Annotated in this window: 54 protein-coding genes and 1 pseudogene (2 of these 55 running past the window's edge); 43 read left to right on the top strand and 12 right to left on the bottom strand. The window is 43.5% G+C overall.

Features of this window, described 5'->3' with window-relative positions:
- The 7 genes from murQ to ACJA3J_RS17555 form a co-directional block, all read left to right on the top strand.
- Positions 1-514: the 3' portion of an N-acetylmuramic acid 6-phosphate etherase gene (gene murQ / locus ACJA3J_RS17585; RefSeq protein WP_406944760.1), read on the top strand. It extends 389 nt beyond the left edge of the window; only the last 514 of its 903 coding nucleotides appear in the window; its start codon lies off the left edge, out of view; it ends in the stop codon at positions 512-514.
- 60 nt (positions 515-574) lie between these two features.
- Complete coding sequence (locus tag ACJA3J_RS17580) at positions 575-1,957, top strand: ABC transporter substrate-binding protein (protein ID WP_406944759.1); 1,383 nt, start codon at positions 575-577, stop codon at positions 1,955-1,957.
- Positions 1,958-2,102: 145 nt separating this feature from the next.
- Entirely contained in the window at positions 2,103-2,996 is an 894-nt protein-coding gene (locus tag ACJA3J_RS17575; RefSeq protein ID WP_406944758.1) for a carbohydrate ABC transporter permease, read from the top strand.
- A 19-nt stretch (positions 2,997-3,015) separates the two neighbouring features.
- Positions 3,016-3,852, top strand: coding sequence for a carbohydrate ABC transporter permease (locus ACJA3J_RS17570; RefSeq protein ID WP_115822830.1), 837 nt, complete (start codon positions 3,016-3,018; stop codon positions 3,850-3,852).
- Between the two features lie 14 nt (positions 3,853-3,866).
- A complete protein-coding gene (locus tag ACJA3J_RS17565) occupies positions 3,867-4,745 on the top strand; it encodes a MurR/RpiR family transcriptional regulator (RefSeq protein WP_115822941.1) in 879 nt (292 codons plus the stop codon).
- A 14-nt stretch (positions 4,746-4,759) separates the two neighbouring features.
- On the top strand, positions 4,760-6,163 hold the full coding sequence (locus ACJA3J_RS17560) for an FAD-binding oxidoreductase (RefSeq protein ID WP_406944757.1): 1,404 nt from the start codon (positions 4,760-4,762) through the stop codon (positions 6,161-6,163).
- A complete protein-coding gene (locus tag ACJA3J_RS17555; RefSeq protein WP_406944756.1) occupies positions 6,156-7,433 on the top strand; it encodes a (Fe-S)-binding protein in 1,278 nt (425 codons plus the stop codon). The genes ACJA3J_RS17560 and ACJA3J_RS17555 overlap by 8 nt, the downstream gene beginning before the upstream one ends.
- 148 nt (positions 7,434-7,581) lie before the next feature.
- Here the strand turns inward: ACJA3J_RS17555 and ACJA3J_RS17550 are convergent, their stop codons facing one another.
- Positions 7,582-8,532 carry a nuclease-related domain-containing protein gene (locus tag ACJA3J_RS17550; RefSeq protein ID WP_406944755.1) on the bottom strand — a complete coding sequence of 317 codons (951 nt, stop codon included), beginning with the start codon at positions 8,530-8,532 and terminating at the stop codon, positions 7,582-7,584.
- Between the two features lie 121 nt (positions 8,533-8,653).
- Here ACJA3J_RS17550 and ACJA3J_RS17545 point away from each other — a divergent pair, with 121 nt between their 5' ends.
- The 4 genes from ACJA3J_RS17545 to ACJA3J_RS17530 all read left to right on the top strand — a co-directional run bounded on the left by ACJA3J_RS17545 (position 8,654) and on the right by ACJA3J_RS17530 (position 11,848).
- Positions 8,654-9,331, top strand: coding sequence for a response regulator transcription factor (locus tag ACJA3J_RS17545; protein WP_406944754.1), 678 nt, complete (start codon positions 8,654-8,656; stop codon positions 9,329-9,331).
- Entirely contained in the window at positions 9,328-10,692 is a 1,365-nt protein-coding gene (locus ACJA3J_RS17540) for an ATP-binding protein (RefSeq protein ID WP_406944753.1), read from the top strand. Before ACJA3J_RS17545 ends, ACJA3J_RS17540 begins: the two co-directional genes overlap by 4 nt.
- Before the next feature lie 21 nt (positions 10,693-10,713).
- A complete protein-coding gene (locus ACJA3J_RS17535; RefSeq protein ID WP_406944752.1) occupies positions 10,714-11,238 on the top strand; it encodes a PepSY domain-containing protein in 525 nt (174 codons plus the stop codon).
- An 88-nt stretch (positions 11,239-11,326) separates the two neighbouring features.
- On the top strand, positions 11,327-11,848 hold the full coding sequence (locus ACJA3J_RS17530; protein WP_406944751.1) for a PepSY domain-containing protein: 522 nt from the start codon (positions 11,327-11,329) through the stop codon (positions 11,846-11,848).
- A 95-nt stretch (positions 11,849-11,943) separates the two neighbouring features.
- On the opposite strand, the gene ACJA3J_RS17525 is transcribed toward ACJA3J_RS17530, so the two are convergent.
- Entirely contained in the window at positions 11,944-12,801 is an 858-nt protein-coding gene (locus ACJA3J_RS17525; protein ID WP_406944750.1) for a GAF domain-containing protein, read from the bottom strand.
- Between the two features lie 270 nt (positions 12,802-13,071).
- On the opposite strand from ACJA3J_RS17525, the gene ACJA3J_RS17520 reads away from it, so the two are divergent.
- From ACJA3J_RS17520 to ACJA3J_RS17510, 3 genes are all read left to right on the top strand, one after another.
- Entirely contained in the window at positions 13,072-13,878 is an 807-nt protein-coding gene (locus ACJA3J_RS17520; protein WP_406944749.1) for a glutamine ABC transporter substrate-binding protein, read from the top strand.
- 116 nt (positions 13,879-13,994) lie between these two features.
- Positions 13,995-14,651 (top strand): amino acid ABC transporter permease, encoded by a 657-nt coding sequence (locus tag ACJA3J_RS17515; RefSeq protein WP_160913469.1) that lies wholly within the window; start codon positions 13,995-13,997, stop codon positions 14,649-14,651.
- Entirely contained in the window at positions 14,651-15,373 is a 723-nt protein-coding gene (locus ACJA3J_RS17510; RefSeq protein WP_406944748.1) for an amino acid ABC transporter ATP-binding protein, read from the top strand. Before ACJA3J_RS17515 ends, ACJA3J_RS17510 begins: the two co-directional genes overlap by 1 nt.
- Positions 15,374-15,411: 38 nt before the next feature.
- Here the strand turns inward: ACJA3J_RS17510 and ACJA3J_RS17505 are convergent, their stop codons facing one another.
- Positions 15,412-16,377, bottom strand: coding sequence for a sodium:calcium antiporter (locus ACJA3J_RS17505; RefSeq protein ID WP_406944747.1), 966 nt, complete (start codon positions 16,375-16,377; stop codon positions 15,412-15,414).
- A gap of 916 nt (positions 16,378-17,293) precedes the next feature.
- Positions 17,294-18,487 (bottom strand): S8 family peptidase, encoded by a 1,194-nt coding sequence (locus ACJA3J_RS17500; protein ID WP_406944746.1) that lies wholly within the window; start codon positions 18,485-18,487, stop codon positions 17,294-17,296.
- A gap of 441 nt (positions 18,488-18,928) precedes the next feature.
- On the opposite strand from ACJA3J_RS17500, the gene gvpQ reads away from it, so the two are divergent.
- The 18 genes and pseudogenes from gvpQ (at position 18,929) to ACJA3J_RS17410 (ending at position 31,996) form a co-directional block, all read left to right on the top strand.
- Positions 18,929-19,462, top strand: coding sequence for a gas vesicle protein GvpQ (gene gvpQ / locus ACJA3J_RS17495; protein ID WP_406944745.1), 534 nt, complete (start codon positions 18,929-18,931; stop codon positions 19,460-19,462).
- A gap of 20 nt (positions 19,463-19,482) precedes the next feature.
- Positions 19,483-19,776 carry a gas vesicle structural protein GvpA gene (gvpA, locus tag ACJA3J_RS17490; RefSeq protein WP_406944744.1) on the top strand — a complete coding sequence of 98 codons (294 nt, stop codon included), beginning with the start codon at positions 19,483-19,485 and terminating at the stop codon, positions 19,774-19,776.
- Between the two features lie 103 nt (positions 19,777-19,879).
- A pseudogene (gene gvpO / locus ACJA3J_RS17485) lies at positions 19,880-20,146 on the top strand (gas vesicle protein GvpO); the annotation flags it as partial.
- 11 nt (positions 20,147-20,157) lie between these two features.
- On the top strand, positions 20,158-21,063 hold the full coding sequence (gvpN, locus tag ACJA3J_RS17480) for a gas vesicle protein GvpN (protein ID WP_406944743.1): 906 nt from the start codon (positions 20,158-20,160) through the stop codon (positions 21,061-21,063).
- A 14-nt stretch (positions 21,064-21,077) separates the two neighbouring features.
- Complete coding sequence (locus ACJA3J_RS17475; RefSeq protein WP_115822816.1) at positions 21,078-21,839, top strand: GvpL/GvpF family gas vesicle protein; 762 nt, start codon at positions 21,078-21,080, stop codon at positions 21,837-21,839.
- Positions 21,836-22,090 carry a gas vesicle protein GvpG gene (locus tag ACJA3J_RS17470; RefSeq protein WP_089651265.1) on the top strand — a complete coding sequence of 85 codons (255 nt, stop codon included), beginning with the start codon at positions 21,836-21,838 and terminating at the stop codon, positions 22,088-22,090. The genes ACJA3J_RS17475 and ACJA3J_RS17470 overlap by 4 nt, the downstream gene beginning before the upstream one ends.
- A 12-nt stretch (positions 22,091-22,102) precedes the next feature.
- Entirely contained in the window at positions 22,103-22,921 is an 819-nt protein-coding gene (locus tag ACJA3J_RS17465; protein ID WP_406944742.1) for a GvpL/GvpF family gas vesicle protein, read from the top strand.
- Positions 22,922-23,170 carry a gas vesicle protein gene (locus ACJA3J_RS17460; protein ID WP_089651267.1) on the top strand — a complete coding sequence of 83 codons (249 nt, stop codon included), beginning with the start codon at positions 22,922-22,924 and terminating at the stop codon, positions 23,168-23,170. It begins immediately after the preceding gene.
- The gene (locus ACJA3J_RS17455) at positions 23,157-23,456 is read left to right on the top strand and encodes a gas vesicle protein K (RefSeq protein ID WP_244157073.1); all 300 of its coding nucleotides are present in this window, start codon (positions 23,157-23,159) and stop codon (positions 23,454-23,456) included. Before ACJA3J_RS17460 ends, ACJA3J_RS17455 begins: the two co-directional genes overlap by 14 nt.
- A gap of 16 nt (positions 23,457-23,472) precedes the next feature.
- Entirely contained in the window at positions 23,473-23,787 is a 315-nt protein-coding gene (locus ACJA3J_RS17450; protein WP_115893648.1) for a gas vesicle protein, read from the top strand.
- 15 nt (positions 23,788-23,802) lie between these two features.
- Positions 23,803-24,522: a YtxH domain-containing protein gene (locus ACJA3J_RS17445; RefSeq protein WP_406944741.1), complete on the top strand. Its 720-nt coding sequence runs from the start codon at positions 23,803-23,805 to the stop codon at positions 24,520-24,522.
- A gap of 27 nt (positions 24,523-24,549) precedes the next feature.
- Positions 24,550-24,909, top strand: a complete 360-nt coding sequence (gene gvpU, locus ACJA3J_RS17440) for a gas vesicle accessory protein GvpU (protein WP_406944740.1) — start codon at positions 24,550-24,552, stop codon at positions 24,907-24,909.
- 149 nt (positions 24,910-25,058) lie between these two features.
- Positions 25,059-26,192 carry an acyltransferase gene (locus tag ACJA3J_RS17435; protein ID WP_406944739.1) on the top strand — a complete coding sequence of 378 codons (1,134 nt, stop codon included), beginning with the start codon at positions 25,059-25,061 and terminating at the stop codon, positions 26,190-26,192.
- Positions 26,193-26,335: 143 nt separating this feature from the next.
- On the top strand, positions 26,336-28,072 hold the full coding sequence (locus ACJA3J_RS17430; protein ID WP_406944738.1) for a carbon starvation protein A: 1,737 nt from the start codon (positions 26,336-26,338) through the stop codon (positions 28,070-28,072).
- Positions 28,073-28,131: 59 nt separating this feature from the next.
- Positions 28,132-28,497: a hypothetical protein gene (locus tag ACJA3J_RS17425; RefSeq protein ID WP_406944737.1), complete on the top strand. Its 366-nt coding sequence runs from the start codon at positions 28,132-28,134 to the stop codon at positions 28,495-28,497.
- Positions 28,476-28,739: a cory-CC-star protein gene (locus tag ACJA3J_RS17420; RefSeq protein ID WP_089651275.1), complete on the top strand. Its 264-nt coding sequence runs from the start codon at positions 28,476-28,478 to the stop codon at positions 28,737-28,739. Before ACJA3J_RS17425 ends, ACJA3J_RS17420 begins: the two co-directional genes overlap by 22 nt.
- 13 nt (positions 28,740-28,752) lie before the next feature.
- Positions 28,753-29,700 (top strand): ArsA family ATPase, encoded by a 948-nt coding sequence (locus ACJA3J_RS17415; protein WP_406944736.1) that lies wholly within the window; start codon positions 28,753-28,755, stop codon positions 29,698-29,700.
- A 220-nt stretch (positions 29,701-29,920) separates the two neighbouring features.
- On the top strand, positions 29,921-31,996 hold the full coding sequence (locus ACJA3J_RS17410) for an LTA synthase family protein (protein WP_406944735.1): 2,076 nt from the start codon (positions 29,921-29,923) through the stop codon (positions 31,994-31,996).
- A 14-nt stretch (positions 31,997-32,010) separates the two neighbouring features.
- Here ACJA3J_RS17410 and ACJA3J_RS17405 read toward each other — a convergent pair whose 3' ends face one another.
- Complete coding sequence (locus tag ACJA3J_RS17405; RefSeq protein WP_406944734.1) at positions 32,011-33,381, bottom strand: MATE family efflux transporter; 1,371 nt, start codon at positions 33,379-33,381, stop codon at positions 32,011-32,013.
- A 16-nt stretch (positions 33,382-33,397) separates the two neighbouring features.
- Positions 33,398-35,134, bottom strand: coding sequence for a glycoside hydrolase family 13 protein (locus ACJA3J_RS17400; RefSeq protein WP_406944733.1), 1,737 nt, complete (start codon positions 35,132-35,134; stop codon positions 33,398-33,400).
- A 262-nt stretch (positions 35,135-35,396) separates the two neighbouring features.
- Here ACJA3J_RS17400 and ACJA3J_RS17395 point away from each other — a divergent pair, with 262 nt between their 5' ends.
- The 4 genes from ACJA3J_RS17395 to ACJA3J_RS17380 all read left to right on the top strand — a co-directional run bounded on the left by ACJA3J_RS17395 (position 35,397) and on the right by ACJA3J_RS17380 (position 40,141).
- Positions 35,397-36,698: an extracellular solute-binding protein gene (locus ACJA3J_RS17395; protein ID WP_406944732.1), complete on the top strand. Its 1,302-nt coding sequence runs from the start codon at positions 35,397-35,399 to the stop codon at positions 36,696-36,698.
- A gap of 90 nt (positions 36,699-36,788) precedes the next feature.
- A complete protein-coding gene (locus tag ACJA3J_RS17390) occupies positions 36,789-38,138 on the top strand; it encodes a carbohydrate ABC transporter permease (protein WP_406944731.1) in 1,350 nt (449 codons plus the stop codon).
- A 1-nt stretch (position 38,139) separates the two neighbouring features.
- Positions 38,140-38,979, top strand: coding sequence for a sugar ABC transporter permease (locus tag ACJA3J_RS17385; protein WP_406944730.1), 840 nt, complete (start codon positions 38,140-38,142; stop codon positions 38,977-38,979).
- A 124-nt stretch (positions 38,980-39,103) separates the two neighbouring features.
- Positions 39,104-40,141 carry a LacI family DNA-binding transcriptional regulator gene (locus ACJA3J_RS17380; RefSeq protein ID WP_406944729.1) on the top strand — a complete coding sequence of 346 codons (1,038 nt, stop codon included), beginning with the start codon at positions 39,104-39,106 and terminating at the stop codon, positions 40,139-40,141.
- Positions 40,142-40,354: 213 nt separating this feature from the next.
- Here ACJA3J_RS17380 and ACJA3J_RS17375 read toward each other — a convergent pair whose 3' ends face one another.
- Together ACJA3J_RS17375 and ACJA3J_RS17370 are read right to left on the bottom strand one after the other, a co-directional pair.
- Complete coding sequence (locus ACJA3J_RS17375) at positions 40,355-41,725, bottom strand: ABC transporter permease (RefSeq protein WP_406944728.1); 1,371 nt, start codon at positions 41,723-41,725, stop codon at positions 40,355-40,357.
- Entirely contained in the window at positions 41,722-42,420 is a 699-nt protein-coding gene (locus ACJA3J_RS17370) for an ABC transporter ATP-binding protein (protein ID WP_406944727.1), read from the bottom strand. The genes ACJA3J_RS17375 and ACJA3J_RS17370 overlap by 4 nt, the downstream gene beginning before the upstream one ends.
- Before the next feature lie 742 nt (positions 42,421-43,162).
- On the opposite strand from ACJA3J_RS17370, the gene ACJA3J_RS17365 reads away from it, so the two are divergent.
- The 3 genes from ACJA3J_RS17365 (at position 43,163) to ACJA3J_RS17355 (ending at position 46,741) form a co-directional block, all read left to right on the top strand.
- Entirely contained in the window at positions 43,163-44,185 is a 1,023-nt protein-coding gene (locus tag ACJA3J_RS17365; protein WP_406944726.1) for an SEC-C metal-binding domain-containing protein, read from the top strand.
- A gap of 341 nt (positions 44,186-44,526) precedes the next feature.
- On the top strand, positions 44,527-46,197 hold the full coding sequence (locus ACJA3J_RS17360) for a catalase (protein ID WP_406944725.1): 1,671 nt from the start codon (positions 44,527-44,529) through the stop codon (positions 46,195-46,197).
- A gap of 82 nt (positions 46,198-46,279) precedes the next feature.
- A complete protein-coding gene (locus ACJA3J_RS17355; protein ID WP_406944724.1) occupies positions 46,280-46,741 on the top strand; it encodes a hypothetical protein in 462 nt (153 codons plus the stop codon).
- A 38-nt stretch (positions 46,742-46,779) separates the two neighbouring features.
- Here the strand turns inward: ACJA3J_RS17355 and ACJA3J_RS17350 are convergent, their stop codons facing one another.
- Together ACJA3J_RS17350 and ACJA3J_RS17345 are read right to left on the bottom strand one after the other, a co-directional pair.
- Positions 46,780-49,539: an alpha-amylase family glycosyl hydrolase gene (locus tag ACJA3J_RS17350; protein WP_406944723.1), complete on the bottom strand. Its 2,760-nt coding sequence runs from the start codon at positions 49,537-49,539 to the stop codon at positions 46,780-46,782.
- Between the two features lie 115 nt (positions 49,540-49,654).
- Positions 49,655-50,248 (bottom strand): YdcF family protein, encoded by a 594-nt coding sequence (locus tag ACJA3J_RS17345; RefSeq protein WP_406944722.1) that lies wholly within the window; start codon positions 50,246-50,248, stop codon positions 49,655-49,657.
- Positions 50,249-50,441: 193 nt separating this feature from the next.
- On the opposite strand from ACJA3J_RS17345, the gene ACJA3J_RS17340 reads away from it, so the two are divergent.
- Positions 50,442-50,651 carry a YkvS family protein gene (locus ACJA3J_RS17340; protein WP_089651290.1) on the top strand — a complete coding sequence of 70 codons (210 nt, stop codon included), beginning with the start codon at positions 50,442-50,444 and terminating at the stop codon, positions 50,649-50,651.
- 164 nt (positions 50,652-50,815) lie between these two features.
- Complete coding sequence (locus tag ACJA3J_RS17335; RefSeq protein WP_406944721.1) at positions 50,816-51,076, top strand: hypothetical protein; 261 nt, start codon at positions 50,816-50,818, stop codon at positions 51,074-51,076.
- Positions 51,077-51,128: 52 nt separating this feature from the next.
- Here the strand turns inward: ACJA3J_RS17335 and ACJA3J_RS17330 are convergent, their stop codons facing one another.
- Positions 51,129-52,151, bottom strand: a complete 1,023-nt coding sequence (locus ACJA3J_RS17330) for an LCP family protein (RefSeq protein WP_406944720.1) — start codon at positions 52,149-52,151, stop codon at positions 51,129-51,131.
- A gap of 229 nt (positions 52,152-52,380) precedes the next feature.
- On the opposite strand from ACJA3J_RS17330, the gene ACJA3J_RS17325 reads away from it, so the two are divergent.
- A complete protein-coding gene (locus tag ACJA3J_RS17325; RefSeq protein WP_406944719.1) occupies positions 52,381-55,548 on the top strand; it encodes a chitobiase/beta-hexosaminidase C-terminal domain-containing protein in 3,168 nt (1,055 codons plus the stop codon).
- A gap of 35 nt (positions 55,549-55,583) precedes the next feature.
- Here ACJA3J_RS17325 and ACJA3J_RS17320 read toward each other — a convergent pair whose 3' ends face one another.
- The gene (locus ACJA3J_RS17320; RefSeq protein WP_406944718.1) at positions 55,584-57,032 is read right to left on the bottom strand and encodes an APC family permease; all 1,449 of its coding nucleotides are present in this window, start codon (positions 57,030-57,032) and stop codon (positions 55,584-55,586) included.
- A 377-nt stretch (positions 57,033-57,409) separates the two neighbouring features.
- On the opposite strand from ACJA3J_RS17320, the gene ACJA3J_RS17315 reads away from it, so the two are divergent.
- Positions 57,410-57,671: the start of a glycosyltransferase family 4 protein gene (locus tag ACJA3J_RS17315; protein ID WP_406944717.1), read on the top strand. It continues 782 nt past the right edge of the window; the window shows 262 of its 1,044 coding nt (coding positions 1-262); it begins with the start codon at positions 57,410-57,412; its stop codon lies off the right edge, out of view.

The raw sequence follows: 57,671 nt of genomic DNA, 5'->3' as shown, positions 1-57,671 counted from the left end.
ATTAACTTCACACGATGTCGTTGTTGGGATTACTGCTAGCGGTCGCACGCCTTATCCAATTGGAGCTCTCAAACACGCGCATTCGGTCGGAGCCTACACCATCTCTTTATCTTGCAACCATCATTCCGAAATCAGTGATTATGCCGAATGCCCAATCGAGGTGGTCGTCGGGCCGGAAGTTTTGACAGGTTCGACGCGGTTGAAAGCAGCGACAGCCCACAAAATGGTGTTGAACATGATGAGTACGACAGCGATGGTCAAACTCGGGAAAGTTTATGAGAATTTGATGGTGGATGTTCATGCAAGCAACCACAAATTGAGAGAACGTGCGAAAAGCATTTTGATGGAGTGTACCTCAGCGACTTATGAGGAAGCTGAGGAAACGTTGAAAAAAGCAAGGCTGCAAGTGAAGCCGGCGATTGTCATGCTGAAGCGAAGCGTTTCTTATGAACAAGCGAAAAAAATGCTTCAGGAGAACGAGGGCAATTTGCGAAAGGCCATGAATGAATTTTAATGATTTGAAGACCATTTTGCATGGTTTCAAATAAATTTTTCAATCAAAAAGGGGGAGCTTATGTTGAGCATGTGGCGGAAAACATCTGCTTGGTTGATGATGGCGGTTTTGTTCGCTTTCTTGTTGTTGGTCGGTTGTGCACCAGGGGCAGGAACGGAAGAAACAGACAGTGAAGGCACAGAAGAGGAATCCACTTCTGAAGGGTCTTCAGAGTCTGGGGAATCTGGTGAGATTTCCGGAGAACTTGAAATTCAGTACTTTGTCGGTGGTTATGGCGATTCCTGGTGGAAAGAAGTCATTGCTGATTTCCAGGAAGAATATCCGGATGTCTCGATAACGGAACATGCAGGACCTAACATTAATGAAGAAATGCGTTCACGCTGGGTATCCGATGATCCACCTGATGTCGTTTATATCGATGGTGCCGGTTCCAGTGAAACGCAGATGGTTGAAGATGGCCAGCTGATGAACTTGACGGATTGGTTGAGCGGCGTCGAGCTTGAGGATGGCTCAGCTCTAGGTGAAAGTTTCATTGTTGATCCAGCTACGTACGATGGAGATATTTACAGCTTGCCACTTGTCTTCGATACGTGGGGCACATGGTATGACAATGCCTGGTTTGAAGAAAACAATTGGGATGTACCGAAAGACTTCCCTAGTTTCATGGATACGATGAGTCAAATTAAGGAAGATGAAGGCATTGAGCCTTTCGTAACGACAGGACAATATCCATACTATTTCCTACGCGGTATGCTTTACCCTGCCTTTGGGGCAGCAGGTGGAGACGAGTTACTTAATGATGTCATAACAGGTGCAGAAGGCGCTTGGACGAGTGAACCTGTCCTTAATGTCATGAAAAAAGTGGAGCAGATGCAGCAAGAAGGCATGATTGATTCCGGGTTTGGTGCGTTGAACCATACGCAGTCCCAGATGAACTTCCTACTTCATGACAATGCATTTATTCCGGTCGGTTTCTGGCTGCCGAATGAAATGGCGAATGATACGCCGGAAAACTTCGAATATGGATTCATTCCTTCTCCGATGCAGGATGAAGGCGAACCAGCTGCAATTGTTCCGGATCTACGTCCACTTGCCATTGCAGAAAAAGCAGAAAACCCAGAAGCAGCGAAAGCTTTCGTCGAGTTTGTATTCACAAAAGAATATGCGAAGAGTTTCTCTGAACATACGGGAGCAATCATGAACTTGCAAGGGGTCGATCTTGCTTCCAGTGAGGAAGTTCCTTCATTCTTGATTGATGCCAACGAGATGATTAACGATCCTGAACAAGTCCAGATTTATCAAAAGCCACACCCGATGAGTTCAGAGCTTGAGACGCCGATCAGCAACTCGCTCGTATCTTTGATGCTCGGTAATATCACGGCTGAAGAGTTCGTCGAGGAAGCTGAACAAGCGGCAGCGGAATACCGCAGCAGTTTGGAGTAAAGGACAGTGGAATGTGGAGGCGGACGTCTTCACATTCCATTTTTCTTAAAGGCATAAGCCAATCAACGGCGGGAAAGCAGTCCTGCTGTTGATTGACTTATGCTAGCCAATAACTTATTCACACTAGAAAAAGAGGTGGTTGTAAATGGTCCAGTCCAGTCGACAGCGGAACTTGTTCCTTGCCTTCTGTCTTGTTCCGACATTTATTTTGTTTGCCGTGTTCACGTTGTATCCCCTATTCAATGGTCTTTATTATTCCTTTTTCAAATGGTCGGGAGCCTCTTCACTCGCGGAATTTGTAGGTTTTGAAAATTATCGCAGATTGTTCAGTGATGAGATCATCCCAAGTACGATTTGGCACGACTATTTTCTCGTTATTACAAAGGTTATCGGCATCATGATTCTATCGACCTTTTTTGCCGTTGCTTTAACACAAATGAAAATTAAAGAAGCTCCGTTTTACCGGATTGTCTTTTTCTTTCCGAATATCATGTCCGTCGTCGTCATCGGGATCCTGTGGATGTTTATCTATAACCCAAGTCTCGGGCTTGTGAACTCAGGCCTTGAATTGATAGGACTTGAAAGTTGGACGCGACCATGGCTTGGGAGTGAAGACTGGGCTTTGCCAAGTTTAGTACTTCCTTCTGTATGGGCAGGGATCGGGTTATTCATGCTCATGCTGATGGGCGGGATTTCCAACATCTCGAAAAGTTATTATGAAGCAGCAGAAATCGACGGGGCTACCGAGTGGCAGCAGTTTTGGAAAGTGACCTTGCCGCTGATCTGGCCGCAAATCAAGATCTCCATTTTATACATCATCATTACGACCTTGAACGGATCCTTCATTATCGTCCAGGTCATGACCAAAGGTGGACCGAACAACTCGACACACGTGATGGGTTCCTACTTATATGAACAGGCTTTCGTTAAATATAACTTCGGATACGGCGCGACGATCGGGGTTATGATTTTGATTTTGTCTCTCTTGACTGTTTTGATTATGCAGTTCCTGATGAGAAGAGAGAAAGTGGAGTATTAACAGACAGGAGGGGAATAGGGTGAAAAAAGGAAGTATTTTTTCAAGAACGATTGTACGTATTCCATTGATCATCTGGTCTCTGGCCGTCTTATATCCGATTTTCTGGATGGTGCTGGGTGCATTCAAATCCAATGCAGAAATCTACGCCAATCCATGGGGGCTGCCGGAATCGTTCAGTTTTAGTAATTTTGTCAATGCATGGAGCAATTACAATATCGATACGAGTGTGTTTAATAGTTTCATCGTCACAGGTCTTGGAGCGACACTGACTCTTGCGATGGCGATTCCGACTTCTTATGCTTTAGAGCGCATGCGTTTCCGCGGAAACCGGTTGTTGTTCACGCTTTATATTTCAGCGATGATGATTCCGATGGTCCTCGGATGGATTCCTTTGTTCTTCCTATTAATGCAGCTGAATCTACTGGATAACATTTTCGGACTCAGTATCGTTTATGCGGTCAGCCAATTGCCGTTCAGCATTTTCGTTTTAACGAGTTTCATGGCAACGATTCCAAAATCACTGGAGGAAGCAGCTGCGATCGATGGGATGTCACCGTATGGCATCCTGTGGAAAATCATTACGCCGCTTTCGACAACAGGGATTATTACCGTTACGATAATGAATATGATCCAGTTTTGGAATGAATATTTTATGGCGCTCATTTTTCTTCAGACAGAGGAAAACTATACGCTTGCTCTTGCGATTGATTATATTAGTAATGAAACGCAATACACGAATGCATGGGGGACGCTGTTTGCGAGCCTTGTCATTGCCATTGTACCTGTCATCGTTTTGTATGCGATTTTTCAACGACGGATTGTTAAAGGAATGACTGAAGGAGCCATTAAAGGATAAGTGTGGTGAAACAAATGAAGAATTCTCTAACCGGCGGGCTTGTGATTCTCAATGAGATGAAAGATAAGCTGCCGCCTTCTGAAAAAAAGATCGCCGAATTTATTTTGGATCAACCTCATGAAGCGATCCATTGTACGGCGACACAGCTTGGGGAACTGAGCTCGACGAGCAGCGCGGCCGTCATTCGGTTATGCAAATCACTCGGTCTGAAAGGATTGCAGGAGTTGAAATTGAGGATATCTGGGGACTTGCAAAAGAAGCCGGAAGCACGGTACCGGGACATTCAGCCGGGCGAGCCTTCCGATTCAATTGTAGAAAAAATAACGAGCAACAGTTTGCAGGCGATCCGTGAAACGACGGAAATGGTGGACTACCGGACGTTATCGGAAGCGGTGAGGCTGTTGAATGAAGCGGGATCCATCCACTTTTTCGGCGTAGGAGCGTCGGGAATTATCGCTCAGGATGCCCAGCAGAAATTTTTACGGATGAACAAGCCGACTTCTGCGTTTACAGATATGCACAATGCGGCGATGAATATTGCTAATGTGACAGAGAACGATGTCGTCTTCGGCATTTCTTTTTCGGGTGAAACCTATGAAACAGCTAAAATCATGGAAATTGCGAAGAAAAAGGGAGCTCGGACGATCAGTTTGACGCGTTATGGACAGTCTCCTGTAACAGAGCATGCGGATGTTTCGCTGTACATTTCTGCCTCAAGGGAGATCCCTGCACCATTTCGAAGTGGAGCGACATCTTCCCGTCTTGCCCAGTTACATATGATCGACATTCTTTTTGTCAATGTCGTCACCGAACAGTGGGACAAGGCCTCCGAGTACTTTCATGAAATTACCGACGTCATGGATTTGTTGAAAGGGAAGAAAACGAAAGGATAAGGAGGAATCATCGTATGGAAAAGTGGTTGGAAGAGCTGCAATCTTTGCTTCCGGAAGGGCATGTGTTAACATCCTTGGCCGATCGTCACAGTTACAGTTTTGATGCTTCTTTTGGGGAACACCTGCCGGATGCTGTGGTGCAGGTGAAAGAAAAACAGGAAGTTGCTGATGTCCTGAAGCTTGCCAATCGTTACAAAGTTCCGGTCCATCCGCGCGGTTCCGGCACCTGCCTGAGTGGCGGTCCTCTTCCTGTGCACGGCGGGATTGTTCTGGATATGTCTCAATTCCCGGCGATCATCGACCTCAGTCCACGCGATTTGACGGTGAAAGTGACACCGAGTGTATTGACCGGAAACATCAATAAAGCCGCAGAAAAACACGGACTGATGTATGCCCCCGATCCAAGCAGTGCCCATGTAGCAACGATTGGCGGCAATTTGGCGGAAAACTCCGGAGGACCCCGCGGACTGAAATATGGAGTGACGAAAGACCATGTGCTTGGTTTGGAGGTTGTCACACCAGAAGGCGAGATTATCAAGACCGGTGGCCAGACGATCAAGAATGTTACAGGCATTGATTTGACGAAGCTGATCGTCGGCTCGGAAGGAACGCTTGGCGTCATCGTCGGGGCAACATTGAAACTGATGCCGAAGCCGCCTGCAGTGCAGACAATCATGGTTGCTTTTGACGAAGTGCGAAAAGCGGGGGAAGCGATCTCCCAGACGCTGACATCAGGAATTTTACCGGCGAAGATGGAATTTATGGATCAAGCCTGTATCATAGCCGTCGAAAACTTCCAGCCGGTTGGTCTGCCTGTTGATGCGGCTGCTGTTATTATTATTGAACTCGATGGACATCCGGAAACGCTTCGGGTCGAGCGGGGTCTGATCGAGGAAATTATGGAGGAGATGGGCGCGAAAGAAATCATCATCCCGAAAAGTGATGAAGAAGCAGCAAAGCTCTGGCATGCGCGCAAGCAGGTGTCACCTGCGATTGCGAAGATTAAGCCGACGAAAGTCTCCGAAGATGCGACCGTTCCGAGAAGCAAAATCCCGGACTTTATGGACCGATTAGAGCTTATTAAAGAAAAATACGGCCTCGATGTAGTCGCTTTTGGTCATGCTGGAGACGGCAATCTGCACCCGAATATTTTGTGTGACAAGCGGAATGTGGAAGAGATGAAGCTTGTTGAAAAAGCGGTGGAGGACATGTTCCAGGCTGCCCTTGATCTCGGTGGCACGCTATCCGGTGAGCACGGGATCGGTACGATGAAGGCCCCGTTCATGGAGCTTGAACTCGGAGAAGTCGGACTGGATATGATGAAGCGCATCAAAGACAGCTGGGACCCGAACGGCATTTTAAACCCGGGCAAAGTTTTTCCTGAAAAAGGACAGAAGTTGGTGCTGCACCATGACTAGTTCACTGAAGGAGCGCTTGAACTATGACAAGACGTTCGACTGTGTCCAGTGCGGCTACTGTCTTCCTGCCTGTCCGACGTATGAAACGATGGAAAAAGAAACCCACTCTCCGAGAGGCCGTATTAATCTGGTGAAAATGGTGGCGGAAGGCAAGGCATCTGTTGAGGATTTGAAGGAACCGATTGAAAAGTGTCTTGGCTGCATGGCGTGTACGACCGTCTGTCCGACGAACGTCCAGTATGGAGAGATCTTTGAGGGAGCGAAGCGCGTGATCGATGAAGAGAGGCCGCGCCGGCTTGTGGAGGACTTCTTGTTTCAGTCGTTCTTTCCTTCTTCAAAATGGATGAACACGCTAGGGAATGCGACTTGGCTTTATCAGAAGAGTGGATTGCAGAAGGTTTCCCAGCGGTTTGGGTTGACGAGAAGAGCCCCGCTTCAGATTCATAAATTTGAAGCGGCTTTACCGGCGATGCCTGGACCGAAGACGCGACGTAATCGTGCGGACCGGTATGTGCGGAAGCGTCCGGCTTCAGCAAAGGTTGGATTTTTTAAAGGATGCGTGATGGACAGCGTCTTTTTTGAAACGAATCAGAATACGGTGGAGCTTTTGCTTCGGAGTGGCGCGGAAGTTGTTTTTCCTGAAGCGCAGACGTGTTGTGGTGCTCTTCATGCTCATACGGGGAAAGTTGATCACTCGGTGGAACTTGCAAAGCAGAATATTGAAGCCTTCGAGGAGGAGGGCTTTGATTATATCGTGAACAATGCTGGAGGCTGTGGCGCGCGGTTGGTCGAGTATGCCCATTTGTTTGATGAAGGCACAGAGTGGCATGAGCGTGCAGTACGATTTGTGTCACGGGTGAAGGATATTTCGGAAGTCCTTGCTGAGTTGGACGGACTTGTTTTTGAAAAAGAGTTGTTGAAGACGGTTACCTACCAGCCTTCCTGTCACTTGCGCAATGTACAGAAGGTGACGAGTGAACCGCTGGACTTGATTCGGATGATTCCCGGGGTCGAACTGCGCGAGTTGGAGCGGCCGGAGTTTTGCTGCGGGTCTGCAGGCGTTTATAATATCGTGAATTATGAAGATGCGATGGATATTCTGGACGTGAAAATGCAGGACGTGTGTGGCACAGGAGCAGGTGGTGTTGTGACTTCTAATCCAGGGTGTCAGCTGCAGATGAAACTTGGTGTGGCGCGGGAAGGCTTGGAGATGGAAGCTGTGCATTTGGTAGATTTATTGATGGAGGCTGATCCTAGGCCGAAGTGGTGAGGCGATCTCTTGATGAGGTCGTCTTTTTTGTGGTTTGGGAATGTGGTGGTCCGCGGATATCGGCTGAATTTTGATTATATCAATTGAAAATGGAATATATCAATTAAAATCAAGATATATCGGCTGAGATAGCAATATATCAATTAAATTATAATAAAAAGTACACTCTTCCTTTATTTTCTCCTTTTGATCTTAAATTCATATCTCTTAGTATATTTTGCATAGCGGAAGGGGAGTTGATGAGCAAAAAACTTCTTGCTTGAAGGTTATTAATTCTGTGTCCAACAAGTAATGAGTAATCCCCCAGTGCAGGGATGTGCGCTCTTGGGTCTTTATGGAGACAAATACCGCACTGCCAAGTTCCTCGTTTTCTTTTCATAGGGAGAGCGTTACAATTCGTGCAAAATACCCCTCGTTTAAAGTCTTTTATAGAAAGAGAGAAATATTTTATATAATCAAATTCATTTTCTGTATGGTCAGATAGTAATTCGCTAGATAGTAAATGAAGAGAAGAGGTGCTTAATTTCTGTAACTCGTCGTGCTCAGAGCTAATCTCCACTATTTTTTCAGGCAGAGCTTCCGTGCGGATAACGATATCGAGAGAAGGATCATCTGTATTTATAGAAGTTCCGGGGTGACTGTTGGCAACGAGGCAGTAGATAGGGATGTCGGGGAAACTTTTTATATGAAGCCATTGCTGCAATTGTCTTCGATGACGGCGGACTTGAAGAACAGGATCAGAAAACGTTTGTGGCCCTTCATCCCATGTTCTGGACAGGAAGTTAAACCTTTGATTGTAAAACAACTCTCCGCCAATATTTTTGGCTTCAATAATCAATAGCCATTGATCGGTCAAAATCAGGCAATCGATTTGGAAATAGTGGGTGCCGTCATAGAGACGTAGGTGATGGAAAATACGGTAGTGTTCTGGGAGATAGGAGAGTAGGAAGTTGAGGGCGAGTTCGCCTTTGTGGCCGGAGAGGCGGGTTTTGAGGTGTTCTTTCACCTTTGGTAATTGGGGGTGGTTATCATGAAGCCGTCGTTCAATCGCTTGCAGTTGTTCAATGTCCCTTGGGAATGTTCGCTTTTTAATAATCATGACATCCGTCCTTTCTATTTTTATAATACGACAAATCATGGTAGCATGCCTATCAAATATTTCAACCCACCCCCTCCCCATATGCTAGAATGAATGCAACAAAACAAATGAGGGATGAGCAGTGAGCAAACCTAACATTTTAGTCGTTGAAGATGAAACCAAAATAGCTCGCGTATTGGAGCTGGAACTTGAATATGAAGGTTATCAAGTGACGAAGGCTCATGATGGCATGGAAGGATTACGACTTTATCGCGAAAAAGAATGGGACTTGCTTCTTCTTGATGTCATGCTCCCAGGCTTAAGTGGCACGGACCTTCTCAAGAGGATACGTTCTGGGGATGAGGAGACGCCGGTCATTATGCTGACGGCGAAGGATGAAGTGAGTGACAAGGTAACAGGGCTCGATCTTGGAGCGAACGATTATGTAACGAAGCCCTTTGAGATCGAGGAGCTGCTTGCAAGGATACGAGCAGCTTTACGGACAAAGTCTGACCAACAAGTCATGAGGATTGAAGACCTGACCGTCAACGTAAATACCCATGAAGTGTACCGGGGTGAAAACTCTATAGAACTGACGGCGAAGGAGTTCTCCCTTCTCGTTTATTTAATGAAAAACAAGCGTCAAGTACTGAACCGTGCCCAGCTTCTGGAAGGAGTATGGGGCTTTGATTATTACGGAGATACGAATATCGTCGATGTGTATATCCGTTATTTGCGTAACAAAATGGATAAAGGATACGATCCAAAGCTGATTCATACTGTCAGAGGCGTCGGCTACGTCTTGAAGGATCCACGATGAAGCTAGGGAATCGAATCCAAGTTTACACAACAGGACTGTTCGTCATCCTTCTTGTGCTGATCAGCGCGGCGGTTTATTTTTCTTTCAGTAAAATTGTCTATGACAGTGATGTGGATCAAACAAGAGTGGAAGCAGAGCGCATTGTGACGGGTATCAATGAGCGTTCTGGTGATTCACTTTCCGCAGACGTCCTGAGGGCTTATGTTCCTGCCAATGGGATGATAAGGCTGGTCCTTCCAGATGGCACTTCGGAAGTCAGCTTGACGGGCGGGAACCAGGAGAATCTTATTGAACAAGCCTACCCATATGAAGCAGGGGAAAAAGCAGAAGTCCGAAGCTACGAAGGTGTTCCTTATGCTTTTGTTTCCATCCCGATTGTGTGGACAAATGGTGAGGTCGTTTCTTTTCAGCTGACGAGAAGTCTGGAGGCGACTGCACAGAATTTAAGTATTCTTAGAATAGTGTTGGTGACTGTTGCCGTTCTAGCGATGATTCCATTTTTCCTTTCTTCAAGACTATTAAGCCGGTTAATTGTCACTCCGATCCACTCCTTGATCCATACGATGCAGCAAATCAGGGGCAGCGGCCAGTTTAAAAAGATTTCTTATGAAGGGAAGTCCAAAGATGAGTTAGCTCAGATGGCGGATACCTTCAACACAATGATCGATCAGCTTGAAGATATCTATCAAAAGCAGGAGCAGTTTGTTTCAAATGCTTCCCATGAATTGAAAACCCCTTTAACCGTAATCGAGTCCTATGCAAGTCTTTTGAAGAGAAGAGGAAAACAGGAGGAAGAACTTTTTCAAGAATCTGTGGAAGCCATTCATTCGGAAGCGAAACGAATGCGCGAACTAACGGAACAGCTGCTTCTTCTTGCAAGAAAAGAGGAACACTGGGATGTTCAATTTGAATCCATCGACCTGTCCCGGTTACTGCAGACAACCGTCGCTTCTTTTGAAAAAGCTTACCAACGAAAAGTTGAACTGCGCTGTACTCAAGCTATTCATTTAACAACAGATGAGCAAAAATTGAAGCAATTGCTTTATATTTTCATGGATAATGCGCGTAAGTACAGTGAAGAGCCGATTGAGGTGAACGTAGAGAAAACAGAGAATCATGTGGTCATCCGTGTCATGGACCGAGGGATTGGTATGTCACAAAAAGATCTTGAAAAAGTGTTCGATCGCTTCTACCAAGTGGATGAATCCAGGACCGAAGGATATGGATTAGGCCTCTCGCTAGCTAAAGAGCTGGCTCACGCTCTTAGAGCTGACCTTCAGCTTTCCAGTGAGAAAGGGTCGGGGACGACGGCCACGATTCTTTTGCCGCGCTCAGAGGATTCTCATCTTCAGGGAGTATGATGATACGGAGGAGGGAGTTTTATGGCTAACCATTTCAAGCTATTGATTTCCATAAGTCTGCTCGCTCTTTTGATCGTTCTAGGGTGGCAGTGGGTTAACGAGAGACTAAGCGCTGAGCCGTTAACGGAGTCAGATATTCGCGAAAAAGTACAAACCCAATACAATGGTGAGATTACTGATGTAACTTCCACGGAAGGTCATTACTTGGCAACCATAGAATTAGAGGAAGGTGTTTATGAAGTGGCGGTCTTAAAAAAGGATGGCCGTATTTCTGATATCAAGCCGATTGAAAAGTTTCAGGACAACGACTCCACCACTTCATCCGATAGCCAGTCCGAGAATACAAAAACGCAGCCAATTACGGAAGAAAAGGCAAAGGCTGTGGCTCTGAATGAAATTGAAGGCGAAGTGGATGATATCGACTTTGAATCTGAAGTCGATCCAGCCTTTTACCTTGTAGAAATCGAGCGGCCGGGTGGAGAAGAAGCAACAGTCCAAATCCATGCCCTCTCAGGTGAAATTATGTCCGTCACATGGGACGATTGATTTCTCATCAAATTCTCATTTTCCTCTTTCTTTGTTCTCATCATGGGTGGATATAGTGAGAGTAGAACAAATAAGAGGAGGATGTATTATGAAGAAAAAATGGATTATTGGCGGTATTGTAAGTGTTGTCGTGCTGGGAGGCGCTTTCGGTGTGAGCGCTGTTTCAGGTAATGATCAATTCTCTGAAAGTGCAGTGGATTTTTCCCAGAAAGAAGCAGAAGCTGCAGCTAAAGAGGCAGTCGATGGTTTGAAAATTGAAAAGGTAGAAAAAGATAAAGAGGACGGTATTTCCATCTATGAGATTGAGGGTCAGACAGAAGATGGCAAAGAAGCGGAAGTGGAAGTGGACGCAAACACGGGAGAAGTCGTACAAGTCGAGCATAACGAAGACGATTCCGATGAAACTTCAGCTGAAGATTTGAAAGTAAAAAAAGAAGAAGCTGAGAAAACCGCTAAAGATAAAGCGTCAGGCAGTGAAATGAAAGAAATGGAAATTGATGATGGTGATTATGAGTTTAAATTTCAAGATGATGCCATTGAATATGAGGTCACCGTTGACGGTCAGACTGGAGAAGTTATTGAGTTTGAAAAAGATAAACTAGAAAAATAGCTCCGGAAATTATTGTGCTCCATCGATTAAAGATGGGGCTTTTTCTATAGGGGGAGAGCATGACAGATGAAAAAAACTCGCCAACGAGGCGAGCTTTAATGACTTTCTACTAATTTAAATCCAATTGTTGAAAGAGCTGTCTTTAAATTAGAAACGGTTTTCGGTTTATGAGTCGATAGTACATTCGTTTCGATTTCTTTATGAGCTACTTCCGGAGTAATCCCTGTTAAGATTGTATCGATTCCCATCACCTGCAAAGCCTGAATAAGCTTTGGAAGCATTTCCGAGAAAAATTGGTCGCGGACAACCAATCCAGATAGGTCCAGGACGAAATGGTCAATATCCTGTTCTTTTCCATATAGAAGGACGTCTCGCATCAGTTTGTCTGCACGTTCTTCGTCTACGATTCCCTGGATAGGAACGACGGATACACTTTCTGTGATCGGGATGATCGGTACATTCATTAATCCCATGTTGTAATGGGTTTGATCAAGGTCAATCATATGGGATAGAACGGAGGCAATGGTTTGTAAGAATTCTATGTCTTGTTCATCAAAGTTTTTTTCCTCTTTGTCCATAACACAGAGAGTTCCGAACACATTCCCTTTTAAATCTCTTAATGTGACACCAAGATAGCCTCTTACCTGTAGTTCAGCTGAAGCCTTAATATCACTTGTGAGTTTGTCCTCCATTAAATTGTTTGTACTAAGTACATGGTCTTGATCATTAATAATCAGCCGGCAGTGGCTTTCGTTATAATCAATGGTATAACCTTCAGGGACGATTTCTTCTTTCTTATTTAAAGAACTCAGGACGGTCATTGCGTGCTTACTTCTCATCGTGACGTAAGCGGTCTGGACATCCAATCTTTGTGTCACCACTTCAAATATTTTCTGAGCGGCTGATTTTAAAGAATAATATCCCTCTGAGTCCATCAGATGTTCTTCCGACATGAAAAACCTTCCTTTTCACAAAATTAGGAGCTATACCCTATTATACCCTACTTCCCTTTGAAACTGAGATTTAATCCCTTAATTTTAAAAAATGTGTCGTAATCGTTAGTTAATTGATAAAAAATAAAGAAATAATGAGCAATCAATAGAAAAATTTAATAGAATAGCAAATTTTAGCTTAAAAGACGTTCAAAAGTAGTATTCAGAAAATTTGCAAGAGTAGTAAAATTTGAGATAATAGAAGTCACATAATAAAAGGGGGAAAAATGGATGAAAGCAAAATGGTACTTATTCATTATGGTTATGGCTTTAAGTTTGCTTCTTCCTGCGTGTGGCAGTGATAGTGAAGCAGGCTCATCAGGAGACTCTGGTGATTCTGGAGGAGAAACGTACACAGTAGCGACGGATAACAACTTTGTCCCTTTCGAGTTCATGAACGAGGAAACGGGAGAAATGGAAGGTTTCGATATTGATTTGATCAAAGCAATTGCTGATGAAGCAGGGTTCAATATTGAAATTGAATCCATGAAGTTTGACGGTGTTGTCGCTGGTATGCAATCCGGTCGTTATGATATCGGGATTGCTGGTATGACTATTACAGAAGAGCGTAAAGAAACCATCGATTTTTCTGATCCTTATTATGATGCTGGTTTGATGCTTGCGGTCAGCGCAGATAATGATGAAATTCAATCTGAAGATGATCTTGCAGGTAAAAAGGTGGGGACCCGCTCTGGTACGACAAGTGAAACGTACATCAGAGAAAACCACCCGGATGCTGAGTTGATTACATTCCCTGGAATCGTCGAAGCGTATATGGACCTTGAGTCTGGTCGTCTAGATGCGGTAATGTATGACGTTCCTAACGTCCAGTATTACGTAGCCAATGACTCTGAAGGCTTGAAAACAGCTGGAGACATTTTGCAGGGTGAACAATATGGAATCGCTTTTCCTAAGGATTCTGAACTTGTGAGTGATGTGAATGAAGCATTGCAAACATTGATTGATAATGGTACGTACGATGACATCTACGAAGAATGGTTCGGTGAGCGTAAATACGGCACAGAATCTTCGGAGTAATAGAGAGAAGCTGATCAGAAAAGCGTAGCAAGTGATTGGCTTGTTACGCTTTTTCCATGATTTGAATACTGGCATGAACCATTACACCATTCAAAACACAAGGAGCGAATACATATATGGAGTTCATTACGGAATCGCACTATTTTCGTGTCATGCCGTTTTTGCTTGAGGGATTGGTATGGACACTACTCATCACGTTTGTTGGATTGATTTTCGGATTTGTGCTCGGGGCAGTTTTTGGTTTTGCCCGCTTGTCGAAAAATAAGATCATTTACGGACTTGCGACGGTTTATGTAGAAGCGGTTCGCGGAACACCGATCTTAGCACAAATTTTGTTCATCTATTTCGGTCTCTCTGATTTAACCGGAATCAATATTGACAAAATCTCGGCCTCGATCATAGCGATTGCCATAAATGCCGGTGCTTACATAGCGGAAATCGTAAGGGGAGCGGTTTACTCGATTGATAAAGGACAGGAAGAGGCTGGGCGTTCCATTGGCCTCACTCGTAACCAGACGATGCGTTACATCATCTGGCCACAAGCCTTCAGAAGAATGATTCCACCGCTAGGTAACCAATTTGTCATCAGCTTGAAAGATACTTCCCTTTTCTCTGTCATTGCTGTAGGCGAGTTGCTATACATGGGTCAACAGTATTACGGAATGACGTTCCAGGCTTTCCAGGCGTTGACGATGGTTTGTGTGATGTACTTGATAATCACGGTGCCGACAGCGGTTTACTTGAGACGAGTTGAAAGGAGACTGGATGTGTAATGATAACCGTCAAAGATTTGCATAAATCATTCGGTTCCAACGAAGTGTTAAAAGGAATCAATGCAGAAATTAAAGAAAAAGAAGTGGTTTGTGTCATCGGACCATCAGGTTCTGGGAAAAGTACTTTTTTAAGGTGCTTGAACTTGCTTGAGGAAGTCACTTCTGGAGAAGTCATCATTCAAGGGGACAATTTGACCGACCCTAAAATCAATATTAACGATGTCCGCTCCCGTGTCGGAATGGTGTTTCAGCACTTTAACCTTTTCCCGCACAAGACGGTCCTTGATAACATTACGATTGGTCCAATCAAAGTGAAGAAAATGAAGAAAGCAGAAGCCGAAAAAGTGGCGCGACCGCTGCTTGAGAAAGTCGGACTGAGTGACAAAGCGAACGCTTATCCTGAAAGCCTTTCCGGCGGGCAGAAACAACGTGTAGCGATCGCCCGTTCCTTAGCGATGGAACCGAGCATCATGTTGTTTGACGAACCGACATCAGCGCTTGACCCTGAACTTGTCGGAGACGTGTTAGCCGTTATGAAGGACTTGGCAGAGGAAGGAATGACGATGGTGGTTGTCACACACGAGATGGGTTTTGCCCGCGAAGTCGGGGACCGGGTACTGTTTATGGATGAAGGGATTATCATGGAAGAAGACGTACCAGATAATCTATTCGGAAATCCTCAAAATCCTAGAACGCAGGAGTTCTTAAGTAAAGTGCTATAGGAAAAATCCGCAGACGACGATGTCTGCGGATTTTTAAATTAGAAAAGGAAATAAGATGAGACAAAGTACATGACTACGATAAGAAGAGAAGGAGCTGCATAGCGAGAGAAGCTCTCGACTTTTTTCCTTACCATAATGAAAATCGTCAGTACCATCATACCAATGAACAATAAAGCAATGGGAAGGTTTCCTCCTGATGTTGCGCTTAATATCTGCCCGTTTTGGTAAAAGAGGTCGGTGATGGCAAGAAGCTGCAAGTTGAACAAGTTACTCCCTAAAATGGAACCTACAGCCATATCATAATTCCCCATTTTGAATGCCACAAGGACGGTGACGAGTTCTGGTAGTGAGGTGGAAGCGGCGATCAAGAAGCTCCCGACGAAGCTCGAACTCATCCCTGTTTGCTGGGCCAGTTGATCCCCTGATATCGAAAGGGCGCTTCCGGCAGCGAAGACAACAATCGCGCTGATTGCAAAGCCAATGCTTGCCGCTTTTAAGGAAACATCCTTCCCTGTAGCTGCCGCTTCATCCATCTCTTCTGCTTCCTCATTTTCAAAAAAGCGGACGGTCAGGATGTACAACCCGACAAGAATGAACATTTCGATTCCGATATTAAATAGAGAAAGGGTAGAACTCATCACTAGGGATGCGACCACAACTAACGTAAAGACGATACCTGCTATGGCGGAAGGCAGGTGCTGTTTTTGGTCGAGCCTGTTGAACATTTTCTGCTTCCGATAAATGAGATCAACCGCAGCTAAAATCAATACATTAAATACGTTACTACCAAGCATATTTCCTACAGCAATGTCTGGGTTGTCAATATACACAGCCGTTAAACTCGTCGTAAGTTCCGGTAAAGATGTAGCCCCCGCTATAAGGAATGTACCCACGACAGCCCCGCTCAATTTAGATTTTTGACTGATGACATCCCCGTAGCGGTTCAGCTGAACGGCAGCTAGTACGACCACAACGGCTGAGATGGCGAAAATTAAAAAGTTCATCGTTTTCCTCCTCCAGGTTGAGCCAATAAAAAAAGACCTTGGCCCTATTTTCGTGCAGGCCAAGGTCTTGCGTACTATGGTCATAGTTTGGTGAACCGAGTGTTTGCACACTGAAGTGACGATTCACCAACCGCTTTATACGGTCGCTACTCCCCTTGTTACTATTAATATAGCGAATTCCAACGAAATGGTCAACAATATAGTCTGCTACCCATCAAGATGATCTTCAACTATCTGGCAGGATTGTGTAAGACTCGATTTCGAGACTTTTGTGGGAGTTTAGGGGCTCCGGGAAAAGGTTCGCTTTCCGTGGGCGAGTGATGAGCCTCCTCGAGCTAACGCTCTGCGGGGTCTCATCTACCACGCACTTCCCCTTAGATATCCGGTTCCGGCGCCTAGCGGCTAGTGAGACTTCCCTCGCTTCTGTACGATAAGTCAACATCGAATCGCTCCGCTCTTCGTGTTTCCTTTATCTCCTCCAGCTCAGTCCAGTCCATACGCCGCTGACCAAGGCGCCTGCACACTTAAGGTAGGAGTCTCACCGTTTCCCTCCGCCCCTTTGCCATATGAGGTTCTCGAAACCCCTCTTATAGTAACCTGCCTAGTTTTGTTGTGAAATCCTGCTTAAACTGCATCGATATAGAATTCTTAACCATAAAAGCTCCTATTACTGGAAGGTAGTTTCGAGAATCTCTTCCGGCAAGTGGGCGGAGGGGAATGGCGAGACTCCTGCGGGAAAAAAGTGCATGGTGAGACCCCGCAGAGCGAAGCTTGAGGAGGCTCACTGCGCTCCCGCGGAAAGCGAGCTATTCCCCTCAGCCCCATCCACTCAACAAAAGTCTCGAAACTGAGTCTTCAAGAAAAGGGAGCTATTGTAAAACATAAAAAAAGCGGCCATCCGGCCGCTTTTTTTAGATTAATAGTTTACTGCATCATACGAGTTGATGACCCCGTGTTCGAAGTAGTAGCCGGTACCGTAGATTGGATCAGCTGTTTGTTCGATGGCTGCACGGATGTTGCTGTTGGAGCGTCCTTGAGACGCAAGCAATCCAGCTAGTCCAGCAACATGAGGGGAAGCCATGGATGTCCCGGACATGTAGGCATATCCACTATTCGGAACAGTAGAAGCGATGTCGACACCAGGAGCTGTCACATCTACCCATGTGCCATAGTTAGAGAAGGATGCCTTGTTGTTGCTGCTGTCTACCGCACCAACAGCGATGACATTGTCATAGGAAGCAGGTTCGAATGTTGTGGAAACTCCATCATTACCTGCCGCAGCGATGACAACGGAACCTTTATTCCAAGCATAATCAACGGCATCTTCCAATGTTTGAGTATCACAGTCACAGCCAAGGGAAAGATTGATAACTTCTGCTCCTACGTCAGCAGAATAACGGATCGCATCCGCGATGTCATACAAAGAACCGCTGCCGTTTGCATCAAGTGCACGCACGGCAAGGATTTTCGTGTTTGGAGCCATACCTGCAACACCTGATCCGTTATTCGTTTCTGCAGCAGCTGTTCCTGCCACGTGTGTTCCGTGATTATTCAAGTCCATTGGATCATAATCGTTATCTACGAAATCATAGCCTTTGATTGTTTTACCATCAAGATCCGGATGATTGTAGTCGACCCCAGAGTCGACAATAGCAATTTCCTGGCTGCTGCTTCCGCGGGTAATATCCCATGCCGCTTCTGTGTCTGTGTTTTGTGGACCATACTGGTATCCACTATAGTAAGTATCATTTGGCGTCCATGTTGCTTCGAAAACGTAGTTTGGCTCTGCGTATTCCACGTTTGGATTATTGCTGAGTGCTTTTGCTACAGCTTCTACGTTTCCGACTTTAAGTACTTTTACTTTCGAATCTACGAAAGAACGTTCTTCTGTCACTTCTTTTGCTCCGAATTTCTCCAGTTGTTGATCATTCAAAGACTTGCCGTTTTTGAACTTAACGACAACTTCGCCTTTTACGAATTCTCCTTTATCTTCCTGTACGTTGACTTTGTTCAATGACTCCGGCTCGGAATCAGCGAACGCCTGCCCTGTTGTCGGCAGAATGGCCAGTGTGGCTGCAAGTGATAGTGTTGCTAGTTTTTTGAACTTCAAATCTATTCCTCCTTAAAAGTTTATACTCTAGTAATTCTAAGAATTTCGCCGTTTTCCTTCAAAATACGGGTTGGGATAGTTGTTATGGGGGAAGGCGTTTAAAAGGGGTTTTGCAGATGGATCTTCCCAAGTTTTGTGTTCAAAAAGGTCTTGCGGTTCATGGAAATGGAAGATGATAGAAAATATCATGAAATAATATTGGCTAGAAACTTACCGTTCAGGTTTTGCTGTGAACATTAATAGAAATGTCATTTTTGTAAAGGAATGTCTGAGAGTACTGTTTCCTAGTCTTATAGATTCAGGATCTTCGTAAAATAGGATGTAATTCTTACCATTTTTAATTCTTTTTATCAAGCGAAGGGTTTTAGATAGCCGTTCGTGGGAAGTAAGAGTAGAAACCAGCCAAAAATTATAGATGCAAAATATTAGGGTGGTGTTTTGATGACACATTCACAAAACGATGAGGAAAAAAAGAATACAATCGTTGATCAAGTGGAAGGAGGGTTGAAAAAATCCGCGCATGTCATTAAGGATAAGATCCCGAATCCGGTATCTAAAATTATCCGGAAGGCAGATGACCCACAAGAGGCGACTGAACATGCCAAGGATGAAATGAGTGATCAAGCGGGAGATTTTTTCCGGGAGCAATTCGAAAAGCAGATGCAGTCTAAAATCGAGGACATGAAAGAAGAGCTTCAGGAGAAAACTTCAGCGAATGCCGATCATGTTCATTCGAAGGCGGAGGAAGTAAAGGGGAAGGTTCAAGAGCACCTGCTTGAATTCAAAGATAAGCTCGGTTCTGTCAAAGAATCCGGTGAGCAGATACAGGATTCTATAAGTGAGAACAGTTCTTCAAGCGGAAGGATCAAAGGTGCCAACGATATTAAAGGGGTCTCTCATATAAAGAGTTCTGCTTCTATTAAGGGGCCAAAAGATATCAAAGGATTATCAAGTATCAAAACTTATCATTCGTAAATAAGGAGAGGAGATTTAAAATGGCGATTCAAAAATCAACAGATAGTTCCAGTCTTGCAGAAGTGGTTGACCGTATTTTGGATAAAGGAATTGTGATCGATGCGTTTGCCCGCGTTTCCGTTGTGGGAATTGAATTGATTACGGTTGAAGCGAGAGTAGTCATTGCCAGTGTGGATACATGGCTCAGATATGCAGAAGCTGTCGGCCTTCTGCGGGATGAGGTTGAAGAGGAAGGACTCGGAGGCCGTCTAGGTGAAGAAGAACAGTCGTCATCCCCGCGTTCTTCAAATGAAAGAGGAGAGTTCAGTATATAAAAGCCCCAAGTATTTAGTGAAAAGGGATAGGGTGGAATTTTCGTAATTCCATCTTGTTCCTCATCTATAAAAGAAACAGTTTGATAGGAAAAGAGAGGGATGCAACGCTATGAAGGTCTTGAATGAAGTAACCGAATTTTTCAATGAGAATATTGCACCGCCACATAAAATCATTTCTGCTAGAAAGAAAGACCAGGAGTGGCGGGTGTTGGTCGAAGTGATTGAAGAAAAGGAATATATGAAAAAGTATGCCAGGGATCAAATGGTCGGGTTATATGAAGTTTTTCTTGATGAGAACATTGAAGTAACAGGCTTTTCACGTTTAAGCCTCAGATATCGCACCGACATTGAAGAACAGGTCGAGCAGTAGGAGTAGGGATGATGAGTGTACTAAAACAAAGCAGCAATCGTCCTTCTACAAACCAACACGTTTATGATCAACCCTTCTTTAAAAGCTTGATCCGGCGTTCTTTAAACTATTTATCAGCTGGTTATCCTGTTCACTATACAGGTCCATCAGGCATCGGGAAAACGACACTTGCTATCCATGTGGCGAAGCAAAGAAACAAGCCTGTAACGCTCCTTTCAGGCAATAAGGATTTGACTAATGACGACTTGATTGGCGCTTACAAAGGGTACAGCCGTAAAAAGCTGAATGATAATTTTGTAAGGACCGTTCAAAAGATTGAAGAAAATGTCACGGAAGATTGGGTAAGCGGACATCTTTATGACGCGGTGAAACATGGACATACCTTGGTGTATGACGAGTTCACAAGATCGAGTCCGGAGACGAACAATTTGTTTTTATCTGTTCTCGAAGAAAAAATCCTTCCTTTATATGGATCGAAAAGTAAGGATTCACACGTGAGGGTTCATCCTGATTTCAGGGTCATTTTCACGAGTAATCCGGCTGAATACATCGGAGTTTACGACACGCAGGATGCGTTAATGGATCGGATGATTTCCATCCCGTTGAATGCCATGAGTTTGGAAGCTGAGGTGGCAGTTGTGATGGAGAGGACGAAAATGAAGCAGAAGAAAGCCGAAGCCATCGTCCGCTTTGTAAGAGAAGTGAAAAAATCGATGGATGAGAAGGAAGATTTTCTAAGTTTGCGTGCCTCGATCATGATTGCTGATATTGCTGAAAAAACAAGCGTGCGTGTGGATGGAAAGGATGAAGCATTCCAGAACCTGTGTCTGGATATGACTTATTTTTCCGTATTATCGATGACGAAGGATGAAGAGAAAGCAAGGGAAATCATTCTTGATCATTGCAAAAAGGTTTAGGAGGTAGTCTGTTTATGAGTGAACAAATGGGAATCTATGTTTTCTGTTGTATTCAAACATCAGAGCAGAAGAGTTTCGGTACGATTGAATTTGAAGGAGAAGAAAAGGAAGTTTTCACGGTCCATCATAAAGATGCGGCCATGGTAGCTGTAGAAGCACCGATTAAAATCTATCACCCGAAGAAAAAAGCACTCATGACTCACCAGCAAGTGATTTCGAGAGTCATGGAAACGGAGAGTTCTGTCGTTCCCATCAGTTTTGGGAATGTTTTTAATACGAAAGAAGATACGCAAGTGCTCATCGAAAACCTTTATCCTCAACTGGAAAAGTTGTTTGTCGAAGTTCGGGATAAAATTGAAATTGGTTTGAAAATCGTTGGTAAAAGAGAATGGCTGGAAGAGCAAATCAATCAAAATGATCGGGTGAAAAAGAAAAAGGAAACGGTAGCGAATAAATCGGAAGCGGCCGGCTATTTCGACCGGATTCAACTTGGAGAGATGGCTCGTGACTTTTTCACCAAGATTCAAAAGGAGATTGAAACAACCATTCACGCCCCTTTGGATCAATTAGCAGAGGCTTCTCAAGTGAATGATACAATTGGCGAAAAAATGCTCTTGAATGGAGCTTATTTAATCGACCGGGAAAAAGAAGAGGCGTTCGATAAGAAAGTTAATGAGCTGCATGAGCGGTGGAAGGAATATGTTGATTTCAAATATACAGGACCGTGGCCTGCGTATAATTTCATCAACATCAAGTTGAAAGTAGAAGCCTCATGATTCAAAAACTATTCACTTCGCCCATTCATTTAATAAAAAAAGTCGGAGAGCATGTGAAAGAAGAAGTGGATAAGGAAATGTACGACCTCGAGCACATTCAAAAGAAATTGATCCAGCTGCAAATGATGTATGAATTGGAAGAGATTTCAGAAGAGCATTATGAGGAGCAGGAAGAAGAGCTGCTTATACGCTATGAGGTCGCCAAAAAGCTGGAGATGGAGCAATGGGAGAACATGACGAAAAGGAAGTAAGGAGTTTTCAAGATGGAAAGGCTACTGTATTTGTATGGAATCACTCTTAAAGAGGAAGCCGCTTCTCAAAGCATCTCTGACCTTAAGGGGATAGATGGAAAGGCTGGTCTTGAAGTGCTGGATTATGGCTGGTGTTCAGCAATCGTCAGCCCTGTCGACGAAGGGGAGTTCGGAGAAGAGGCATTGGAAACGAACACACAGCAAATGGAATGGGTGCAGGAAAAGGCTTATCTGCATCATGAAATATTAATGAGCTTGAAGAATGCCCTCACCTTGATTCCGATGAAATTTTGTACGATTTTTCAGCATGAAGAAAGTCTGAAAAAGAAGATGGATGCCCATGAAAAAGAATGGATGACCCTTTTAGAGAAGTTAAAAGGAAAAGAAGAGTGGAACATCAAAGTCTTCAACCACCCGGACCTTTTAACGGAGCAAGTAGCAGAACATCATCCTGAGATTCAAAAGAAAAAAGAAGAAATTTCACAGATGTCTAAAGGAATGCAGTACTTGCAAAGGAAAAAACTCGACCAGTCCATTGAGCAGCAAGTATTGCAGGAGCAGCAGAAATACGTGAGGCAGTTACATAGTGAGTGGCAGGCACTATGTGAAGACACAGCTGAAAAAAAAGTCTGGAATAAAAATGTGACCGGAAAAGATGCGGATATGTGTTGGAATGGTGCCTACTTGATCGAGGTCGAAAAAGTAGAAACTTTTTTGAAGAATATTACAAACGCGAATGAGCAAGGGGAAAAGGCAGGCTGGGTGATTGAAGTGACAGGTCCATGGCCTCCTTATCACTTTTCGTCACTCTCTAAAAGTGAGGTGGACTGAGTGTCCTACAGAGAAAATTACGAAAATCAGGATATTGCCCTTATTGATATCTTAGATACCGTTCTGGATAAAGGGGTGGCCATCAAGGGGGATATCATCATATCCATTGCCGGGATTGATCTTGTCTATGTGGATTTGAAAGTATTGATTTCTTCTGTAGAAACTCTGGTCCAATCCAGCTTAGATGACTCCCTCAACTCTAAAACGCTGGATAGTGAAAAGGAGGCGTTGGAACGTGTCACAAAATAATTTACAAGAGCAACCGTTTAAAAGCGGCCGACTCAACTTAGACCCGGACGGAGCGGAGCAAGGACTTGCGCAACTCGTTTTGACCGTCATTGAACTGCTTCGTCAACTCGTGGAAAAACAAGCGATCCGCCGGGTGGATGGTGGAACGTTGTCCGAAGAGCAGATCGAGCAGCTGGGTGTGGCCCTCATGAACCTCGAAGTGAAAATGGATGAACTGAAAGAAATTTTTGACCTGAATGATGAAGATCTCAATATAGATCTCGGACCTTTAGGCAATTTGTTATAAAAAGGAGGCATCTTAGATGTCCATTGAACACCCGACTCAGTCAAACAGTATTGTGGATGTGTTAGAAACCGTTCTGGATAAAGGGGTGGTCATCGCCGGTGATATCAGGGTGGGGCTCGCAGATGTAGAGCTTTTGACAATTAAAATCCGTCTCATCGTCGCTTCCGTAGATAAAGCGAAAGAAATCGGTATGGACTGGTGGGAAACCGACCCTTATTTGAATTCGAAAGCCGCTCAATCGAACACGGAAGCATTGGAAAAAGAAAATGAAGAACTGCAAAAACGCATTGAACAATTGGAGAAGAACATGCAGGAAGTACACCAAAAATAAAAGGAGAGATGGACCATGAGCGAATCTAAAACACAGTTGACCAACCCGACGAATGAAGAGAACAACCAGCAGGAAACGGAAAGTAAAAGCAGTCATCGCGTGACCAAAGCCATTGTAGGCGGAGTTCTTGGTGCAGCGGCAGGATATTTCCTAAAACCGAATCGCGCAGAAGAACAAAAAGGGAGTATGAAGGAAAAAGCAGAAAAAGCCGGTGGGCAGCTGAAGGATTTGAAAAACCAAACGAAGGATAAAACGAGTGAAATGGTAAATCGTGTGAAAGACAAAGTGAAAAGCGGTTCTGATGAGAAGGAAGAAAAAGAAGAAACACGTTCCCTGAATGGTGCGGACCTTTCTCAAAAACAACTGGAATCACCTGATGAAGCGGCTGCTACGGAGGAAACCAATCAGGCTGAGGATGAAGAAATGGTTAATGAAGCCAATGAGGAAGAAAACCATGAGGAAATGGAAGGTGAAAGATCTGAGAATGATGATGGGGAACAGGAAAATGAAGAACAAGTGGCCAATGAAGAAGATGATGCGGAACAAAAAAGTGAGGAACCAGTGAACAACGAAGAAGATGATGCGGAACAAAAAAGTGAGGAACCAGTGAACAACGAAGAAAATGATGTTGAACAAAATAGTGAAGAACCAGTGAACAATGAAGAAGATGAAAATCAAGAAACAGTGAAGACAGGGAAGACGACATTAACCGTTAATGACGATACCACAAAGTAAAAATGACTATAGAAGGGAAGAAGATAAATGGATAATATTCTACGAAACTTCGTAAAAGCGGCGAACCAGGGAGATTTTTCCCTTGATCTTACATTGAACGTCAATGGTGCTTTGGTTACAGGAACGACCGTATCTGCGAAGAAATATATGCAATCGCTGAGCCGGACGTTTGAAAATGGAAATGAAATTTCTCAGGAACTGAGTGAGAAATTGTCGCGTGCTAGTGAGGTCAACTATGCGCATGAGGAAATCAGCTATATCCATTTAGAAGAAGCGCAAGTGTACAATGGGGACTCCAAGCCCACGCCTTCTGAAGGAAGTTTTTACTGGCGTGGAAAGCTTGATGAAGTGGATGGCTTTTTTCTTGGTAAGATTGATGCAAGATAAATGTTTAAAACCTAGTATATCTACGCTGAATCTGGATGATGTTCAAGTTGAAATGGTGGCTGATTGAATAGAAAACAACATTGAATTTGGAGCGGGGCCATGGTAAGATGACGTGAGCTTAAATATCACTTCAAAAGAGGATGAAGAAAATGGCTAGAGAAAAAATTGAGTCGATCTTTCTGTTGCGACTCTTTGCCATGGTCATGGTAGTTCTGGTTCACGTCACCGGAACCTATGCTTCCATTTTACCAGCAGACGGGGATGCTTTCGAAAAATATCATTTCCTAAATAGAATCATTCGATTGGAAGCCGGAATCTTTATTATGATTACGGCTATGGTGTTCTTTTATAAATATATGGATCAAAAAATGGATGGAAAGGAATTGAAGTCTTTCTATAAAAAAAGGGCTTTATATATTGTTGTCCCTTACCTCATTTGGGCTTTATTCTATGAAGCTTTCTCCGTATATATTGGCGCTGTTACTTTTAATGTTAGTGAAATAACGATGCGTATTTTAAAAGGGGAGTCTTATTATCAGCTCCACTTTATTTTTTTGATTGTACAGTTCTATCTCTTTTTCCCTGTGATTCTATTTGCAGTAAAGAAATTCACGTTCTTTAGAAAGTATTTATGGCTTTTTGGAATGGGAATAGAAATAGGTTACTATTTTTTAAATCAAAAATATCAGTTGATTCCTTTCAGCTTCTTTTTAAGCAGTATGGGACCTTATTTGTTAGGGGCCTGGATTGGAATGAACGTTAAAGTTCAAAAACAAAAGGTTTTTAATAAATCTACGATTCTATGGATAGGCGTGACGGCTTTAGCCGGGGTAGCAACCGTTCGACTCTATTACCATCTTTATACGGTTTCATCTTTCTATTTACCAGGTTGGACTTATTTGGTTGTGAATTTGGTATATATGATGGCGGGAAGCTACTTGATGTTTCGTTTGATGGAGATTGTCTCGCGTAAGTGGTGGCCAATTCTGCCCTATGTCAAAAATATAGCGGTTTACTCTTTCGGATTCTATCTCTTGCATCCTATCGTTTTAAAAATAGTTGCACAAGTGATCCCCACGCCGGAGAACTACTGGTTTCATGCGGGAATCTTTGGTAGATTTGTGCTAACATTGTTCTTCTGTTATCTCATTATTTGGTTTACTCATCGTTATTTGCCTTTTTCCAGTTTGCTTTTCGGTAAGTTACCCAAAGGGAAGCCCGCCTTTCTAGGGATTACACGTTCTGTTAACAGGTATGAAGAAGCAAAGACATCCGTTCAGTAAGAGGGAAGCAAGAGCTTCTCTCTTTTTTATTTCTATTATTTTCAGAAAAATCTGTATATCGCATTGAATTCAGAAAGGAAAGTAATATATAATACATTTAAATGTAAACGCATACATACTTTTGTAGATTGAGGAGGGTTTTTGTGAGTGGGATATGGTTAGCTGTTGTTGGAGGTCTCATCTTTTTTCTAGGTTATCGGTATTATTCGAAGTTTATCGCCGAAAAAATCTATCGTCTCGATCCGAACTATGTCACCCCCGCCCATCAGTATAAGGATGGTGTCGATTTTGTCCCGACGAATAAATTCGTATTGTGGGGACACCACTTCACTTCCGTCGCAGGGGCGGCGCCGATTGTTGGACCGGCGATTGCTGTGTATTGGGGCTGGCTGCCGGCCGTGCTTTGGGTATTGTTAGGAACCGTTTTTGCTGCCGGGGTCCATGATTTCGGTACACTTGTTTTGTCGGTGAGAAATAAAGGACAATCCATCGGTACGCTTGCCAGTAAGTTGATCGGTCAAAAAGCGAAAGTGCTGTTTTTATTTATTATTTTACTGCTTGTTCTAATGGTGAACGCTGTCTTCGCCTGGGTCATTGCGAATCTATTCATTTCATTCCCGGCAAGCGTACTTTCTGTTTTCATTCAAATACCACTGGCCATCTGGATCGGTTACAGTGTATATAAAAAGCAGGGGAACATGTTGCTTCCATCCATTGTAGCGCTTGCGGTCATGTACCTAGCGGCGATTGTGGCTAGCTATGTACCTGCTTTGCAAATCGACCTTGTCCGCTATTTCGGTGGCGAAGGCGCTTCAACAATATTTGGTTTGAATGCGACGTCCATGGCCTTTTTCGTATGGATTGTCGTGTTGATGGTGTACGTGTATATCGCCTCCACCTTGCCGGTTTGGAAGCTGTTGCAGCCAAGAGACTATATCAACTCTCACCAATTGATTGTTGGACTTGGTCTTTTGTATTTGGGACTGCTTTTCACAAACCCTGAAATTACGGCACCCGTGACAAACGCTTCTGCGGATACATCCTGGTTCCCGCTATTGTTCATTACGATTGCCTGTGGAGCGATTTCCGGTTTCCACGGTCTCGTATCATCGGGAACATCTTCGAAACAGTTGAATAAAGAAACAGACGCGCGTTTTGTCGGTTATTTAGGCTCTGTCGGTGAAGGGGCTTTGGCTCTTGTTGCGATTATCGCTGTTGTCACTTTTTTCCCAACAGCAGGTGAATTTACAGCGACGTATAGCGGATTTACAGCGGCGAGTGGTGCGGGACTTGGCGTCTTTATCCAGGGTGCAGGACAGCTTGCTTCTGGGCTTGGTATTCCTGCATCTGTCGCAGCAACGATCGTTTCTGTCATCGTCGTCAGTTTTGCCGCAACGACGTTGGACTCTTCTGTCCGTTTGATGCGTTATATCATTGCAGAACTGGGAACGGAATATAAAGTGACGCCATTGACGAAAACCCATGTGGCAACAACGGTTGCGGTTGTATCCAGTGCTGCGTTGACTTTAATTCCTCAAGGTCCTAAAGGGTTCGGTTCTGGTGGATACTTACTTTGGCCTTTATTCGGGACCTCGAACCAGCTCCTGGCAGGTATTAGTCTGTTACTCGTTTCCATTTGGTTGAAACGTCAAGGACGAAACTATCTGCCGACGATCATTCCGATGGTCTTCCTCATGTTTATGACGTTGTGGGCCATGATTGATCAGGTGGTGACTGAGTGGGCGCCATGGAATGAAGGAAGCGATTGGATGCTGTTTACTTTCGGCGCGATCATTCTTGTGTTTACTTTCTGGATCCTCATTACAGCGTTTTCTGCGATTGCAGTGAATCGTGACGATTCCATTGAGAAAAGTGCGTAATTAATAAAGGAAGCCGGCGTTTGTCGGCTTTCTTTTTCCTTGAAAGGAGCATCGACACCATGAAAGAAATCATGATCATTCGCCCTGAGAAAGAAATTGGCATGGGATGCTGTGGAGGAATATGCAGCGATGACGATGGCTTCATTAACATGAAAGAAGAGTTTAAGCACCACGACCAGGACCGTGAGAAACTAGGTGAGTGGTACAGAGATAATGAGGGGGAAGGGGTCCAGGTGGATTATGTAGATCCGCGAAATCTCGTGGCCATTCTCCTTTATTTTATCAAGCACCTAAAGAGAGGAAATATATCCATTGGAAATGCATTTCGATCGGTTCTCTTTCGAATGCGTTACAATAGCATGTTCATTAATGGTAGATGGATAGAAAATAAGGAGGGAGAGGCATGGAGAAGAAGTTTTCGTTAAAGCGGTTATTTGAGTTTTATGATGAAGTGTTAAGCCTCCCTCACAAACAGGAGATTGCCAGGGAGCTGAGGGATGAGGACGACCTCTTTTTACTTCTTGTGTATTCAGATATGTTAGGGATACCGAATCCGGCTTTTTATTATACGTTAGAGTTATACCCGCACATCATTGAAAAGTTCCACGATTGGCACTTGCGGATGGGGATGGAAAAGTCTCCACTCGATGGCATTCGTTGTTGTTAGAGGAGGAAGTAGCATGGAAGGTTTGCATAAGAATAAAGTTATTTTCGTGGGTGGAAAAGGAGGAGTAGGGAAGTCAACATCCTCCGCTGCACTTGCTGTTGCGTTTGCGAAAGAGGGGCATCGAACCCTTGTCGTATCTACAGATCCTGCCCATAACCTTGGAGATATTTTTCATGAAAAAGTCAATCATGAGAAGACGGCACTGATGGAGAATCTCTGGGGGATTGAAATCGATCCCTTTCATGAATCTAAGCGGTACATTGCAGGTGTGAAAGATAATTTGGAAGGCCTTGTGAAATCGAAAATGGTCGAAGAGGTTCATAGGCAGATCGATATGGCGAGTGCTTCTCCGGGTGCGGATGAAGCCGCCTTATTCGACCGTCTCATCTCGATTATTCTGGAAGAATCCGAGCACTTTGACAAAATCGTGTTTGATACGGCACCGACAGGACACACGATTCGCCTACTGACGTTGCCGGAACTAATGAGTGTTTGGATTGACGGAATGCTCGAACGTAGGAAGAAAATCAATGACAATTACACACAGCTGTTGAATGACGGCGATCCTGTCGACGATCCGATTTACGATGTGTTGCAGCGTAGGAAAGAGAAGTTTGCTGCAGTAAGGAAAGTGATTCTTGATCCTGTTCAGACTGGGTTTGTATTTGTTTTAATACCAGAGCGCCTTCCCATACTTGAAACAAAACAGGCGATTCGTAAATTGCAACAGCATGACTTGATTGTGAAGACCCTCATTGTTAATAAAGTGTTGCCTGATCATGCAGACGGCACGTTTCTAGAAAAAAGAAGAAAGCAGGAGAAGGTTTATTTAAACGAAATCGATCAAACTTTTTCTAGCCAGCAATTACTTAAAGTCCCTTTATATGAAGAAGACGTTTCAAATATGGAGAAGTTAAACACGTTTTCGGAAGAGTTATTAAAGTCTTTTATACATTCATAGAAACCAGGGAGGCCTCGCTCTCTGGTTTTTTCACTGGAATAAAAAGGTGTACCAGGTCATCCATAAATTGGATGACCTGGTACACCTTTTTAGTTTTGGTCAGTTTGTTGAGTTCTGTGTTCGGATATATGAGTAGTGTTTAAAATTTACATAAACTTTACAATAATATACAATAGGTTAATAATTGTAATATTTTTGATAAATAATTGGAGGTCTTTTAATGGTTAGTCATTTTTCTAAAGGAATTCCGATTTTATTGATTAGTTTTATATTTTATTCCAGTTTATATGGTTTGGTTGGTGGGGTAGTTTCAGGTAATTTCAATGCCGTCATTGACTGGGCCCAAATCCATACCGGGGCTCTATCTATGTTGGTCCTGCTCTTAACATTGGCGACTTGGACTGGGGTGGTGTATTACCTACATAAAAAAGAATGGATGCAAGTTCTCTATGAATCTAAAATTTATAAGATATTCACTTCTCTTATCATGAGTGTTTATGTAGGGTTGGTCAGTGCCTTTCTTTTTATTGCTTATCATCTCGGTATCGATCAAATCGGAAAGACTACCGAGTGGTTTCAACAGTACCCCGATAGATTTCTGTTCACTGCTTTCCTGCTTAGCCTGATCACTTTTGCTTTTATTCTCTTAATTGGGGAAGCTTATATCGCTTCTACTTTATCTCTCATTGTATTTTATTTAGTGGCTTTGGCTAACTATTATAAAAAAGAATTTAGGAATGAACCCCTGTTTCCATATGATTTTGTTCAAATCGGACAACTGACTGAAGTTCTTCCGATGATTTCAGGGGCCTTTTCGCTGCCCATCATACTTGTTCTCACCGCTTCTCTTATCCTTGCAAGTGCCGTTTGGTGGAAGATTCCGAAATTCAAGTTAGGTTGGAAGACCAGGGTAGTTTTAGTGGTTCCCATTGTTTATCTCGTCTTTTCCTTTTTCAATTATGAAGGACGTTTTACGGCTTCCTACTATCAGGAATATGCCTCTATTATGCCTTGGAACCAGCAAAATAACTATTATTATAATGGCCCTGTCCTAGGGATGATTTCAAATTTGAAATTTGATGTGGTTGAAAAACCTGATTCATATAGTGAGCGGGCAGTGGAGGCTTCGATGGTCCAGGCAGATGAAGTGTTTGAAGAAAAACAAACAAAAGATACGGAGATCAAGCCAAATATCATCTTTTTCATGAATGAGACTTTCTGGGACCCTACGAATTTGGACGTTCAATTTTCTGAAGATCCATTACCAAATATTCGGTCACTTATGAAAGAGAACCCTTCTGGTCATTTGTTCAGTCCTTCATTTGGAGGGGAAACAGCGAATGTAGAGTTCGAGGCCCTCACAAGCTTTTCAATGAATTATATTAATCCAGGAGGAAATCCTTTTAATAATCTCTTATCTAACAAGTCTTATCCGTCCTTCGTTTCATTCTTGAATAAACATGGGTATTATACCGAAGCCATTCACCCTAATGGAGGCAATTTGTATAGGCGTGACAATGTTTACCCTAATTTAGGGTTTAACACATCCAAATTCATTGAGGACATGACTTACACAGCTAAAGATAATAAGCAGTTTGTTTCGGATGAATCTGTAGCAAAGGAATTGTTAGACACGATAGAAAATGAGGAGGACCCTTCTTTCATCCATGCGGTGACGATTGCCAATCATCTCCCTTATGATGCAGATAAATATGAGGGAGGCAGCTCGATTTCTGTTCAAGGAGAGGGACTTTCCGATGAGTCTAAAACTCGACTGGAAGTTTATGCAGAAGGGATTAAACGTTCTGACCAAACTTTCCAGTGGCTCTATGAGAAAATCCAAGCTCTTGATGAACCGACCGTAATTGTATTTTTCGGTGATCATCTTCCATCACTTGGTGCAAACTTGCAAGCCTATAAAGAAACGGGATATGGAGATGAGCAAGATCAGCAAACCAATCCTGATTTCTATCAAACTCCCTTATTGTTCTTATCAAACTATGAAGCGGATATTAATGAAGATGTTGGTGTTATGAGTCCTATATATCTAGGGTCATTCTTATCTAATGAGCTGGGTCTAAAAACACATCCTTTTTATGATTTTATGCAAGATATGAAAGGAGAAATTCCTGCCTTTAGAAACCAGATTTTCCTTAAAAGTAATGAGGACTCTGTAAAATCGGAGGAAGAATTATCTCCATCTGCTCAAGAGTATCTGGAAGATTATCATCACTTCCAATATGACGTATTAACAGGTAATCAACATGTGATTGACCAGCTGTATCAAATTGAATAGAATAAAGCGCCCAGTCAGCTTGTATTCGCATGACTGTGCGCTTTTTCATTTTGAGTGACAAAAGATTTCTTCAGCCATATTCTCGATTTCCATCTTCGCAGCATAAGGACACCACGCAGCCATTCATCCACGATGAAGCCGATCCAGATGCCGATCAGTCCATAAGCAAAATGAAGACCGAATATCCAGGCGATGGTCACCTGAACTCCCCACATCGATAGGATTCCGACAATGACTGGGAAACGCACGTCGCCGGCGGCTCTTAGCGAATTGATGACTACGAGGTTGAAGGCACGCCCCGGCTCCAGTAGAACCGTCAACAGTAATAAGGTTCCTCCCGTGGCTAAAATGGTTTGATCATCAGTAAAGAGTCCCAGCAAAAAGTCGCTGGAAAAATAGAAAACAACGGCAACGGATAAAGAGATAACAATGGCTAACTGTAAGCTCCGAATACATTGCCGGTAAGCTTTCTCCGTTTCTTTTGCGCCTATATGATGACCGATCAATATTTGCGTACCTTGCCCAATGGCGATGGAGCATAGAAAAATGAACATCATCAGGTTTTGGGCATAGACTTTCGTCGTAATCGCTGTTGCTCCCATTTGAGCTACGAAATAGGTGATGGCCATCTGACTCGCATTGTAGGAAAGCTGCTCTCCGGCAGACGGGACACCGATATGGAGTAGATTTTTAATGTGCTCTTTTTCATAGTGGTAAAAAGAGCGCCAGGGCAGATCCCCGGACACACGTTTGATGAGCAATAATAGGAGAATGAAAAAGCCGAAAGCTCTCGAAATTGCTGTCACATAAGCGACACCTTCAACTCCAAAGACGGGAAAACCGAACGGACCGAAAATAACAAAGTAGTTGCCGATGACGTTCAGAATGTTCATGCCGATCGTGACATACATGGGATCTTTCGTGTGCCCATAGCTTCTTAAAAGCGCTCCGATCGTCATCAGCATCGCCTGGACAAAAATCAGTCCGCCGACAATGTTCATATAGTCCGTGGCGTCTCGCATGAGAGAAACCGGCAAATCCATGACATTCAGGATTTGTTCGCTGAACACAAAGAGCCCGAAGCTAAGAAGGAGCGAAAACCATAAGTTGACACTGAGTGATGTGACGGATATGCTTCCTGCCTCTTTCTTTTGTTCAGCCCCGAGGTTTTGTGCGACTAAAATCGCTGCCCCCGTCGCAACGAATCCGAACATGACGATGACAACGGAAAGGATTTGATTGGAAACTCCGACGGCCGCAACGGCATCGTCGGAGTACTGACTGAGCATGAGTGTATCGGCGTTACCCATCAACATGTGAAGCAGAACTTCAATGAAAATCGGCCATGTGAGGGCGAACAACGTTAGTTTTTTAGCTTGAGTCATGGAAAGACTCCTCTACTTACTTTTTCTCCAAAATTAAATATCCTGATGGACTTACGGTAGCTTTTTCCCCTTTTACCGTAGAGTTTTGATCACCATCCACTATTTTCGATGGTGAAGCATCTTCAATAGAAATGGAATCGGATGTAAGGTTGATCAAGAATAGCAGGGACTGCTCGTCTGACTTTTTCTCATAGGCAAGGACCTGCTCCCCGTAATCGGCGAATGAGAATCGGCCTTGATTTCCAAACGCTGGCTCTGATTTACGAAGGCTGATCAGCTTTTGTATAAAGGAAAACAATTCCTGATCTTGTTTTTCTTCCTCCCAAACCATACATTTTCGGCAGCCGGGATCTCCCCCGCCTGTCATGCCGATTTCATCTCCGTAATAAATACAAGGGGTCCCTTCATAAGAAAGCTGGAAAAGGTACATCAATTTGGCGGCACGTTTATCTCCATCCGCATAGGTCAGAACTCTCGGAGTATCGTGGCTGTCCAGGAGGTTGAACGCGACTTCATTGACTGATACAGGATACATATGCTGCACATGGGACAACTGATTCTTGAATTGTTCCAGTGATATATTTTTCTTAGCAAAAAAGTCGATGACCGCATTTGTGAACGGGTAATTCATCACAGCATCGAATTGGTCGCCCTGGAGCCATGGCATCGAGTCATGCCAAATTTCACCGAGGATATAGGCATCCGCCTTTGTTTCTTTAACGGTTTGGCGGAACTCTCTCCAGAAGGCATGATCCACTTCATTCGCTACATCCAGACGCCATCCGTCGATATCAAACTCTTCGATCCAATAGCGTGCGACTTTCAGAAGATAATTTTTGACCTCAGGGTTCTCTGTATTGAGCTTTGGCATGCTGGACACATAAGCGAAAGCATCGTAGTTCGGGACAGGCTCTGTGACGACTTTGTTTTCTCTTAAATGGAACCAGTCTGCATATTCAGAATCGATTCCATTTTTCAATACATCCTGAAAAGGTTCGAAGTAGTAACCGCTATGATTAAAAACGGCATCCAACATGACCCGAATGCCACGTTTATGACATTCTTTCACGAGCTTGCGGAAGGTTTCTTTATCACCGAATTGTGGATCGATTTCCATATAGTCGATTGTGTCATATTTATGGTTGGAATGAGCCTTAAAAATCGGCGTGAAGTAGATGCCGCTAATCCCCAACTTTTCTAAGTGATCGAGGTGGTTGATCACCCCTTGAAAGTCACCTCCAAAAAAGTTGGTTGGTGTTGGTTCTTTACTACCCCATGGTAAAGTCCCTTCAGGATCAAGGGATGAATCTCCATTGGCAAACCGTTCAGGGAAAATTTGATACCATACCGTATCCTTCACCCACTCCGGCGCCTGAAAAACATCGATGCTGTTCAGGAACGGGAAGCAGAAGTGGTAGGCCGTATCATCTAATGGCACCTCATCATAAAATCCTTTTTCGGTGAAAACCGTTTGTTCTTCTCCATCCTGCAGTAAAAAGGAGTATCGCAGTCTGCGGAAGGGGGGCTCTAAGGTTGCAAACCAATAGTCGAAAAGTTCGTCAGAGCCGGATTTTCGCATTGGGTTTTGTTCCGTCTGCCAATGTCCATCCGCCCAGTTGTAAGGATCTCCGTGAACGATCTGTACCGCATCGATATCCTCTTTTTTGGTTCGTAAACGAATATGAATGGTCTTCTCATCATACGCGTAAGCATAGTTATTCTTCGGTCTGTGATACACGGCTTCTTTTAACATCAATAGTCATCCTTTCTGAACAATCGTTTGCACATCATTATACGTATCTACTAAATAAAACTATAGAATATAGAAAGGGAAGTCAATGATAATGTGAAAGCGGTAACGTACTGTTATAGATAGTGAAACATAATTTTAATATTTTATAAGAAAACGCTTGCAAATCTATTTTTAGTTTGTATAATTAGAATCAAGATGTGTGCAATCGGTTTCACTGGATTGCGTTACATATCCATTAGGAAACTATTAGGGGGAGTTAAGTATGAAAAAGTGGTTGAGCTTATTGTTTATCGCTTTTCTTACGGTTGCGATGCTGGCTGCGTGTGCACCGGATCGTGAAGAGGAAGCGAGTGGAGGAGATTCTGGTAGTGATGATACATCTTCTGAATCCTCAGAAGACGGCATGCCTGAAAAACCTGAAAAGCTGGTCGTTTGGGAAGATAAAGAAAAAGGTGTCGGCCTTGAGCCTGCGATTGCTAGTTTCGAAGAGGAACATGGCATTGAAGTAGAATTCAAAGAGTTGGATATGGCGACGAAAATGGGAGAACAGCTTCGTCTGGACGGACCGGCTGGGACAGGCCCTGACGTTTTAACACTGCCACATGACCAAATCGGTCAGTTCGCCATTGAAGGTCTGCTTTCTCCAATTGAAGTGGACGGCTCTGTGACAGATCTTTATACAGAAGCTTCCATCCAGGCACAAACATACGATGGAAACCTTTACGGGCTTCCAAAGTCTACCGAAACTCCGGTTTTCATTTATAACAAAGAACATATGACAGAAGTACCTGAAAACTTCGATGAACTGTTTGAGTTCACCAAAGAGTTCAATAATGGTGATCAATACGGCTTTTTGGCCCTATGGGATAACTTCTACTTCGGAAACTCCATCATGACTGGTTACGGTGGGTATGTATTCGGTGAAGAAGGTGGAGCATTGAATCCACAAGACCTTGGTTTGAGTAATGAAGGTGCTGTTGAAGGTGCCCAGTACATCCAGAAATGGTATGAGGAAGTATTCCCATCCGGAATCATCGGTGAAAGCGGCGGATCAGCGAAAGACGGCCTTTTCCAAGAAGGTAATGTTGCTGCAATGATGGACGGACCATGGGCATATCAGGCATTGAACGAAGCGGGTATTGATTATGGTGTTGCGCCACTTCCGAAGCTTCCAAATGGTGAATTTCCACAAACATTCGTTGGTGTGAAAGGCTGGCATTTGTCTTCTGCTTCTGAAAATAAAGAGTGGGCGACAGAGTTGATCAAGTGGATCACGAACGAAGAAAACGCAAAAATCCGTTATGAAGAAACTAATGAAATTCCTCCAGTGAAAACATTGATTGAAGATCCAATTATTGCGGATAACGAAAAAGCACGTGCAGTAGCTGTTCAATCTGAGCGTGCGGTTCCAATGCCGAACATCCCTGAAATGGGAGAAGTTTGGGAGCCGATGGCACAGGCCTTGCAAGTTGTCGCAACTGGTAAGTCTGAGCCTGAAGACGCACTGAATGAAGCACAAAGTACGATTGAACAACAAATTGAATCCAATCACGGAGGCAATTAATTATCGGGCAGAGCCGAACCCGTCTGTCGGGTCGGCTCTGTTTTTTAAAAAAAAGGGTTACGTGTTGGATAGAAAGAAAGGAGATTGAACATGGGGGAACGTCAACAGAAGATAAACGATGAGGAACAAAAGAAGCGCCAGCCAAAGCATCAAAAGAAGAAAAAGACGCAAACAACGACGAACCACCGAAAGATTGCTTTAGGGCTGTCGACCCTACCTGGATTTGGCCAATTCTATAATAAACAGATTTTTAAAGGTTCTGCTTTTCTCATTTTAATGGCCTCTTTTTTCATTGCCTTTTCCGACTTGCTTCAATTCGGATTTTGGGGTCTTGTTACGCTTGGAACCGATCCCAATTATGATCATTCCATCGTTCTGCTTGTAGAAGGAATCTTGACGTTGATCGTTACGATACTAGGATTAGGTGTTTATGCGTTCAATTTAAGAGATGCTTTTAAAGTGGGAAAACAAAGAGACCTTAACGAAGCACCCAACTCGATCAGACAGCAGTATCAAAACCTCGTAGGCAGTGGGTTTCCTTACTTAATGATGACACCAGGGTTTTTACTGCTTGTGTTTGTGGTTATTTTTCCAATTTTATTTGTCATCCTGCTATCTTTTACAAACTATGATTTATACCATTCCCCACCAGCCAATCTAGTGGATTGGGTAGGTTTCCAAAACTTCATTGATATCTTTAATATCCCTATTTGGAGAGAAACCTTCTTCAGTGTCCTTGCCTGGACGGTTATTTGGACGTTCGGGGCGACAACGTTACAGATTGCTTTGGGAATTTTCCTTGCTGTATTGATGAACCAGAAAGGGATCATATTCCAAAAGACGATCCGTACCATTTTCATTTTGCCTTGGGCCGTTCCTGCATTCGTATCGATTCTTGTTTTTGCAGGCATGTTCAATGAAACGTTCGGTACCATTAACCGGGATATCCTGGCTGTCTTTGGTCTTGGCGATATCCCATGGCTGACGAACCCGACATACACGAAAATCGCGTTAATCATGATTCAGACGTGGCTTGGATTCCCATTCATTTTTGCTATGGTTACGGGTGTTTTGCAGTCCATTCCGAATGAACTGTATGAAGCAGCAGATGTCGATGGTGCTTCCATTTTTCAGAAATTCAGAAGCATTACGCTGCCGCTCGTTTTGTATGCGACAGCACCAATTATGATTACCCAGTATACGTTCAACTTCAACAACTTTAATGTTATTTTCCTCTTCAATGGAGGAGGTCCGGCTGTTCCTGAACAGAATGCAGGGGGAACAGATATCTTAATATCCTGGATCTACAACTTGACGATGACATCTGCCCAATACGGAAAGGCGGCAGCGATCACGATGATCCTTTCCTTAATCGTCATTACCGTGGCCTTGTGGCAGTTCAGAAGAACGAAATCATTCCAAGAAGAGGATATGATGTAATATGAAAAATAAACACCGTGTACTACAGCTGACGTTTTCGTACATTGTGATTTTGGCTATGATCGCGATTATCCTATACCCGATTCTATGGATTGTCGGATCTTCTTTTAACCCGGGGAACAGCTTATCAGGCTCCTCAATCATCCCTAAAGACGCAACATTGAAACACTATAAAGAGTTGTTCAATCCAGCACAGAGCGACTATCTGATCTGGTATTGGAATACGATTAAAATTTGTGTTCTGACGATGCTGCTTTCTGTTGCGCTCGTGTGTATGACCGCCTATTCTTTCTCAAGGTTCCGTTTTGTCGGTCGTAAAAATGGTTTGATGACCTTTTTGATTCTGCAGATGATTCCAAACTTCGCTGCTTTGATTGCGATCTATGCGCTGGCGAACTTAACGGGTTTGCTTGATACCCACCTTGCCTTGATCCTTGTTTACACAGGTGGAGCGATTCCGATGAACACGTACTTGATGAAAGGTTACTTGGATACCATCCCGAAAGAGTTGGACGAATCCGCTCGTATGGACGGTGCAGGGAACTTGCGTATTTTCTGGCAGATCGTTATGCCGCTTGCGAAACCGATGATTGCGGTCATTTGCCTGTTTACTTTTATTACCCCGTTCACAGACTTTATCCTGGCTCGTATCTTGCTACGTTCGGAAGATAAATTCACACTTGCGGTAGGACTTTATGAAATGATTGCCGATCAGTTCGGAAATGAGTTCACATTGTTCGCTGCGGGTTCTGTATTAATTGCAGTTCCTATCTCTTTGCTTTTCTTGTCACTGCAGAAATATTTCGTTTCTGGATTGACAGCAGGGGGGACGAAGGGATAACCTTGAAAACATATGTATGGAAGGAGAAGCGGAGCAGCCCTCCGGTTCTCCTTTTTTAATAAAGATAAGATGAAAGCGTCCTCATGATATAATGGACATAGTATGCAAATAGAAGGTGAAAGTTATGGCGGTAACCATTAAAGAAGTGGCCAAAGCGGCAGGGGTAGCTCCTTCAACCGTGTCCCGTGTCATTGCAGATCATCCTAGAATCAGCCCAGCCACGAAAAAACGAGTAAAAAAAGCCATGAAAGAGATGGGATATCATCCGAATGCCAATGCAAGGAACCTGGCGAACCGGTCGACGCAATCGCTCGGTGTCGTCATGCCTTCCAGTGCAGACAAAGCCCTCCAAAACCCGTTCTTCCCAGAGGTTTTGCGTGGAATCAGTGCGGTCGCTCATGAGCTTGATTACTCGATGCTCTTATGTACAGGAGAGACAGATGAAGAAATGCTTGAGGCCGTCAAGCGCATGGTGTTCAGTAATCGAACAGATGGCATCATCCTTCTTTATTCACAGGTGGATGATCCGATTATGGAATTTTTGCTGGAACAGAATTTTCCTTTTGTTATCGTCGGTAAACCGGCGACACGTGTCGATGAAATCACGCATGTGGATAACGATAATATCCGGGCCGGCAAAGAAATTACCAATCACCTGATTGATATTGGACACGAATGTATTGCATTCATCGGTGGTTCCGAAGACCGCATTGTAACCATTGATCGTATGCGCGGATATGAGCTGGCTCTTGAAGAGGCTGGATTGCCGTACTTGGATGAGTACCGGATTCATACAGAGTTCTTGAAGTCCGGAGGTCGTCAGGCGGTTCATGAGTTGTTTGCCCTTCCTAAACCACCGACAGGCATTGTAATTGCCGATGATCTGATGAGTATTGGTGTTGTGAACATGCTTGAAGAATTCGGGAAGCGCGTGCCTGACGATATCTCGATTGTCAGTTTCAACAATGTATATTTATCAGAAATTACACGTCCTCCATTGACGACCATCGATATCCATATTCATGGACTTGGCAGTCAGGCGGCCAAATGTCTGATCGAAAAAGTGAAAAACAAAGAGGAACCCGCGAAACGGATCATCGTCCCCTTCGATATCAAATATCGCTCCTCGACAAAAGAAATCAAACCACAGCTCGAAGGCTAACCTTCCAGCTGTGGTTTTTTTGTTTTGTGGAAAGTGAAAAGGTGTAATGTGCTGTAATAAAATGTAAGACCTGGTCATCCGAAATCTGTATGACCAGGTCTTACATAATTTTACATGTGACTGAGAGTCACATACTTAACCAATTAATAACAGACCAGGTCATCCTATATTTGGATGACCTGGTCTTGCAGTAGTTGAATGCTGCATCCGTTATTAAACATCTCTTCTTAAAGCTCTTAGTACATCGATCCGTGTCGCTTTTTTGGCTGGTTTGAGTCCTGAAAGCATCGCTACTCCGATACTAAGTGCTACACAAATCAAAGCTAAATAGGGTGGGATATAGGACAACTGAATGGCTTCCTCTAATGTTTGATCAAAGACTTGCTGAATGACAATAGGAAGCAGCATATTAATTCCTACACTTACCAGATAAGCAACGACCACTCCGACAAATGCACCCATCAATCCAATATAGCCACTTTCCATTAAGAAGATGCTGCGAATCATCTTAGGGTGTCCTCCAATTGCTTTCATGATGCCGATATCCTGAGTCCGTTCCGTGACCGCCATGGACATTGTATTGTAAATGCCAATTGAAGCAATCAATAATGCAATGGTTCCAACGATAATCAATCCAGTTTTAACGACAGCAAAGACAATGTTGATCTGATCAAGCTCTTCTGTCACGGAATAAATATGGTAGCCTTCATCTTTTAAATGCCGGGAAAGGTTCTCCACCTGTTCCATGTTCCCGGCAATTACTTGGACGTCGTTATACACGCGTTCCTGACTCTCAGATTGTAAGGTTGCAACCTCATCTTCTTTCATATCCGGGTGGATGGTAGCGCCATATGCCGTTCCTGTAAAAGCTTCCACCTCTGCCAGTACAGCATCTGATATGAACACATCATTACTCACCTGCCAGTCTCTTGCAGGTTCTTCCATAATTCCTACCACTTCCACAGGGAAAGTTTCGGTCACCCATTCCTTGTTTTTGTACTGCTCCACTTCAATTTTTATCGTTTTATTCAATAACCCCTCATTCATTTGGTACTCATCTTTTACAAGACCATTTTGATCAAAAATTTGCTCCCCTGCTTCTTCGTCCTTTTCTTTATATAAAAGTTGATGGAGGTGGTAGCCGATTAAGGCCTCATTTTCTTCCTGAGGCATTCGACCTGATGATAAGTTCAACCCTGCTTGTTCTTCTGCCTGAAAATCTACAACGCTAACTGTTGATCCGCCTGAATAGTTATCGTAGAGAATATCCGCTTCCGTCCGCAGCTGAAGTTTGTGAGAAACAGCTTTGACGTTTTCCATCGATTGAAACGTTTCAATGTCGGCCTTGGTAATTTCAGGGCTTTCTCCTTCTTCCATCGACTGCTTCCCATAAACCGATACTTCCGTAATCGCGCGGTCCTGCATGATGTCATTGACGATAAACCTTTGGGCGCCAAAACCGACGGACGCAAGGACAATAAGAAAAGCACAACCGATCGATGTAGCTAGGATCGTCATAAACACTCGGGACTTATTTTTCTTCATATTCTGCCTGATAAACTTGAACCGATCTTTCCACTTCATCGAGCTGCCACCTCTCGATCAGCTGCCAGCCGGCCATCTTCAAGACGTATGGTCCGGTCTGCCATACGTGCCACTTCCTCGTCGTGAGTAATGATAACAAACGTAATGTTTTCTTCTTTATTCAACTTTTGAATGAAATCCAACAGTTCCTTTTCTGTTTCCTGATCCAGGCTGCCTGTAGGTTCATCTGCTAGAATGATCGGCGGCTGAACGATGAGTGCTCGGGCAACGGATACACGCTGCTGCTGTCCGCCGCTTAGTTCCGAGGGGTAGTGTTCGCGAAATTCGTTCAGCCCGACTTTATCAAGCATTGCATTGACTCGTGACTCCCGCTCCTTTTCAGAGACCCCTTTCATCACTAGCGGCAGTTCAATGTTTTGGTAGGCAGTCATACTTGGAATCAACTGAAAGCTTTGGAAAATGAACCCTAAGTGATCTGAACGAAACTCCGCCCAAACAGATTCCTTATAATCTGTTACTCTTTCACCAGCTATAAAAATATCCCCTTCGGTCGGTTTAATATAGCCGCTCATTAAATTTAACAACGTCGATTTACCAGAACCGCTCCGGCCTACGATTGAAACAATTTCACCCTTCCCAACTTCGAGGTTGATATCTTTTAAAACTGAAACTTCCTGTCTATTATTCTTTTTCCCTACAAAAAACGAATGAGACAACTTCTCCACTTTAATCAATGGTCATTTCCTCCTTCATGTAAACCTTCTACATACAAGACGAAAGAAACACCTAAAACATTTCATCTTTTTTAATGGTGAAAAATGTAAGACCTGATCATCCAAGTTTTGGTGGCTGCTTATTACAATATTTAACATGTGACTGAGAGTCACATGTTTCACCCAATTCATGATGGAGTAGGTCATCCGAAATCTGGGAGGCCAGGTCTTACAATATTTAACATGTGACTGAGAGTCACATGTTTCACCCAATTCATGATGGAGTAGGTCATCCGAAATCTGGGAGACCAGGTCTTACAATATTTAACATGTGATTGAGAGTCACATGTTTTATCCAATTCATGCCGGAGTAGGTCATCCGAAATCTGGGAGACCAGGTCTTACAATATTTAACATGTGACTGAGAGTCACATGTTTTATCCAATTCATGCCGGAGTAGGTCATCCGAAATCTGGGAGACCAGGTCTTACAATATTTACCATGTGACTGAGAGTCACATGTATTATCCAATTCATGCCGGAGTAGGTCACCCGAAAACTGCGCGACCAAGTCTTACAATATTTACCATGTGACTGAGAGTCACATTCTTCATCCAATTAATGACAGACCAGGTCATCCAAATATTGGATGACCTGGTCTGTATATTATTTCCTCCTTCTTTTTTCCTTGATTTTTTGCATGTTGGCTCAATCTTCGGTACTCTAGTAGAGTTGAACGTTTATGAGTTAAGAGAGGGATATTAATGAGTAAGGTAAAAAGAAATGACCCATGTCCATGTGGAAGTGGGAAGAAATATAAGAAATGTTGCATGAATAAGACAGACGAAGGCGTGGGATCCACAAGCCTTCATGAGGAGTTGAAAGGTCACTACAGTCACTTTATGGCCTATGTGAACCGTAACTATCCGAATACTACGCCTAACGACGAGCGTGAAACGCAGGAGGAAGAAGTAGAAGCGGCTTTCCGTATGGTACAAGGTGTATTCATGGAACAGCAAGAAGATGGAACAACGCTCTATGAGGAATTCTTTGAAAAGAAGCAGGACAAAATCGTCCGTCCAGCGACTCTAGCGTCGATGGAAGCGTGGAAATCACCACTCGCTAGTGTTTTCCACATCCAGGAAATTCAGTCTGAGCAAACGGTAACAGTTAAAGATGTGTGGAGTGGCCTAACCTACGAAGTGAAGCGTGACGGCATTCCATTGAAGGAAGAAAATTACCCGCACATGCCGTATATGATTGGAGTCGCTCTGAAATGGGGACCGATCTTCAACTTCGTACCGCTTGCGATTCCAAACTATGAGGAGTCCTACCAAACTTTCAAACAGACGATAGAGGAAAAATGCCAGCAGGCTGGATATGAATCGATTCATGCCTACATGCAGGATACACTTATTGAACAGTTGAGAAACTGGATGTATATGAACGTTTCTGAAGAATCCTCAGAAAAACAAGAATTGCAAGAACAAGATACGCAAGGAACCGAGGAAGATGATGTGCTCGATCTTGTCGATGATGAGCTGAAAACAGAACCAACCTTTGAGAGGTTGCGTGAAGCTTGGCTCTCTTATAAACAGGCAGAAGATCCGACGTTCCGTAAACCGGAAGTGGTTTCTGCTGCGCTTGAACACATTTATCGTACATCTGAAGAGTTTCGCACTGAACCTGAGAAGGTGACGAAAAAAGCAGTAGCGACGAAATATGATGTTAGTCCGAGCAGCATGAGTAAGCGGATCACTCAGCTGAAGGATTATATCGAAGGTTGACCTTTTAAAGGCTTAGAGCTCAGTGCTCTAAGCCTTTTTTAAGTTGATATTGATAAAAGTCTAAAAGCCACCGATAAATTCTTGAAAGCTACTGATAAAATAGTGGAACCTACTGATAAAATGTAAAAACCCATTGATAAAAGTCCAGAAGTCACCGATAAATCCTTAAAGTCGCCAATAAAACTGCGGAAGTCGCTAATAAAGTACCAAAACCGCTAATAAAACCCCCCAAAGCTGCTAATAAATTCCCTAAACTCGCTAACATAATCTTATTTCCTCTTATGGAATAAAAAACCTGACCTCAGCAAAAACTCTTCCTATACAACTGAGGAGGGAAGAGTATGGGTAAACATGAACAAGGTCCAGGAGGAGCGGAGGATCAGCGCTTTTCTGAAGAGGAAAATGAAAAGACATTAACGACAAGACAGGGGCATCCTGTCCGCACCAATCAAAATCTGCGTACGGTCGGTAATCGTGGCCCGGCGACGCTTGAGAACTATGATTACATTGAAAAAATTTCCCACTTCGACAGGGAGCGGGTTCCTGAACGTGTGGTGCACGCGCGCGGAACTGGCGCGCATGGGTACTTTGAAACATATGGCAAAGTAGGGGACGAACCTGTGGAAAAATACACAAGGGCAAAGGTGTTTTCTGGTGCAGGAAAACAAACCCCTGTGCTCGTCCGTTTTTCAACGGTTACCCATTCGGCGGGGTCTCCCGAGACGCTGCGTGACCCGCGCGGGTTTGCGGTGAAGTTTTATACGGAAGACGGAAACTGGGACTTGGTTGGAAACAACTTGAAAGTTTTCTTCATCCGTGATGCGATGAAGTTCCCGGATTTGATTCATGCCTTCAAGCCGGACCCTGTCACGAACATCCAGGATAGTGAGCGGATTTTCGATTTCATCAGTCAAACGCCTGAGGCGATGCATATGGTGACGTTCCTTTTCTCCCCATGGGGGATTCCGGCGAACTACCGGCAGATGCAAGGGTCAGGTGTAAACACGTATCGCTGGGTGAACGAGGAAGGAAAAGCTGTCCTCGTTAAATATCACTGGGAGCCTTTAAAGCAAGGGATCAAAAACTTGACCCAAGAAGAGGCGAATGAAATCCAGGGCGAAAACTTCAACCATGCCACTCAAGATTTGTATGAAGCGATCGAAAGTGGCGACTATCCCGAGTGGGAGCTTTGTGTTCAAATCATGGATGATCATGAACATCCAGAACTTGATTTTGACCCTCTCGACGATACGAAAATTTGGCCGGAGGATCAGTTTCCATTTTTAAAGGTAGGAAAAATGGTGCTCAATAAAAATCCGGACAACCACTTCAATGAAATCGAGCAGGCAGCTTTCGGTACAGGGGTACTTGTGGACGGACTCGACTTTTCGGATGATAAAATGCTGCAAGGGCGTACATTCTCTTATTCCGATACACAGCGCTATCGTGTGGGTGCGAACTATCAGCAGCTGCCGGTGAATGCTCCAAAAAAACATGTGGCGACCAACTACGAAGGTGGCAACATGTCCTACTTCACGGATCGTCCAAAAGATGCGAATCCACATGTGAATTATGAACCTTCGACTCTAAATGGCTTGGAAGAAGCAACACCGAAGACAAAGCCGCATCAGCCTTATGCGGAAGGCAAGTTGAAGAAAGAGCCCATTGATCGGGAAAATAACTTCAAGCAAGCCGGCGAGCGCTACCGACTTTTAAAAGACTGGGAGCGAGATGATCTAATTATGAACCTCGTCACTTCCCTGAAGCCATGCCAGTCTCACATCCAGAAGAAAATGATTTCTTTTTTTTCCCAATGTGATGAGGATTATGGAAAACGGGTAGCGGAAGGGCTCGGCATGAACGCAGGAAACATGAACGAAGAAATGGCGAGTGAAATCACTCCGACCAAAGGAAAGCTGCCGAAACAGGGAGGCTCTCCGATCGGAAGTGCTGGAGCGGCGGATGCCGTTGAAAAAGCTCAGGAAAAAGGACACGAAGCGGACCCTTATTGATCGTGTAAGCCTGACTCAAATAAGAGTCAGGCTTTTCTTTTTTTCTACTCTCGTGCATAAGGTAAGTAGGGGAGGGGATCACATGAAGCGGAGCCGTTCACCCATGATTTTCATCTTTGTTTTAGGCTTGATTGTTATCCTTGCCATTGTCCTCACCATTTTCTTTATGACTAGACCTGGCCAACGTGCAGACAGTACCATCGAACAATTTTATTTGCATGAACAACAAGGGAAGTTTTCGGATTCGTGGGAGCTTTTTCATTCTCAAATGAAAGAGAAATTCACAAAAGGACATTACATACAAGACCGTGCGCACGTGTTCATGAACCATTTCGGTGTGGAGAGTTTTGAGTTTGTCCTCGGTGATCTGAAAAAACTAGATCAATGGACCATGGAAAAAGGCTCGAAACCTTTAAGTCCAGTGTATCAAGCGACTGTGATTCAAACATATAAAGGAAAATACGGGCTTTTCCGCCTGCATCAAGATGTTTATGTGGCAGAAGAAAAAGGAGAATGGAGGATATTATGGGATTATCATAAATAACAAAAAGCTTCCTACTAAAAAAGTAGGAAGCTCTTCTGTCAGGCGGCTTCATTCTTGGCTTGAACCTGTTCCACCGTCACTTGGTATTCGTTTTGAGGGTCAAAAATAAAGATATATTCCCCATCTGCTTCGGGTGTGAAGTGGAGGTTATCGCCTTCCAGCCATTCGCCGTCACGGACAAATTTATATTCCACCGTTTCTCCTGCGGTCAATTCAATCGGTTCACTTTTCCAAAGGGCTTCCTTTTCATCGAAGGTCAGCATGTTCGCATCACTGGACCAGTCGAAAGGTGCAGATCCACGCAATACGACTTTGATGTATTTCTCTTCTTCCGATGGAGCCTCATAGCGCAGCTTCCCTTTGACATCATAAATCGCAACAGACCCTGCTTCGCTTGTCATTTCTAGGATGCCTTTATGACTCTTCAGCTTTTCCTTTTCAAGAAGCGATGTGAGCTGTACTTTGTTCGGGGTCTGCTGGTTGTAAAGGTCGATGATATCGAGCTTACGGTCCTCTTCGCCCAGGTTCATGACAACAAGCACTTTGTCCTGTGGCACGGAACGTTCAAAGACGAGTACATCATCATCAGAGTAGATGATGTTGAAGTCGCCTTGCGTTAAGGCTGGCTGGTCATTTCTTGCATCAATCAACGCTTTGTAATGGGATAGAATATTCCCGTTCTGTTTTTCTTCCTCCCAAATCATCATTTCGCGGTAGTAACGGTCTTTCCACTCGTCCACAAGGTTATGGTCACCGCTCTGGGACAAGCCGACCTCATCTCCATAGTAGATGATTGGTGCGCCAGGTAACGTAAACTGTAGCGCTGCTGCATTTTTCAGTGTTTCTTCGTTTCCATCAGCTTCAAACAAAAAGCGCGGCATGTCGTGACTATCTAAAAAGGTTGCCGCAACGAATTCATCGCCATAAGTCCCGAAGGTCTGCTCGAGAGATGATGCTAGTGCGTTTACTGAACCATCCTGAATGAAGGCATTTGTAATCGCTGAATGTGTCTCAAAATCAATCGCCCCATCTAACTTTCCTTTATAAGAAGAGATGGTATCAAGGTTGTCCCACACTTCTCCGAAAATGAAAGCATCGTCATCGATTGATTTTACTTTATGACGGAAATCAACCCAGAAGCTTTGGCTCGGGCCTTTGGCATAATCCAGGCGGAAACCGTCGACGCCGATTTCATTCATCCAGAACGGAACGACTTCATCCAGCATGTACTCACGCGTTTCTGGATTGTCGTTGTTCAACTCAGGAAGCTCTTGAATGCCATAAAACGTATCATATTCATTCGGGTAATTCGTAAATGTGTACCAATCATAGTAAGGACTGTCTGGTCCTTTTTCTAAGGCATCCTGGAAAAAATCGTGCTGATCGGATGTATGGTTCGGTACGAGATCATAAACGACTTTCATATCGCGTTTGTGTGCTTCATCCACAAGTTCTTTCATGAGTTGATTGCTGCCAAAACGAGGGTCGATGTTCATGAAGTCTGTTGGATGATATCCGTGGGAATACGGGCCCTCGTAAATTGGTGAAATCCAAAGTGTATTCACACCAAGATTCTCGATATAATCTATTTTTTCAAGGACACCTTGAATGTCTCCGCCCATCCAGCCCTTCAGCTGTTCATCGTATGGCTGTTCAGGGTTTACAGACGTATTGTTCTCCGTACTTCCATCTCGGAAACGGTCGACGAACACCTGATAAATGACCGCTTCTTTCGCCCACTCTGGAGATTCATATGTGTCAACATAATAAGCGAACTCGGTGGCACCCTCAGAACTCAATACATTGTTATCGGCAAATTGAGAGCCGTCACTGTTTGAGTTCCAAACATCGAGTTTATATTTTACGCGTGTTTCTTTTTTCTGAGAGGGAATAACACCTTCCATGATCGATGTTTTCAATCCATCGGCATTTTCAGATGTATCCGTCACTTTTAAAGGAACGGTTTGTCCATTGGCAGCTTCTCCTCGTTTTCCATCTGGAGTGGTGCCGTCCGTCGTATAATAGATGGCTCCTTTGTCGATCGGTCCAAAGTGCTGCACTTCAACTTTAACGGTTACATCATCACGGTGGTTTGGAACGTAAGGGGAATGGTTATAATCGTGAGTGACCGATTGGGCGACAGGAACTTTCTTCCACTGGGTGACCGTATCCTCTTCAGTATCGCCAGAGGTGGATAATGTCACTGTACGGGGTTCGTCGAGATTTTCCTTATAAGATTCCCCGGCAAGACTATAAAAATAAGAAACTTCTTCGCCTGCTTGTCCTACAATTTTAGTTGTGTACGTATTTTTAGAGGTTTTCGTCATAGGTGCGGCTGTGTAATGGAAGTCATTTTTGCTTGAAGCGACCGTAGGTGTCACCCATTCCGGCGTTCCCTCAGGTACGGTGAGCTCAAGCTCCACACTTGCTTCGTAAGTATCAGCGAGGTGGATGTCGACTTTGCGTTCGTTTTCAGGGTGAAAAGCGAAAATGTACTCGGCATCTTGAGGAGCTGTGAACGTCAAGTTTGCTCCAGACATCCAATTTCCATCATAAACAAACTTGAACTCTGTCACTTTTCCACCTTCCAATGGTATTGGAGCACTGAGCCATACTCCTTCTTCTGCATTGTAAGTCAGAGGATTGTTATCCGAACTCCAATCTAAGGTTTCAGCGTTCCCGCGCAATACAACTTCATCGTATGTTTTAGCATCTGCATATGTAGATGCAACCGGTTGCGCAAATGACAAAAATAATAGCGCGATACCGATCAGCCAAATCCAACGTTTTTGAATCAAACGAATCCCATCCTTTCAAAGTTATAAGTGAAATCGCTTTCATAATAAAGGAGTCGATCAAGATTGTCCATAGGGCTATATAATTAAATGTCAGAAAAGGAAGAAAAAATTCCGTTTACTCTAAGAGTAAACGGAACCAATAGACTCCCATTTTCACATATTCGCCGAATGTCATTCTTTTCTCATGTTCGGTCATTCCATCAGAAGGATCAAAGAAAGAAGAGACGAAGAAGTAGTCCACCTCTATCTGGTTGTCGTAAATATCATCGAAGGTCATTTTCGTACGCCGGGAATGGTAATCGCTTGTGACAACAAGGGCGGATTCAAAACCTTCTTCCTCCATAATATCTTTCGAGAGTGTCGCATTTTCATATGTACTGGTGGCAGAAGGTTCTTCAAAAATTGCGTTTTGGGGCACACCTTTATCTTTGGCTTCCTCCAGCGTTGTCCCACTTTCCGTCGAATTAGTCAAAAGCATATGACTCGCAAATCCTTCATCGAAAAGCTCAACACCATGATCGAGACGTTCCTCACTTCCACTCAACACAATGATGGCATCATATTCTTTAGAGGTTTTCAATGAATCTTCTGCCATTAAAAACTCTGGACCTAGTAGAAGAGGTGTCATCACTGCTGATGATAAGAATAGAATGAATAGTAAGAAGGATAAAAGGATGATCTTTTTTGTCTTTTTTATATCAGATCTCATAAAAACCTCCTAATTTTTGTATAACTTCATAATATTGTATATATCTCCTGAGAAAATTATTAAACCTCCTATCGTTTTACTTGTATAATCTTGTCGAATTTAGTAACATATATTGTAAAAGTTTTGTTTGAATTGTTTGTTAATTTATTGTAAAGTTTATTCAAAATACGAGGAAGAGAAAGGGTAGAGAGATATGATACAACCTGATGATCGCATTGCCACTCCAGGGCAAATCGTAACTTTTGAGAGAAATGACATCATTTTCAAAGGCAAAGTCATTCCGAGTCAATGTCAACAATCCGTGATCGTAGATTTGACGATTATGGACAACTTAGATGAAATCGATTTTGAATACGACAGAACGGTTGTGGCTCATACCAATTATCGTATTATAGAAGAATAGCTTGTGTGCCCTTCCTATTATACGGGAAGGGCATTACTTTTGGTAATTTTTTCTTTTGTAATCAATAATTACTAGTCAAATATGCTGTTTCTAAAAAAGGAAATTATAGATATATTAGTAGAAGGAAAAAGTATTGCGTACGATTGATGAGAGGGTGTAATCTTTTGCCGCAATTGACCAAACTGTTATTAGAGCACACAGAGTTAGTGTTGAGTGCACGTTATAGTGTAAGAATCGATCGAACGATTGTCATTGAACCTTTGAGGCAGTTGACGGAAGATACGTTCAGGAATGTTTTGGATAATAAGGGCAGTGTACATACAATTGGCATTGAAAATGCAGATGGGACATCTATAGAAAAGTATGATGGACCGTTTCAGTTTTGCAGAATGAATGGCATACTCATTTTTAAACCGGTGGGATAAGAAAAGGGACTTCCTTAAACTAGGAACGTCCCTTTTCTTTGTCTCTATGGAGTTAGTTATCATAAGTGTTGTCTTCCAATACTGGGAGATCTAATGATTTCTTTAAAGTGTTTGTTGTTTCATCAAGACTCTCTTCATCAGGGACGAAATAATAAAGCCCGTCATTGAGACGTTTGTTTTCACCATGTATTTCTATAGTATCCACTGAGGTTTGATCTGAAGAGAAGGCTTTTCTTAAACTGAGCATTTCACCAGGGGTAAGGTTCGTACTGACGTTCTCCCCCACGACATCTTTCATTTCGTTTATTTTGAACAGCGTTCCTGGAGACAAAGCTTCATCAATACTTGCCTTAAGGAATTGTCTCTGCCTTTCATCCCTCGTGTAAGTAACAGCAACATTACGCTTTCTCATGCGAACAAAGGCTAGTGCTTCTTCTCCGTTCATTTTCATTGGCCCTTCTTCAAACTCTATCTTTTTGTAGTAATCCAGGCTGCTTCGCTCCCAGAACCCTTCCTTAACATCAATCGTCACTCCACCAAGAAGGTCAACAACTTCAATAAAACCATCAAAGTTGACGGTGGCATATTTATCAATCGGAATGTCCAACAAATCTTCCACTGTTTCTACAGTTAGTTTTTCTGCTCCATATCCTGTAACTTCACCTAGCGTATAAGCAGCATTGATTTTATGGGAACCTGCATATTTCTGCCGTACTTTTGAAGCTGGTATATCAACGAGTGTATCTCTAGGAATACTCGTCATCGTCATTTTATTTGTGTCTGGATCAAGTGTTAATACGATTTGGGTATCTGCGCGTCCGGCCCGTCCATCTGTGGAATAATCCTCTACGCCCATCAGAAGGATGGAAATTGGATCTTCCTGGGCATCGACCGCTTCTTCTCGCAGATCTGATTTATCTCCTCTGTCCAGACCTTCGTAGGCAGCAGTGTACACTTGTGTCACATAGTAAAAGCCTCCGCCAGCCATTAAGGTTATTAAAAACAATAGAGCCGCAATCAGACGTATCTTTTTCTTCTTTTTACGTCTGCGTACTCGTATGATTCTTTTTGTCAAAATAGAACACCTCAATTTCTAACCTCTCGCTTATCTATTTTACCACAGTTGGAAACATCCGATAGATACGGATCTTTTGTCGGATAATTTGTAAAAGTGTTGTTATAAATAGTCGTTTTTTCACGTGTCATTGGGAACATTTACATTTTTTTACGGAAAATAAATATAAAATCTATTCTGAATTTTATATACTAGACCTAACTAATATTTTAGGCAAAGGGGATGCATTGTGAAAAAAATCTTTCATCTGTTGTTAATCGTATCATTAGTTTTCAGCTATGCTGTTATACCTACTTCTTCAGCTAAAGCTGAAGGTTTGGACGATCTGATTATTTCTGAATATGTGGAAGGATCGAGTTTTAATAAAGCATTGGAGATTTACAATGGTACCGGTGAAGATGTTGACCTATCCGCGTACACATTGGAGCTATATTCCAATGGTAGTGTGGAACCATCTCGATCGGAATCTCTAACTGGAACACTGGCTTCAGGAGAAGTTTATATTGTGTCTGATAGTCAGGCTGGTGAAGAAATTCAGTCTATCACGGATCTGACTAGTGGAGTGACAGGTTTTAATGGGGATGATGTCTTAGTATTAAAAAATGAGAATGGAGTCATTGACAGCATTGGGCAGGTTGGCAGCAATGATGAATTTGGTAAAGATGTCACACTCGTAAGGCAGCCAGAAGTTTTGAATGGCGACCGGGACCCTACCGATGAGTTTCAGGTTAGTGAAGAATGGGATATGTACGCAAAAGACACATTCGGCTATCTTGGAAACTACGAAGTACCTGAAGAAGAGGAAGTCGAATTACAAACGATTGCAGAAGCTCGTGCTATGGAGAATGGGGAAACTGTACGTGTGGAAGGAATCGCTACAGCAGCTTTCGAAGCGGGCGGACAGACGAACCTTTACATACAAGATGAAACCGCTGGCATCATCGTCCGTGCCCCTGGACTCAATGTTCAGGTGGGTGACCGTGTAGAAGCTCAAGGAGAAAATAGCGAATATTTTGGAATGGCTCAACTTCTTGCTTCTTCCGCGAATGTAGAAGTGGTAGAAAGTTCTGTGGGTGTACCTGATGCTCAAGAAGTCGATGCCTCTGCCTTCTCCGCCTCCAATGGAGAAGCCATCGAGGGTGAGTTTGTACAAGTGAACAATGTAGAAGTCATCGATAAAAATGAATATGGTGATTTTACTGTTCAAGATGAACAAGGAACTTTTGTGGTTCAACCTCAAAACGAAGATTTATTAAGCGTAGGGGATACATTTGAACAAGTAAAAGGCGTGGTCGATTACAACTACGGGGAATATAAACTGGTTCCTCGTTCACCATCTGATTTGATTGAAAAAGTATTCGCTGTCACCGCAAGCCCTGCTGGTGGATCAGTCGTGCAGGGAACAGAAGTTACATTGAATACGGCAGAGCCAGACGCCTCTATTCATTATACGTTGGATGGTTCAGAGCCGACGGCAGAAAGTACGCCATATGAATCCCCGATTGTAATTATGGAAGATACTGTCGTTCAAGCAGTTGTTGTACGTGCCAACGGTGAAACGAGTGAAGTGGCTGTTTTTGAATACGAAGCATTAAAAGCATTGGACGATGTTGAGATCCATGATCTTCAGGGAGCCGCTCACACATCTCCATATGAAGGGCAATCGGTTGAAGGTGTTGAAGGAGTTGTAACGAAGCTCGATGGAAACAACGGTTTCTATGTTCAATCATTGAATCCGGACAACGATATTGCCACTTCAGAAGGCATCTATGTGTATAAACGTTCCTCGGGAGTAGAGACCGGTGATGTCGTATCTGTGAACGGAAAAGTAACCGAATGGCGTGAAGATGGTTACTCTGATGCAGCAGATCTATTAACGACACAAATTACCGCTAATGAGGTTACGGTTACCTCCTCTGGGCAGTCTTTACCTGATCCTATTGTCATTGGTGTTGACCGGGAACAACCGACAAAAGTGATTGAAGATGATGGACTGGAATCCTTCGATCCTGCAGAGGATGGTCTTGATTTTTATGAAAGTCTTGAAGGGATGCTTATTGAGCTTCCAGAACCAAAGGTCACTGGTCCTGTTAAATATGATGAGCTACCTGTATATGTAGAAACAAATGAAGATCAGGATTTCACAAGAGCTGGTGGGTTGTTGATCTCACCGGAAGACTACAATCCTGAGCGAATGCTTATTGACGTAGATGGATTCGAAGTCCAGGCAAAAACAGGAGATTACTTCGAGCAGTCGATTACGGGTGTTGTCAGTTACGACTATAGCAATTACAAAATCCGTGTTGCTGGTGAGCTTCCTGAACTTCAAGATGGTGGAACAGACAGGCAGTCGGCAGAGCTTAAGGGCTTGAAGCCTAAAATGACGGTGGCTACTTATAACATGGAAAACTTCCATGCTGGCACAGACCCTGAAAAGGTCCAACGCATTGCCGAATCAATGGTTGAAAACTTGAACACTCCAGACGTAGTCGGGCTTGTAGAGGTTCAAGATAATACGGGTCCAACAGATGATGGAACGGTGGAAGCAAACGAAAGTTACCAAACATTGATTGATGCGATTGTAAAAGCCGGTGGTCCGGAATATGAATTCACAGACATTGCACCACTTGATAAGACAGATGGTGGTCAACCAGGAGGGAACATCCGCGTCGGTTTTATTTATAATCCTGATCGTGTCACGTTGACAGACAAGCCGAGTGGTGATGCTTCAACGGCTGTAGATGTTAATGAAAACGGATTGACGTTGAACCCTGGACGTATTGATCCGACGAACGAAGCTTTTGACGATTCAAGAAAATCGTTGGCTGCTGAATTCGAGTTCAATGGTGAAAAAGTTGTCGTCGTTGCGAACCACTTTAATTCCAAAGGCGGCGATGATGGTTTGTTTGGTGCCAATCAACCGGTCGTGCTTGGAAGTGAAGTGCAGCGCTTGAAGCAAGCTGAAGTGATCAACGACTTTGTTGAAAAAGTAGAAGAACGTATGGATCATTCAAACGTTGTGGTTCTAGGTGACTTGAATGACTTCGAATTTTCAGCACCGGTCGAGACCCTGAAAGGAGATGATCTCACGAACATGATGGAGAAGCTTCCGGAAGAAGAACGATACACGTACATCTACCAAGGAAACTCTCAAGTGCTGGATCATATCCTTGTCAGTAATCATCTGGCCAAGCGTACGAAAGTGGAAACCGTTAATATCAATGCAGACTTTTCTGAAGCGGATGGTCGTGCGAGTGACCATGATCCCGTCCTTGCACAGATTCATTTGAAAAAGTCGAAGCAAGGCCCACCGGCGTGGGTAAAAGAACATTCAAAAAAATCTAAGCAGGGGCCACCTGCATGGGTGAAAGAACATTTGAAAAATAAAGGTCAATAAAGAAAATTCCCCGCTATAAAAATAGCGGGGAATTTTTATATCTCTTCTTTTTCTAAAATCAGATAGTTCATTTCTTTTCGATCAATACTGTTGTAACGTCTGGCGTTGAAAGCGTAGAAAACAACCCCTAAGGAGACCCAAATCAAGAGAGCGATATAAGACTCTTTCCCGAGTGAAGCGGGGGAGAATGGGAGTAAAAGTAAGGTCAGGAACCCTATAGCACTAATCATTCCGACCAGAGAGAACAACTTCTTCCAAGGAGAAGCCGTTCGTGACGAATCCGGTCCTGTTTCTTTCCAAGAGAAAAACTTGTAAGCCGTTGCCGTACAAAAGAAATAGGCGATGGCTACACCTGTGGAAGACATATCTACCACCCATAACAATGCTTCTCTTCCAAACCACGGAGCAATCAGACAAATGAGCATTGTGAAAAGGATTCCAACGTAAGGGGTGTTGTATTTCGGGTGCAATCTTCTGAACACGTCTGGTAAAATTCTTGCTCTTCCCATCGCAAACGTCAATCGGCTTGCGGATATGTAAAATCCATTCAGCCCTGTAAAAATACCCATACAAACGGCTACAGCAATAATCCACACGCCTGCTCTTCCAAGGTAACTTTCAATGGCGTCTCCTGTGCCCCACACCGACTGGTTCTCCGATATGTTTAATAGCAGCTCCTGCCAAGGCATCGTGCTTGCTGTAATAAGAATCATCGCACTATAGGCGACCCCTGCTGCTAGGAGAGACCATATGATTAGTCCGAATGCTTTTTTTGCCTCGAATTTAAACTCCTCAGCGGCTTGTGGAATGTTATCGAAACCGACATAAGCAAAAGGTGCAATCGCTAAAATCGTGAGAATAGAAGCGAGCGTAGATTGATCCGGATGGAATGCAGGTGTGATGTTTGCTAATTGCGGCCCCTCTGCGATGACGGCTCCGATCGCTAAGAGCACAATACCTGCGATTAAAATTAAACTGAAGATAAATTGAGTTTGTCCTGAAAAGCTTGCTCCACGAATATTCAAAATGGCAAAAGCAATTAGAGCAAGGCTTGCAATCGCGATTTGAATGATGGACACTTCATAACCAGCTACCGTGTATAAATTTCCTGTCCGAACCAAGTCAGGAAATAAAAATTTCGTAAGTAATGCCAATGCAGACGCATTTAAAGCGACAATGCAGATGTAGCCAAGCGTCAAAAACCATCCTGCAACAAATGCAAATTGTCTTCCAAATCCAATATAGGCATAAGCGAATTCTCCACCCGTGACCGGGAACTTTTCAATAAGAAATCCGTAACTGACCCCAATGATCATCATAAGTATGGCCCCTAGCAAAAGGCCGATCACAACGCCTAGAGGTCCGGCCTGACTGATCCAGTCGGTCGGCAGTACAAAAGCTCCCCAGCCAATCGCTGACCCAAATGCGATCGCCCACACCCAATGGGGCTTCAATGACCGCTCTAATTTTCGTCTCTCTCTCATATCCATGACCTCCCTTTTGGAAAAGATTGTAAATTTTCATATATGTGTAAAATATTCCAATCCAATCTGTTATGATGAGAAAAGCTGAAGCACTTGATGAATTTTGCATGTTTTTAAGGCCTATTGTCAATTCTTCGGTCTTATAGGGATTGGATTTTGGAGGAATTTAGCGTTTTTTTACATAGAAATGTTTCAAAAAGCGGGGGTTTGGCTAAAGAAAAGTAATTAAATCGTTACAATCAAAACCGTTTTCTTGTGATATAATTTTTCACGGTTAATATGTAGCAAAACCGATGTAACTATACAGACAAATATGGAAATTATATATCAGCTTATGACCTCTGGGAGAGGACATAATAAACCTGAGGAGGATCTTTATGGAGTACAAGGCCTTGCTATTTTGCTTGATCGCTTCGATTCTAATTACACCCCTGGTCAAGAAAATAGCAGTGAAAATTGGTGCCACCGATCAACCGAATCACCGTAAAGTTCATAAAAATGTGATGCCGCGGCTAGGTGGCTTGGCGATCTATCTCAGCTTTGCTTTAGGAATTTTATTTTTCTTTCCAGAAAGTGATTATACGTGGCCGGTATTTATAGGAGCAACGATCATTATTATTACTGGTGTTCTTGATGACC

The organism is Halobacillus sp. SY10 (assembly GCF_045401165.1).
In the GTDB taxonomy this organism is placed as follows: Bacteria; Bacillota; Bacilli; order Bacillales; family Halobacillaceae; genus Halobacillus; species Halobacillus aidingensis.
This window is presented reverse-complemented; position numbering and strand designations above follow the sequence as displayed.

Coding starts and splice junctions, on each gene's coding strand:
- ACJA3J_RS17415 (WP_406944736.1), top strand. CDS start 28,753: ATGGAAGGTTTGCATAAGAATAAAGTTATTTTCGTGGGTGGAAAAGGA.
- ACJA3J_RS17340 (WP_089651290.1), top strand. CDS start 50,442: ATGATACAACCTGATGATCGCATTGCCACTCCAGGGCAAATCGTAACT.
- ACJA3J_RS17435 (WP_406944739.1), top strand. CDS start 25,059: ATGGCTAGAGAAAAAATTGAGTCGATCTTTCTGTTGCGACTCTTTGCC.
- ACJA3J_RS17555 (WP_406944756.1), top strand. CDS start 6,156: ATGACTAGTTCACTGAAGGAGCGCTTGAACTATGACAAGACGTTCGAC.
- ACJA3J_RS17450 (WP_115893648.1), top strand. CDS start 23,473: ATGTCCATTGAACACCCGACTCAGTCAAACAGTATTGTGGATGTGTTA.
- ACJA3J_RS17475 (WP_115822816.1), top strand. CDS start 21,078: ATGAGTGAACAAATGGGAATCTATGTTTTCTGTTGTATTCAAACATCA.
- ACJA3J_RS17470 (WP_089651265.1), top strand. CDS start 21,836: ATGATTCAAAAACTATTCACTTCGCCCATTCATTTAATAAAAAAAGTC.
- ACJA3J_RS17445 (WP_406944741.1), top strand. CDS start 23,803: ATGAGCGAATCTAAAACACAGTTGACCAACCCGACGAATGAAGAGAAC.
- ACJA3J_RS17425 (WP_406944737.1), top strand. CDS start 28,132: ATGAAAGAAATCATGATCATTCGCCCTGAGAAAGAAATTGGCATGGGA.
- ACJA3J_RS17420 (WP_089651275.1), top strand. CDS start 28,476: ATGGAGAAGAAGTTTTCGTTAAAGCGGTTATTTGAGTTTTATGATGAA.
- ACJA3J_RS17580 (WP_406944759.1), top strand. CDS start 575: ATGTTGAGCATGTGGCGGAAAACATCTGCTTGGTTGATGATGGCGGTT.
- ACJA3J_RS17520 (WP_406944749.1), top strand. CDS start 13,072: ATGAAAGCAAAATGGTACTTATTCATTATGGTTATGGCTTTAAGTTTG.
- gvpQ (WP_406944745.1), top strand. CDS start 18,929: ATGACACATTCACAAAACGATGAGGAAAAAAAGAATACAATCGTTGAT.
- ACJA3J_RS17320 (WP_406944718.1), bottom strand. CDS start 57,032: ATGAGAGAGAGACGAAAATTAGAGCGGTCATTGAAGCCCCATTGGGTG.
- ACJA3J_RS17385 (WP_406944730.1), top strand. CDS start 38,140: ATGAAAAATAAACACCGTGTACTACAGCTGACGTTTTCGTACATTGTG.
- ACJA3J_RS17530 (WP_406944751.1), top strand. CDS start 11,327: ATGAAGAAAAAATGGATTATTGGCGGTATTGTAAGTGTTGTCGTGCTG.
- ACJA3J_RS17565 (WP_115822941.1), top strand. CDS start 3,867: ATGAAGAATTCTCTAACCGGCGGGCTTGTGATTCTCAATGAGATGAAA.
- ACJA3J_RS17345 (WP_406944722.1), bottom strand. CDS start 50,248: ATGAGATCTGATATAAAAAAGACAAAAAAGATCATCCTTTTATCCTTC.
- ACJA3J_RS17400 (WP_406944733.1), bottom strand. CDS start 35,134: ATGTTAAAAGAAGCCGTGTATCACAGACCGAAGAATAACTATGCTTAC.
- ACJA3J_RS17375 (WP_406944728.1), bottom strand. CDS start 41,725: ATGAAGTGGAAAGATCGGTTCAAGTTTATCAGGCAGAATATGAAGAAA.
- ACJA3J_RS17575 (WP_406944758.1), top strand. CDS start 2,103: ATGGTCCAGTCCAGTCGACAGCGGAACTTGTTCCTTGCCTTCTGTCTT.
- ACJA3J_RS17540 (WP_406944753.1), top strand. CDS start 9,328: ATGAAGCTAGGGAATCGAATCCAAGTTTACACAACAGGACTGTTCGTC.
- ACJA3J_RS17535 (WP_406944752.1), top strand. CDS start 10,714: ATGGCTAACCATTTCAAGCTATTGATTTCCATAAGTCTGCTCGCTCTT.
- ACJA3J_RS17405 (WP_406944734.1), bottom strand. CDS start 33,381: ATGACTCAAGCTAAAAAACTAACGTTGTTCGCCCTCACATGGCCGATT.
- ACJA3J_RS17505 (WP_406944747.1), bottom strand. CDS start 16,377: ATGAACTTTTTAATTTTCGCCATCTCAGCCGTTGTGGTCGTACTAGCT.
- ACJA3J_RS17515 (WP_160913469.1), top strand. CDS start 13,995: ATGGAGTTCATTACGGAATCGCACTATTTTCGTGTCATGCCGTTTTTG.
- ACJA3J_RS17355 (WP_406944724.1), top strand. CDS start 46,280: ATGAAGCGGAGCCGTTCACCCATGATTTTCATCTTTGTTTTAGGCTTG.
- ACJA3J_RS17550 (WP_406944755.1), bottom strand. CDS start 8,532: ATGATTATTAAAAAGCGAACATTCCCAAGGGACATTGAACAACTGCAA.
- ACJA3J_RS17380 (WP_406944729.1), top strand. CDS start 39,104: ATGGCGGTAACCATTAAAGAAGTGGCCAAAGCGGCAGGGGTAGCTCCT.
- ACJA3J_RS17390 (WP_406944731.1), top strand. CDS start 36,789: ATGGGGGAACGTCAACAGAAGATAAACGATGAGGAACAAAAGAAGCGC.
- ACJA3J_RS17465 (WP_406944742.1), top strand. CDS start 22,103: ATGGAAAGGCTACTGTATTTGTATGGAATCACTCTTAAAGAGGAAGCC.
- ACJA3J_RS17410 (WP_406944735.1), top strand. CDS start 29,921: ATGGTTAGTCATTTTTCTAAAGGAATTCCGATTTTATTGATTAGTTTT.
- gvpU (WP_406944740.1), top strand. CDS start 24,550: ATGGATAATATTCTACGAAACTTCGTAAAAGCGGCGAACCAGGGAGAT.
- ACJA3J_RS17510 (WP_406944748.1), top strand. CDS start 14,651: ATGATAACCGTCAAAGATTTGCATAAATCATTCGGTTCCAACGAAGTG.
- ACJA3J_RS17360 (WP_406944725.1), top strand. CDS start 44,527: ATGGGTAAACATGAACAAGGTCCAGGAGGAGCGGAGGATCAGCGCTTT.
- gvpN (WP_406944743.1), top strand. CDS start 20,158: ATGAGTGTACTAAAACAAAGCAGCAATCGTCCTTCTACAAACCAACAC.
- gvpA (WP_406944744.1), top strand. CDS start 19,483: ATGGCGATTCAAAAATCAACAGATAGTTCCAGTCTTGCAGAAGTGGTT.
- ACJA3J_RS17365 (WP_406944726.1), top strand. CDS start 43,163: ATGAGTAAGGTAAAAAGAAATGACCCATGTCCATGTGGAAGTGGGAAG.
- ACJA3J_RS17525 (WP_406944750.1), bottom strand. CDS start 12,801: ATGTCGGAAGAACATCTGATGGACTCAGAGGGATATTATTCTTTAAAA.
- ACJA3J_RS17560 (WP_406944757.1), top strand. CDS start 4,760: ATGGAAAAGTGGTTGGAAGAGCTGCAATCTTTGCTTCCGGAAGGGCAT.
- ACJA3J_RS17395 (WP_406944732.1), top strand. CDS start 35,397: ATGAAAAAGTGGTTGAGCTTATTGTTTATCGCTTTTCTTACGGTTGCG.